At 59.5% G+C, this 57,671-nt stretch carries 48 protein-coding genes and 1 pseudogene (2 of these 49 only partly in view); 22 read left to right on the forward strand and 27 right to left on the reverse strand.

The features are described 5' to 3' along the window. The 5 genes from AB7M22_RS01015 to AB7M22_RS01035 form a co-directional block, all read left to right on the forward strand. Positions 1 to 603, forward strand: the 3' portion of a protein-coding gene (locus AB7M22_RS01015; RefSeq protein WP_454184933.1) for an SDR family oxidoreductase. Its footprint begins 309 nt before the window's first position; only the last 603 of its 912 coding nucleotides appear in the window; the start codon falls outside the window, past its left edge; it ends in the stop codon at positions 601 to 603. A gap of 904 nt (positions 604 to 1,507) precedes the next feature. After that, positions 1,508 to 3,301 carry a DUF1302 domain-containing protein gene (locus AB7M22_RS01020; RefSeq protein ID WP_454184934.1) on the forward strand — a complete coding sequence of 598 codons (1,794 nt, stop codon included), beginning with the start codon at positions 1,508 to 1,510 and terminating at the stop codon, positions 3,299 to 3,301. Positions 3,302 to 3,324: 23 nt separating this feature from the next. After that, entirely contained in the window at positions 3,325 to 4,692 is a 1,368-nt protein-coding gene (locus AB7M22_RS01025; protein WP_454184935.1) for a DUF1329 domain-containing protein, read from the forward strand. 140 nt (positions 4,693 to 4,832) lie between these two features. Further along, positions 4,833 to 7,391 carry a LuxR C-terminal-related transcriptional regulator gene (locus AB7M22_RS01030; RefSeq protein ID WP_454184936.1) on the forward strand — a complete coding sequence of 853 codons (2,559 nt, stop codon included), beginning with the start codon at positions 4,833 to 4,835 and terminating at the stop codon, positions 7,389 to 7,391. A gap of 197 nt (positions 7,392 to 7,588) precedes the next feature. Further along, entirely contained in the window at positions 7,589 to 9,985 is a 2,397-nt protein-coding gene (locus AB7M22_RS01035; RefSeq protein ID WP_454184937.1) for a dermonecrotic toxin domain-containing protein, read from the forward strand. 50 nt (positions 9,986 to 10,035) lie between these two features. Here the strand turns inward: AB7M22_RS01035 and AB7M22_RS01040 are convergent, their stop codons facing one another. Further along, the gene (locus AB7M22_RS01040) at positions 10,036 to 10,827 is read right to left on the reverse strand and encodes an IclR family transcriptional regulator (protein WP_454184938.1); all 792 of its coding nucleotides are present in this window, start codon (positions 10,825 to 10,827) and stop codon (positions 10,036 to 10,038) included. Between the two features lie 165 nt (positions 10,828 to 10,992). Here AB7M22_RS01040 and hmgA point away from each other — a divergent pair, with 165 nt between their 5' ends. Genes hmgA through maiA form a run of 3 tightly spaced genes read left to right on the forward strand, consistent with a single transcriptional unit; the run spans position 10,993 to position 14,253 of the window. Then, complete coding sequence (gene hmgA / locus AB7M22_RS01045; protein WP_007901674.1) at positions 10,993 to 12,297, forward strand: homogentisate 1,2-dioxygenase; 1,305 nt, start codon at positions 10,993 to 10,995, stop codon at positions 12,295 to 12,297. A gap of 3 nt (positions 12,298 to 12,300) precedes the next feature. Then, positions 12,301 to 13,605, forward strand: coding sequence for a fumarylacetoacetase (fahA, locus tag AB7M22_RS01050; RefSeq protein ID WP_454184939.1), 1,305 nt, complete (start codon positions 12,301 to 12,303; stop codon positions 13,603 to 13,605). 12 nt (positions 13,606 to 13,617) lie between these two features. Beyond that, entirely contained in the window at positions 13,618 to 14,253 is a 636-nt protein-coding gene (gene maiA, locus AB7M22_RS01055) for a maleylacetoacetate isomerase (RefSeq protein ID WP_454184940.1), read from the forward strand. Between the two features lie 937 nt (positions 14,254 to 15,190). Here maiA and AB7M22_RS01060 read toward each other — a convergent pair. Next, a complete protein-coding gene (locus AB7M22_RS01060; protein WP_454184941.1) occupies positions 15,191 to 15,994 on the reverse strand; it encodes a SirB1 family protein in 804 nt (267 codons plus the stop codon). Between the two features lie 183 nt (positions 15,995 to 16,177). Here AB7M22_RS01060 and AB7M22_RS01065 point away from each other — a divergent pair, with 183 nt between their 5' ends. From AB7M22_RS01065 to AB7M22_RS01080, 4 genes are all read left to right on the forward strand, one after another. Beyond that, the gene (locus AB7M22_RS01065; RefSeq protein ID WP_454184942.1) at positions 16,178 to 17,197 is read left to right on the forward strand and encodes a Glu/Leu/Phe/Val dehydrogenase dimerization domain-containing protein; all 1,020 of its coding nucleotides are present in this window, start codon (positions 16,178 to 16,180) and stop codon (positions 17,195 to 17,197) included. A gap of 132 nt (positions 17,198 to 17,329) precedes the next feature. Then, the gene (gene pdhA / locus AB7M22_RS01070; protein WP_454184943.1) at positions 17,330 to 18,424 is read left to right on the forward strand and encodes a pyruvate dehydrogenase (acetyl-transferring) E1 component subunit alpha; all 1,095 of its coding nucleotides are present in this window, start codon (positions 17,330 to 17,332) and stop codon (positions 18,422 to 18,424) included. Beyond that, the gene (locus AB7M22_RS01075) at positions 18,417 to 19,406 is read left to right on the forward strand and encodes an alpha-ketoacid dehydrogenase subunit beta (RefSeq protein WP_454184944.1); all 990 of its coding nucleotides are present in this window, start codon (positions 18,417 to 18,419) and stop codon (positions 19,404 to 19,406) included. Before pdhA ends, AB7M22_RS01075 begins: the two co-directional genes overlap by 8 nt. A 28-nt stretch (positions 19,407 to 19,434) precedes the next feature. Beyond that, positions 19,435 to 20,544, forward strand: coding sequence for a dihydrolipoamide acetyltransferase family protein (locus AB7M22_RS01080; protein ID WP_454184945.1), 1,110 nt, complete (start codon positions 19,435 to 19,437; stop codon positions 20,542 to 20,544). Positions 20,545 to 20,721: 177 nt separating this feature from the next. Here the strand turns inward: AB7M22_RS01080 and AB7M22_RS01085 are convergent. Continuing rightward, positions 20,722 to 20,976 (reverse strand): annotated as a pseudogene (locus AB7M22_RS01085) (YebG family protein); the annotation flags it as partial. Between the two features lie 378 nt (positions 20,977 to 21,354). On the opposite strand from AB7M22_RS01085, the gene AB7M22_RS01090 reads away from it, so the two are divergent. Continuing rightward, the gene (locus AB7M22_RS01090; RefSeq protein WP_008014507.1) at positions 21,355 to 21,855 is read left to right on the forward strand and encodes a phosphate-starvation-inducible protein PsiE; all 501 of its coding nucleotides are present in this window, start codon (positions 21,355 to 21,357) and stop codon (positions 21,853 to 21,855) included. Here AB7M22_RS01090 and AB7M22_RS01095 read toward each other — a convergent pair. The 3 genes from AB7M22_RS01095 to AB7M22_RS01105 form a co-directional block, all read right to left on the reverse strand. Then, entirely contained in the window at positions 21,852 to 22,169 is a 318-nt protein-coding gene (locus AB7M22_RS01095; protein ID WP_454184946.1) for a DUF3509 domain-containing protein, read from the reverse strand. The genes AB7M22_RS01090 and AB7M22_RS01095 overlap by 4 nt on opposite strands. Positions 22,170 to 22,379: 210 nt before the next feature. Next, complete coding sequence (locus AB7M22_RS01100) at positions 22,380 to 23,681, reverse strand: serine/threonine transporter (RefSeq protein WP_454184948.1); 1,302 nt, start codon at positions 23,679 to 23,681, stop codon at positions 22,380 to 22,382. Between the two features lie 63 nt (positions 23,682 to 23,744). After that, a complete protein-coding gene (locus tag AB7M22_RS01105) occupies positions 23,745 to 25,121 on the reverse strand; it encodes an L-serine ammonia-lyase (protein WP_454184949.1) in 1,377 nt (458 codons plus the stop codon). Positions 25,122 to 25,256: 135 nt separating this feature from the next. Here AB7M22_RS01105 and AB7M22_RS01110 point away from each other — a divergent pair, with 135 nt between their 5' ends. Together AB7M22_RS01110 and AB7M22_RS01115 are read left to right on the forward strand one after the other, a co-directional pair. Further along, positions 25,257 to 26,204 (forward strand): LysR substrate-binding domain-containing protein, encoded by a 948-nt coding sequence (locus AB7M22_RS01110; RefSeq protein WP_454184950.1) that lies wholly within the window; start codon positions 25,257 to 25,259, stop codon positions 26,202 to 26,204. Positions 26,205 to 26,418: 214 nt separating this feature from the next. Next, the gene (locus AB7M22_RS01115; RefSeq protein ID WP_007903266.1) at positions 26,419 to 26,826 is read left to right on the forward strand and encodes an HPF/RaiA family ribosome-associated protein; all 408 of its coding nucleotides are present in this window, start codon (positions 26,419 to 26,421) and stop codon (positions 26,824 to 26,826) included. Between the two features lie 163 nt (positions 26,827 to 26,989). On the opposite strand, the gene fecA is transcribed toward AB7M22_RS01115, so the two are convergent. The 4 genes from fecA to AB7M22_RS01135 form a co-directional block, all read right to left on the reverse strand. Further along, on the reverse strand, positions 26,990 to 29,323 hold the full coding sequence (gene fecA, locus AB7M22_RS01120; RefSeq protein WP_454184951.1) for a TonB-dependent Fe(3+) dicitrate receptor FecA: 2,334 nt from the start codon (positions 29,321 to 29,323) through the stop codon (positions 26,990 to 26,992). 196 nt (positions 29,324 to 29,519) lie between these two features. Continuing rightward, positions 29,520 to 30,458: a FecR domain-containing protein gene (locus AB7M22_RS01125; RefSeq protein WP_454184952.1), complete on the reverse strand. Its 939-nt coding sequence runs from the start codon at positions 30,456 to 30,458 to the stop codon at positions 29,520 to 29,522. Then, entirely contained in the window at positions 30,455 to 30,943 is a 489-nt protein-coding gene (locus AB7M22_RS01130) for a sigma-70 family RNA polymerase sigma factor (protein ID WP_454184953.1), read from the reverse strand. The genes AB7M22_RS01125 and AB7M22_RS01130 overlap by 4 nt, the downstream gene beginning before the upstream one ends. A gap of 136 nt (positions 30,944 to 31,079) precedes the next feature. After that, positions 31,080 to 31,997, reverse strand: coding sequence for a helix-turn-helix domain-containing protein (locus AB7M22_RS01135; protein ID WP_454184954.1), 918 nt, complete (start codon positions 31,995 to 31,997; stop codon positions 31,080 to 31,082). Positions 31,998 to 32,252: 255 nt separating this feature from the next. Between AB7M22_RS01135 and AB7M22_RS01140 the strand changes: the two genes are divergently transcribed. Then, positions 32,253 to 33,155 (forward strand): DMT family transporter, encoded by a 903-nt coding sequence (locus AB7M22_RS01140; protein ID WP_454184955.1) that lies wholly within the window; start codon positions 32,253 to 32,255, stop codon positions 33,153 to 33,155. A gap of 27 nt (positions 33,156 to 33,182) precedes the next feature. On the opposite strand, the gene AB7M22_RS01145 is transcribed toward AB7M22_RS01140, so the two are convergent. From AB7M22_RS01145 to AB7M22_RS01160, 4 genes are all read right to left on the reverse strand, one after another. Next, positions 33,183 to 33,692, reverse strand: a complete 510-nt coding sequence (locus AB7M22_RS01145; RefSeq protein WP_454184956.1) for a DUF2165 family protein — start codon at positions 33,690 to 33,692, stop codon at positions 33,183 to 33,185. Positions 33,693 to 33,883: 191 nt separating this feature from the next. Then, positions 33,884 to 34,858 (reverse strand): 2-hydroxyacid dehydrogenase, encoded by a 975-nt coding sequence (locus AB7M22_RS01150; protein ID WP_008014487.1) that lies wholly within the window; start codon positions 34,856 to 34,858, stop codon positions 33,884 to 33,886. Between the two features lie 255 nt (positions 34,859 to 35,113). Next, complete coding sequence (locus AB7M22_RS01155; protein WP_008014486.1) at positions 35,114 to 35,491, reverse strand: DUF6124 family protein; 378 nt, start codon at positions 35,489 to 35,491, stop codon at positions 35,114 to 35,116. A gap of 303 nt (positions 35,492 to 35,794) precedes the next feature. Then, positions 35,795 to 36,031 (reverse strand): hypothetical protein, encoded by a 237-nt coding sequence (locus AB7M22_RS01160; protein WP_454184957.1) that lies wholly within the window; start codon positions 36,029 to 36,031, stop codon positions 35,795 to 35,797. Between AB7M22_RS01160 and AB7M22_RS01165 the strand changes: the two genes are divergently transcribed. Together AB7M22_RS01165 and AB7M22_RS01170 are read left to right on the forward strand one after the other, a co-directional pair. Further along, positions 36,018 to 36,293 carry a hypothetical protein gene (locus AB7M22_RS01165; RefSeq protein ID WP_454184958.1) on the forward strand — a complete coding sequence of 92 codons (276 nt, stop codon included), beginning with the start codon at positions 36,018 to 36,020 and terminating at the stop codon, positions 36,291 to 36,293. The genes AB7M22_RS01160 and AB7M22_RS01165 overlap by 14 nt on opposite strands. Beyond that, positions 36,290 to 37,078, forward strand: coding sequence for a hypothetical protein (locus tag AB7M22_RS01170; protein WP_454184959.1), 789 nt, complete (start codon positions 36,290 to 36,292; stop codon positions 37,076 to 37,078). Before AB7M22_RS01165 ends, AB7M22_RS01170 begins: the two co-directional genes overlap by 4 nt. Positions 37,079 to 37,095: 17 nt before the next feature. Here AB7M22_RS01170 and AB7M22_RS01175 read toward each other — a convergent pair whose 3' ends face one another. Next, the gene (locus AB7M22_RS01175) at positions 37,096 to 38,064 is read right to left on the reverse strand and encodes a LysR family transcriptional regulator (RefSeq protein ID WP_454184960.1); all 969 of its coding nucleotides are present in this window, start codon (positions 38,062 to 38,064) and stop codon (positions 37,096 to 37,098) included. Between the two features lie 286 nt (positions 38,065 to 38,350). Between AB7M22_RS01175 and AB7M22_RS01180 the strand changes: the two genes are divergently transcribed. From AB7M22_RS01180 to AB7M22_RS01195, 4 genes are all read left to right on the forward strand, one after another. Further along, positions 38,351 to 39,862 carry an efflux transporter outer membrane subunit gene (locus AB7M22_RS01180; protein ID WP_454184961.1) on the forward strand — a complete coding sequence of 504 codons (1,512 nt, stop codon included), beginning with the start codon at positions 38,351 to 38,353 and terminating at the stop codon, positions 39,860 to 39,862. A gap of 139 nt (positions 39,863 to 40,001) precedes the next feature. After that, positions 40,002 to 42,206, forward strand: a complete 2,205-nt coding sequence (locus AB7M22_RS01185) for an FUSC family protein (protein WP_454184962.1) — start codon at positions 40,002 to 40,004, stop codon at positions 42,204 to 42,206. After that, positions 42,196 to 42,396 carry a DUF1656 domain-containing protein gene (locus AB7M22_RS01190; RefSeq protein WP_007896379.1) on the forward strand — a complete coding sequence of 67 codons (201 nt, stop codon included), beginning with the start codon at positions 42,196 to 42,198 and terminating at the stop codon, positions 42,394 to 42,396. Before AB7M22_RS01185 ends, AB7M22_RS01190 begins: the two co-directional genes overlap by 11 nt. A 24-nt stretch (positions 42,397 to 42,420) precedes the next feature. Next, positions 42,421 to 43,284, forward strand: coding sequence for an efflux RND transporter periplasmic adaptor subunit (locus AB7M22_RS01195; RefSeq protein WP_454184963.1), 864 nt, complete (start codon positions 42,421 to 42,423; stop codon positions 43,282 to 43,284). A gap of 55 nt (positions 43,285 to 43,339) precedes the next feature. Here AB7M22_RS01195 and AB7M22_RS01200 read toward each other — a convergent pair whose 3' ends face one another. The 12 genes from AB7M22_RS01200 to AB7M22_RS01255 all read right to left on the reverse strand — a co-directional run. After that, entirely contained in the window at positions 43,340 to 44,626 is a 1,287-nt protein-coding gene (locus AB7M22_RS01200; protein WP_454184964.1) for a hypothetical protein, read from the reverse strand. A 230-nt stretch (positions 44,627 to 44,856) separates the two neighbouring features. After that, positions 44,857 to 45,273: a DUF4440 domain-containing protein gene (locus tag AB7M22_RS01205; protein ID WP_454184965.1), complete on the reverse strand. Its 417-nt coding sequence runs from the start codon at positions 45,271 to 45,273 to the stop codon at positions 44,857 to 44,859. A 136-nt stretch (positions 45,274 to 45,409) separates the two neighbouring features. Further along, the gene (locus AB7M22_RS01210; protein ID WP_454184966.1) at positions 45,410 to 46,234 is read right to left on the reverse strand and encodes an SDR family oxidoreductase; all 825 of its coding nucleotides are present in this window, start codon (positions 46,232 to 46,234) and stop codon (positions 45,410 to 45,412) included. A 30-nt stretch (positions 46,235 to 46,264) separates the two neighbouring features. Further along, positions 46,265 to 46,729: a multidrug transporter gene (locus AB7M22_RS01215; RefSeq protein ID WP_454184967.1), complete on the reverse strand. Its 465-nt coding sequence runs from the start codon at positions 46,727 to 46,729 to the stop codon at positions 46,265 to 46,267. A 288-nt stretch (positions 46,730 to 47,017) separates the two neighbouring features. Further along, positions 47,018 to 48,469, reverse strand: a complete 1,452-nt coding sequence (locus tag AB7M22_RS01220) for a mannose-1-phosphate guanylyltransferase/mannose-6-phosphate isomerase (protein WP_454184968.1) — start codon at positions 48,467 to 48,469, stop codon at positions 47,018 to 47,020. Between the two features lie 208 nt (positions 48,470 to 48,677). Further along, a complete protein-coding gene (locus AB7M22_RS01225) occupies positions 48,678 to 49,331 on the reverse strand; it encodes an alginate O-acetyltransferase AlgF (RefSeq protein ID WP_007896386.1) in 654 nt (217 codons plus the stop codon). A 14-nt stretch (positions 49,332 to 49,345) separates the two neighbouring features. After that, positions 49,346 to 50,521, reverse strand: coding sequence for an alginate O-acetyltransferase (locus AB7M22_RS01230; RefSeq protein WP_454184969.1), 1,176 nt, complete (start codon positions 50,519 to 50,521; stop codon positions 49,346 to 49,348). An 11-nt stretch (positions 50,522 to 50,532) separates the two neighbouring features. Then, entirely contained in the window at positions 50,533 to 52,098 is a 1,566-nt protein-coding gene (locus tag AB7M22_RS01235; protein ID WP_454184970.1) for an MBOAT family O-acyltransferase, read from the reverse strand. 208 nt (positions 52,099 to 52,306) lie between these two features. Next, positions 52,307 to 53,440 (reverse strand): mannuronate-specific alginate lyase, encoded by a 1,134-nt coding sequence (locus AB7M22_RS01240; protein WP_454184971.1) that lies wholly within the window; start codon positions 53,438 to 53,440, stop codon positions 52,307 to 52,309. Positions 53,441 to 53,451: 11 nt separating this feature from the next. Further along, entirely contained in the window at positions 53,452 to 54,903 is a 1,452-nt protein-coding gene (locus AB7M22_RS01245; RefSeq protein ID WP_192346112.1) for an alginate O-acetyltransferase, read from the reverse strand. Positions 54,904 to 54,913: 10 nt separating this feature from the next. Beyond that, positions 54,914 to 56,503: a mannuronan 5-epimerase AlgG gene (gene algG / locus AB7M22_RS01250; RefSeq protein WP_454184972.1), complete on the reverse strand. Its 1,590-nt coding sequence runs from the start codon at positions 56,501 to 56,503 to the stop codon at positions 54,914 to 54,916. Between the two features lie 26 nt (positions 56,504 to 56,529). Then, a protein-coding gene (locus tag AB7M22_RS01255) for an alginate export family protein (protein ID WP_454184973.1) crosses the window boundary here: on the reverse strand, positions 56,530 to 57,671 show its 3' portion. It continues 346 nt past the right edge of the window; 1,142 of the gene's 1,488 nt are visible here — the last part of the coding sequence; the start codon falls outside the window, past its right edge; its stop codon occupies positions 56,530 to 56,532.

The following is a 57,671-nucleotide window of genomic DNA, read 5'->3' on the forward strand; positions in this document are numbered from 1 at the left end:
CGAGACAAGACCTTTCACAAAATGGACGACAGCGACTGGGACCTGGTTTACCGCGTCCACGTCGAAGGCGCCTACAAGGTCACCCGCGCCGCCTGGCCGCACATGCGTGAGCAAAACTATGGCCGCGTGATCTTTACCGCCTCGACTTCGGGCATCTACGGCAACTTCGGTCAGTCCAACTACGGCATGGCCAAACTCGGCCTCTATGGCCTGACCCGTACACTGGCCATCGAAGGCCGCAAGAACAACATCCTGGTCAACGCCATCGCCCCGACCGGCGGCACCCGCATGACCGAAGGCCTGATCCCGCCACAAGTGTTCGAGCAACTCAAACCGGAACTGGTCAGCCCGCTGGTGGTGTACCTGGCCAGCGAGCATTGCCAGGAAACTTCGGGGCTGTTCGAAGTGGGTGGCGGCTGGATGGGCAAGGTGCGCTGGGAGCGCAGTCTTGGGGCCGGGTTTGATCCGCGGGTGGGGTTTTCGCCGGAAGATGTCGCGGCGCATTGGCAGCAGATTTGTGATTTCGAAGGTGCGGCGCATCCGAAGGACAATATTGAAGCGCTGAAGGAAATGATGGAGAACTTGCAGAAGTATGCCATCTGATTGCGCGACATCTGCCGTGCCTGCCTTGATGCCAGTCAGTTAACAGAGATCCGGAAGTTGCAGAGCCATTGTGGCGAGGAGGCTTGCTCCCGTTGGACGGCGAAGCCGTCCCAAAAGCGACGGCTGCTGCGCAGCCGAACGGGAGCAAGCTCCCTCGCCACAGGTACGATGTTCCTCTCTTAAAACTTTAACTGACTGGCCTTGGGGTTTGCCCTGAGTACTGCCATCACCCCTCGATGATTCCCTGCCTGAAAAGCTTTCGCCCATAAAAAAGGCCGCTGCAAACGCAGCGGCCAAAGTAAGACGTTGGATCAAGGAGCAACAAATCAACGTCAGTGAACAAGGGGCGATGAGTCGAAAAGTACGTTTCAAATCATCTGGAATCTGTCGCCAACGGGGTGGGTCTATCATCCCCGTCGCTTCATGCTTTCAGGCCATTTGCCGTGAAAGCCCGGCAAGAATAAGGGCTTGAGCGCAAAGAAAAAATAGCGATTCCAGACATGCACTGTTGCAGGCTGGGCAACAGTCTTTGGCTGCCCCTCTGTAGCAGCTGCCGAAGGCTGCGTTCGGCTGCGCAGCAGTCGCAAAATCAGATGCTGCGTCCTGTGAGGCACACTGTGGATTCAGGGGTTACGACTGCTGCGCAGCCGAACGCAGCCTCGCGAGCTCGGCAGCTGCTACAAGCGAACGCAGCCTTGGGCAGCGGCTACACCCCCCGGCTTCACCCTGTCCCATGCGCTGCGCTGATAACCCTCCATCCAGCTCATCCATACCCCGCGCAAACCCTCGCCCCATGCGGGCATTCATCCTTTGGAGGTACAACGCGAATACCTCCTTGGTGCGCTTATCGCTCCCTGCGTGCGGCAGTAGGGTGGGGCCTTCTGTCACTCACCGGGGAAGACGCATGACAAAAACAACAATGCGCGCCATCTTCAAACCGCAAGCGCTGGCCGCTGCGGTGGCCTTGGGCTGCTGTGCCCAGGCGCAGGCTGTTTCATTCAACATCGGCGAAATCGAGGGACAGTTCGATTCCTCGTTGTCGGTCGGCGCGAGCTGGGGCATGCGCGATGCCGACAAGTCACTGGTGGGCACCGTCAACGGCGGTACCGGCCAGTCTTCGACCGGTGATGACGGACGCCTGAACTTCAAGAAAGGCGAGACCTTCTCCAAGATCTTCAAAGGTATCCACGACCTCGAATTGAAGTACGGCGACACGGGTGTATTCGTCCGTGGCAAGTACTGGTACGACTTCGAGCTGAAGGATGAAGATCGCGAGTTCAAGCAGATCAGTGACAACGGTCGCAAAGAGGGCGCCAAGTCTTCGGGCGCGCAGATCCTCGATGCGTTCGTCTATCACAACTATTCCATTGCCGATCTGCCAGGCACCGTGCGCGCCGGCAAACAGGTGGTCAGTTGGGGGGAAAGTACCTTCATCGGCAACTCGATCAACAGCATCAACCCGGTCGACGTTTCCGCATTCCGTCGTCCTGGCGCGGAGATCAAGGAAGGCCTGATTCCGGTGAACATGCTGTTCGCCTCCCAGGGCCTGACCGATCAGCTCACCGTGGAAGGCTTCTACCAACTGGAGTGGGATCAGACCGTTCTCGACAACTGCGGCACCTTCTTCGGTGTCGACGTGGCGGCGGACGGTTGCAACACCGGTTACACCGTCGGCAACCCGGCGATTGCCCCGTTGGCGCCGCTCGCGGCAGCCTTTGGCCAACCTATCCAAGTCAGCCGCGAAGGTGTGATCGTGCCCCGCGGTGGCGACCGCGATGCCCGGGATTCCGGGCAGTGGGGCACAGCCTTGCGCTGGCTCGGTGACGACACCGAATACGGCCTCTACTTCATGAACTACCACAGTCGCACACCCACCGTCGGCACCTCCACAGCCGGGCTGTCGACGCTGGCCAGGCTGCCGGGCATGATCAGTGCCGCCAACCGTCTGGCCCCGGGCAGCGGCTCGGGCCTGGCCCAAAGCGTGATGCTCGGGCGCGGCCAGTATTACCTCGAATACCCGGAAGACATTCGTCTGTACGGCGCAAGCTTCTCCACCACTTTGCCCACCGGCACTGCCTGGACCGGCGAAATCAGCTACCGGCCCAACGCTCCAGTGCAGGTCAACACCAACGACTTGACCCTGGCGCTGCTTAACCCGATCGCCGGCGGTGCCGCATCGCCTGTCGCGACCCGGCCAGGTGCCGACAACAAGGGTTATCGCCGCAAGGAAGTGACCCAGGTCCAAAGCACCCTGACGCACTTCTTCGACCAGGTATTGGGCGCCCAACGGCTAACCCTGGTCGGTGAAGCTGCGGTGGTACGAGTCGGTGGTCTGGAGTCGCGGAGCAAGCTGCGTTACGGCCGTGATTCGGTCTACGGCCAGTACGGTTTCGGTGGCGATACCGACGGCTTCGTCACCTCTACCTCTTGGGGCTACCGCGCTCGGGCGATCCTCGATTACGCCAACGTGATTGGCGGGATCAACCTCAAACCCAACCTGTCCTGGTCCCATGACGTCGCCGGCTACGGTCCCAACGGGCTGTTCAACGAAGGCGCCAAAGCGGTCAGCGTCGGTGTCGATGCCGATTACCGCAACACCTATACCGCGAGCCTCAGTTACACCGACTTCTTCGGCGGTGACTACAACGTCCTGGAAGACCGTGACTTCCTGGCGCTGAGCTTCGGTGTGAACTTCTGATTTGGCTGAGAAGGATGATGTTAATGCGCAAGATTATTCTGCAATGCGGCGCCCTGGCCTTGAGCCTGTTGGCCGCCAACGTGATGGCGGCGGTCTCGCCGGAAGAAGCCAACAAGCTCGGCACCACGCTCACGCCACTGGGCGCCGAGAAGGCCGGCAACGCCGACGGCTCGATCCCGGCCTGGACCGGTGGCATCCCGAAAAACGCTGGCGCTGTCGACAGCAAAGGTTTCCTGGCTGACCCGTTCGCCAGCGAAAAGCCGTTGTTTACCATCACCGCCGCGACTGTTGATAAGTACAAGGACAAGCTTTCGGATGGTCAGGTGGCGATGTTCAAACGCTACCCGGAAACCTACAAAATTCCGGTCTACCCGACCCATCGCACCGTCGGCCTGCCGCCGGAGATCTACGAGTCGGCCAAGCGTAGCGCGCTGAATGTGAACAGCATCAACGACGGTAACGGTCTGGCCAATTTCACCGGTAACCGCTATTACGCGTTCCCGATTCCGAAGAACGGCGTCGAGGTGCTGTGGAACCACATCACCCGTTATCACGGCGGCAACCTGCGCCGCATCATTACCCAGGTGACCCCACAGACCAACGGCAGCTACACGCCGATCCGCTTCGAGGAAGAGATCGCCGTACCGCAATTGATGAAGGACCTGGACCCGGAAAAAGCCGCCAACGTGCTGACCTTCTTCAAGCAGTCGGTGACCGCGCCGGCGCGGTTGGCGGGTAACGTGCTGCTGGTGCATGAAACCCTCGACCAGGTGAAAGAGCCGCGTCTGGCGTGGATCTACAATGCCGGTCAACGTCGAGTGCGACGCGCACCGCAAGTGGCCTACGACGGGCCGGGGACCGCCGCCGATGGCCTGCGCACGTCGGACAACTTCGACATGTTCTCCGGTGCGCCGGATCGCTACGACTGGAAACTGATCGGCAAAAAGGAAATGTACATCCCCTACAACAGCTACAAACTCGACTCGCCGAGCCTCAAGTACGATGACGTGGTGAAAGCCGGGCACATCAACCAGGACCTGACCCGTTACGAGTTGCACCGGGTCTGGGAAGTGGTCGGCACGGTCAAGCCGGGCGAGCGGCACATCTATGCCAAACGCCACATGTACCTCGACGAAGACAGCTGGCAAGTGGCGCTGGTGGATCACTATGACGGTCGCGGTCAACTCTGGCGGGTGGCCGAAGGTCACGCTCAGTATTACTACGATCACCAGACGCCGGCCTACACCCTGGAGGCGCTCTACGACATCATTGCTGGCCGATACATTGCCTTGGGAATGAAGAACGAAGAGAAGCACAGCTTCGAATTCGGCTTCGACGCCAAGTCTGCCGACTACACTCCGTCGGCCCTGCGCGCCGAGGGCGTTCGGTAAGGGTTTTGATACATTGGCATCACCAGAGGCGACCTGCGGGTCGCCTTTTTTATGGGCGCCAATCAGCGTCCTGAATACTTCTCAACAAGCGGGTTGGAGAGGGCTAGGGTGGCCGGACAATTATAAAAAGGCACGCCGCAATGACCGCCATGACTCCGTGTCTGGACCGTTCTGGATTCCTGCCCCGCCTGTCCTCTCATCACCTGTCGCGGGCTCGCCTGAGTGAGCCGTTACTGGCCTCGACAGCACGGGTGAAATTACTCTGCGCACCCGCCGGCAGCGGCAAGAGCGCGCTGCTCGCCGAATGTCTGTTGCAGGCGCCAAGCCAGTGTCGAGTGCATTGGTTGCCATTGTCTGGCGTGGCGTCGAGCGCAGCGGATTTTCGTCATCGTCTGGCAGAGATGCTGGGGGTGGCCTCATCGGATGAAACCGGGTTGCTGGGTTGTCTGGCACGATTGCAGACGCCGACCTGGTTGTTTCTCGATGACTACTGCCGTCTGCCGAACCCGGAGCTGGACTCGCTGCTGGATCGCATGCTGGCGATCGGCAGTCCGATGCTGACCTGGTGGCTGGGCGCCCGCCGTCGGCCGCAATGCAACTGGCCAAGGTTGCTGCTCGACGACGAGTTGTACGAGTGCGAAAGCACTTCGCTGGCTTTCATGCAAGGTGAAGTCGAGCAGATATTGCAGCCCTGGGTACCGGAGCAGGCCAGCAAGGTGGCCAGTCGGATCATCCAGCGCACCGGCGGCTGGTGTGCCGGTGTACGGATTGCATTGCTGCAGAAGTGCGACTGGTCGCGTCAGGACAAACCCCTGGGACGGGCGGACACCTTGCTAGATTATCTGGAGCATGAGTTGTTCAGCTCGCTGACACCTGAGTTGAGCGAGGCCTGGCGCGTGCTGGCCCACTTGCCCCGCTTCAATGCCCGGCTGTGCGATCACCTGTTCGGAGCCGGGGAGGGCGCGCAGTACTTGCGGACCTTGCAAGCGCTGGGCTGTTTTATCGAACCTTGGGGGGACTCCACCGATTGGCTGCAGATATTCACCCCGTTCACCCAGTTGTTGCGCGATGAGCAATGGCCGGCGGGACGCTCCTGGCATCGGCGTGCCTGCCAATGGTTCTGTACCGAACAGGACTGGAAATCGGCCTTCGAACAGGCCTTGCTCGCCGAGGAATATGAAGTGGCGGTCAGCCTGTTGCAGCACTTCAGTTTCGAGCATTTGTTCGAGGAGCAAACGGTGGTGCTGTTGTTGCGTTTGCATGAGCAGCAAGGCGAGGAACTGACGCTGGGCAGCCCGCAATTGGTCGGGTTGATTACCGCGGCGCTGTTATTCGCCGGACGTTTCGAACAGGCGACTGCCTGTATCGCTCATTTGGCGTATTTCACGCCTCAACCCTCGGCGGTGCTTCAGCGTCGATTGATTGCACGTTGGCAAGCCCTGCAGGGTTGGTTACTGCATTTACAGGGGCGAATGGAAACTTCGCATGCGCACTTTCTTGATGCGTTGGCCGCGCTTGATCCCGACTGTTGGACGGCGCGCCTGATGTGTTTGTCCGGTTTGACGCAACAGGCATTGCTAAGGGGCGAACTCGACGTGGCGCAAGCCCATAACCGCGAGGCGCTGTGCCTGGCGCGGGCGCAAGGTTCGCTGGTGTTCGAGGGCCTGATGGAGCTCGACCATGCGCAATTGCTGGAGCAACGGGGCGCGGCGGTGCGGGCCGAAAGTCTGCTGTGCGACATCGATGAACTGCTCCGCCAGCGTTCGGACCGGCCTGCACCCTTGTTGGGACGAATTGCGTTGCGTCGCGGGCGGTTGGCCTTGTGCCTGGGGGCAGATCAGCGCGCTGCCGAGTTCTTTCAAGCAGGCCTGGACGATTGCTTGCGCAACCACGACAAGCGCGTGTTGTATGGATTTCTGGGGCAGGCCCAACTGGCAGCGAACAAGGGCGATTACGCCCAGGCGTTCGTCCGGTTGCGCGACGCCGAGCGGCTGATGCAACAACGGCATATTCCAGACACCGTCTACCGCGGCGTTCTGCTGCAAGTCAGCAGCCAGCTCTGGTTGCAACAAGGCCGCCCGGAACTGGCACACGAAGCACTGACCCGGGTGTTGCGCCACTATCGCGGGCCGAATGCCCGGCAGGCACCGCCGGCAACCCTGGAGCTGATTCCACGGATCGAGTACTTGCTGATACTCGCCGAAGCCCGTCTGGGGCGGGGAAAGGCCAATGCCCCGGTGCAACTTCAGCAACGGCTGGAACTGGCGCAGCAGAACGGGATGTACGCGCTGCAAACCGAACTGCAACTGACCATGGCCGAAGTGCTATGGCTTGGCGGCAATACAACGGAAGCGATTGACGTGTTGCAGAAAGGCTTACACATGGTTGCACGCTATCAGGGGCAACAAGCGGTGTGCGAATTGCGTTTGCGTCAGGCGCCATTGTTCGAAGCGTTGACTTCGCAGTTGCCAGTCGATGGGCTTTTTGCCACCGCTTGCGAGACAAATCCGCTCAGCCACCGTGAACTGCAGGTACTAAAGTTGATTGCCCTCGGCAATTCCAATCAACAGATCGCCGATACACTGTTCATTTCATTGCATACTGTTAAAACCCATGCCCGAAGAATACACGGGAAGTTGGGTGTTGAACGCCGTACGCAAGCAGTGGCCAAGGCCAAATTACTTGGGGTGTGGGGCTGAACTGGACGGCTTTATATGTGATGGGAACTTGTCGTTTGTTTAAAGCGAGTGGCGGATGGTTAAACACGGTTGAAGTTGAGAATATTTGGTATTGCTTCAGCGTTTTGATGTTTGTTTTCTCTGCATTAGATTCGTGCAACTAACTGGGCATTCAGCCTGTTGTAGCGATTCGTGTAAGGGGACATAAAATTAATATCATGAATACTGATTTTTCTATTAGTGACGACAGCCGTCCACTCTGGCTGACACGTGCCAGTGTTGCTGATCAGCTTTATTATGGCGAACTGGAACAGCAGTCTATTGCCAGTCAGATTGAACTGGATAAACAATTGGGGATCTTCGCCAGCGTGCGGGTTTATGCCCGTTATCTGGCCAATCAGGCGTTGGAACTGGAGTTCGGCAGCACGCTGGATCCTGACAGCATCACGACGTCCAGTCGCTATGTTTTCCAACAGGCTGGCCGGACATTCATTCAGGAGGACAAGCGCACCCTGACGGACTTGTTCTTGCACGGCCTGCATGAAGAAGGTCAGCGTGCAAATATCACTTTCCGCGGCGAAGGACTTCCGTCGGGGCTGAACCAGCAATGGCTGGAAGAATCCTTGAATCACGATGTGCGAGCGGCTTACGGCGCCGAATTCCGGAGTGTGTACCAACGCAGCGGTGTGCTCGCAGCAATGAACAACGTCACCCGGGATCAGCTGTTGCTGAGTGCGTTTGCCGCGAAACTTCAGGGACACCTCAACGACACCAGTCTGCAGCGGGTTCGACGTGCGATTGCCGGGGACGCGAGCCTGACGATCACGCCCTTGCAGTTGCGTGAAGACACCCGTGCGCTCAAGGATCTGGTCGCCATTGGAAGCGGCGATGACAGCCTGGAGGACTGGCTTCTGTACGCCCCGGGCTCGCCCGATGGCCAGGATTGGTACGAGCTGCCCACCTTCAGGCGTCTGAGCCTTGATATCAGTCGGTGGACGGCAACGCAAAGCGGTCTTGACTACCTGACTTGGCAGTCCCATGCATTGGATCGTGAGACGACCACCGGCTATCTGAAAAAAATCCCGCAGCTGCCTTCTCTCTGGGTCGGTGTCACGCTTGCACCTTCCCTGTTCAAGGGAGAAGAGGTGTTGAACGCAATTGTGTACAACGACCGGGCGTGGCGGGTGGCGCAGGAAGAGAGTCAGACGCCCTATGGATACCGCACCGCGTCCAACGAGCAGCGTCAACGTTTTGCGCGGATCAACTGCGAACTCAAGTCGCTACAAACCGTCGAGGTACGCCAGGGCGGATTTGTCAGCTTTGAGCGTTTTTGCCATCAACTGATCAAGCAACGCGTAGAAGAAGTTCTTCTGCAAAGAGGTGAGCGTGTACTCATCAATCCTGACCGAATCAATGTGGAAATCAGTCAGGAACAAAAGATGACACTGACCCAGTTGATTGTCGGCGAAGTGCACTTTTATGCCAGTGGTGAAGGCCAACCCCTTTACCCCAGATTCACACTGGCTGCTGATCATCCGCCGATCAACAAGCTCGATATCCGCGATATTGCCAGTTGGTCGAATACGCTACGTCCTGGCGAGAAGTACATCGATATGTTGCGCTCGGTTCACCTCAACCGATCCCATCCTGAGGGGGCATTCAAGCGACAGATCTACATGGCGGTACTGCAACGTCAGATGAAAGTGGCAATCATGCAGGGGGCATTCACTGGACGGTTGCCCAAAGAGCACTTTGCGGCGTTGATCGAAGTTGTCGAACAGTTCAATCCGCTTCAGCCGCTGCCGACAAGTCCTGTGGGCGAGGCGCCTGACGATGTGCGTTACAGTGCATTGTTCAACCTCCATCTCAGGGGGCGTTTGGTGGTCGGGGTATTCGTGTTCAGACTGGTGGTGGCTGGGCAAGTCGAGGAGTATCTGTTTACCCCGGATGCACCGGACGGACGTGAGCTACGACCATTCAAGGAGTTTGTGTCGGCAGTGAAAAAAGGCACGCTCGGTGATTATTTCCATGATCGGGTTTTTGCCAAGTATCAACCGCAGGTCGGCGCTTACCTCACTGATCTTGAACAATTGAGCAACTTTACCGAGGCTCCCACCCTGGAGCGCAATAGTCGCCTCACCGACGTGAACGACTGCTACAACGACGTGGTGTACAAAGTCATTTCCGATGTCGACGAGAAGACCGAAAGCCTTAACGAAATCATCTGGGGCCTGGTGTACAACGCAGTCGTCACGGCGGCCAGTGTCATCAGTATTGTTTATGCGCCAGTAGGTATCGCACTGAGTGCGGCCTTGCTGACCCAGAACCTGGTGCAGGGCGCTGAGGCCTTCACGGAGGGCAATCGGGCAAAAGCCCTGAGTCACTTCAAGGAGGCGCTGTTTGAACTGGCGTCTCTGGGCAAGGCCGGTCTTGGCAAGTCGGGCGCCAGTGAGTTGCAGAAAAATCTCATCGGGTTGCTGGGCGATGCGTTAGAGGTAGAAGCGTTGTATGCGGCTGCCACCGGGCAGCCCCGCCTGCATGAGCGGGCGCGGGAGGTGATTCAGGAGATTCTCGATGATCCGGAAACCATCAGCAGCAAAACCACCGTTGTGTAACGATCCGGTCTGTTGACCAGCAACGGATGGCCGCCGATGTCGATTCGTGTTCAGCGAGCGGCTTCGTCGGCCTCATAACCCATCCGCCAGCTCACAGCCCGGGTCGCAGCCAGCAAGCGCTGCGCCGCCGGGCCGTTTTCATCGGCGTGGAACAACGAGGTCGGGCCGACGATGGTCATCACTGCTGCCACCTGCCCGACCGCGTTGAACACCGGTGCCGACAACGCATCGACCCCCGGCATCAGCAAACCATGCACATGGTGCAGGCCGCGCTCACGGATCTGTTCGCACAAGGTGGCGTAGGCGTTCGCATCGGCCAACGGATGAACATCGGCGGCGCGGACTTCGAGATCGCGCAACTCGTCGGTTTCGCGGTGCGGCAAATAGGCGCTGAACACCAGCCCTGTCGACGAGCTGAGCAATGGCAGAACCGAGCCCAATTGCGTGACCACCGTCACCGCGCGCACCGCCGGTTCGATGTGCACCACCGTTGCGCCCTGATTGCCCCACACCGCTATAAAGCAGGTCTCATTCAGATCGTCGCGCAGTTCGGACAGGGGCAGGGCGGCGACTTTCAGCACGTCCATACTGTTCAGGGCAGCCAGGCCGACCCGAAGTGCTTCACGGCCAAGGCCATAGTGGTTGGTGGCGGTGTTCTGCTCGGCAAAACCGCTGGCGATCAGTGCCTGTAGATAGCGGTGAACCTTGCTGGCCGGCATCTGCACGTGTTCGGCCAGACGCGACAGCGAGGTGGAGGGCGACAGCTCGGCAAGCGCCTTGAGGATGTCGGTACCGACCTCGGCCGAGCGGACTTTCTGTTTACCATTGCTTTCGCTGGTCATGGAGGCGGTGTGATCCCGGGACGAATGGGCGTCTTTATAGCTTGACGGTCAATACCAATCAAATTACGTTATGCGTAATCGAATTACGATAAAAATAACCCAGGCGTGCCAAGACCTCTTCAACAGAGCGACAGGCCACGGCCTACTCCCCGTTCAGGAGGCTCCATGAACCTCGATTCAACGGCGCCAGCGCTGGCTTACCAGTCAGGCTTCGGCAACGAATTCAGCAGTGAAGCGTTGCCGGGCGCACTGCCCGTCGGCCAGAACTCCCCGCAAAAAGCTCCTTACGGTTTGTACACCGAACTGTTCTCAGGAACGGCCTTTACCATGGCTCGCAGTGAAGCACGGCGGACCTGGATGTACCGCATTCAGCCGTCGGCCAATCACCCTGCATTCGTCAAACTGGATCGGCAACTGGCTGGTGGTCCGTTGGGTGAAGTGACCCCCAATCGCCTGCGCTGGAACCCCTTGGACATTCCGGCCGAACCCACCGATTTCATCGACGGGCTGGTGAGCATGGCGGCCAACTCGGGCGCGGAAAAACCGGCCGGGATCAGCATTTATAACTACCGCGCCAACCGTTCCATGGAGCGCGTGTTCTTCAACGCCGACGGCGAAATGCTGCTGGTACCGGAACTGGGCCGTCTGCGCATCGCCACTGAACTGGGCGTGCTGGAGCTGGAACCGCTGGAAATCGCCGTCCTGCCTCGCGGGCTGAAATTCCGCGTCGAGCTGCTCGACCCGCAAGCCCGCGGCTACATCGCCGAAAACCATGGCGCCCCTCTGCGCCTGCCGGATCTGGGGCCAATCGGCAGCAACGGCCTGGCTAACCCGCGAGACTTCCTGACGCCGGTGGCCCATTACGAAAACCTCAAGCAACCGACCACCCTGGTACAGAAATTCCTCGGCCAGTTGTGGGGTTGTGAGCTTGATCATTCGCCGCTGAACGTGGTCGCCTGGCACGGCAATAACGTGCCGTACAAATATGACCTGCGCCGTTTCAATACCATCGGCACGGTCAGTTTCGATCATCCGGATCCGTCGATTTTCACCGTCCTGACCTCGCCGACCAGCGTTCATGGTTTGGCCAACCTCGACTTCGTCATCTTCCCGCCACGCTGGATGGTCGCCGAGAAAACGTTCCGGCCGCCGTGGTTCCACCGCAACCTGATGAACGAATTCATGGGCCTGATCCAGGGCGAATACGATGCCAAGGCCGAAGGTTTCGTGCCTGGCGGCGCGTCGTTGCACAGCTGCATGAGCGCCCACGGCCCCGACGGCGAAACCTGCACCAAGGCGATCAACGCGGAACTGGCGCCGGCTAAAATCGACAACACCATGGCTTTCATGTTCGAGACCAGCCAGGTGTTGCGCCCGAGCCGATTCGCCCTCGATTGCCCGCAACTGCAAAACAATTACGACGCCTGCTGGGCCACGTTGCCCGCCACTTTCGACCCGACCCGGAGATAACCCATGACTCAGACTTCCATCACTCGTAGCTGGGTTGCCTCCGCCAACGGCCATGCGGATTTTCCGCTGCAGAACCTGCCGTTGGGCGTGTTCAGCGTGAAGGGTTCCGCGCCGCGCAGTGGCGTGGCAATCGGCGACCATGTCTTTGATCTGGAAGCGGCACTCGATGCAGGTCTGTTCGAGGGGGCTGCGCGCACTGCGGTGGAAGCCACCCGTGGCGGCCAGTTGAATGCATTCTTCGAGCTGGGCCGTGACGCTCGCGTTGCCCTGCGTGAGCGCCTGCTGGAACTGTTTGCAGAAGGCAGCACCCTGCACGGCAAGATCGAGGCCCAAGGCGCCAAACTGCTGCCACTGAGGGCGGATTGCGACATGCACCTGCCGGCGAAGATCAACGACTACACCGACTTCTACGTCGGCATCGAGCACGCGCAGAATGTCGGCAAACTGTTCCGCCCGGATAACCCGCTGCTGCCGAACTACAAGTACGTGCCGATCGGTTATCACGGTCGCGCTTCGACCATTCGCCCGTCGGGCACCGATGTTCGCCGTCCGAAAGGCCAGACGCTGCCAGCCGGCCAGACCGAGCCGACGTTTGGTCCGTGCGCACGTCTGGATTATGAGCTGGAACTGGGTATCTGGATCGGTCAGGGCAACGAGATGGGCGACTCGATCGCCATCGGTGATGCCGCCGACCACATCGCCGGTTTCTGCCTGCTCAACGACTGGTCGGCGCGCGATATCCAGGCCTGGGAATACCAGCCGCTGGGTCCGTTCCTGTCCAAGAGTTTCATCACCAGCATTTCTCCGTGGGTGGTGACGGTGGAAGCGCTGGAGCCGTTCCGTCGTGCACAGCCTGCGCGCCCTGAAGGCGACCCGCAGCCGTTGCCGTATCTGTTCGATAAGCGTGATCAGGCCGCTGGTGCCTTCGACATCGAACTCGAAGTGCTGCTGATGACCGAAGGCCTGCGCGAGCAAAAACTGCCGGCCCATCGCCTGACCCTCAGCAATACCCAACACATGTACTGGACCGTTGCACAACTGGTTGCGCACCACAGCGTCAATGGCTGCCAGTTGCAGGCCGGTGACCTGTTCGGTTCGGGCACGCTGTCCGGTCCTGAAAACGGTCAGTTCGGCAGTCTGCTGGAAATCACCGAGGGCGGTAAAAAGCCGATCGAACTAGCCTCGGGCGAGGTGCGTAAGTTCCTTGAGGACGGCGACGAAATCATTCTGCGCGCGCGTTGCAGCCGCGAGGGTTTTGCTTCCATCGGTTTCGGCGAATGCCGTGGCAAAGTGCTGCCAGCGCGCTAAGAGGATCGGGTCATGGAACTCTATACTTACTACCGTTCGACCTCGTCTTACCGGGTGCGTATTGCGTTGGCGCTCAAGGGGCTGGATTACCAGGCGCTGCCGGTCAACCTGATCGCGCCGCAGGGGGGGGAACATCGCCAGCCCACGTATCTGGGCATCAACCCGCAAGGCCGGGTGCCAGCCTTGCGCACCGACGAAGGCGAGTTGCTGATCCAGTCACCGGCGATCATCGAGTACCTGGAGGAACGTTATCCACAGGTGCCGCTGCTGTCCAAAGACCTCGCTGCCCGTGCCCATGAGCGTGGCGTGGCGGCGGTGATCGGTTGCGATGTTCACCCGCTGCACAACGTCAGCGTGCTCAACAAACTGCGGCAGTTGGGGCACGATGAGCCGCAGGTGGTTGAGTGGATCGGTCACTGGATCAGCCAAGGGTTGGCGACGGTGGAGCAATTGATCGGTGACACCGGTTATTGCTTTGGCGATCAACCGGGGCTGGCGGACGTCTATTTGATCCCGCAGTTGTATGCGGCCGAGCGCTTCAATATTTCCCTTGAGGCCTACCCGCGAATTCGGCGGGTGGCGGCGCTGGCGGCGACACATCCAGCCTTCTTCCTGGCCCATCCGGCAAACCAGCCCGATACCCCTTAATGGCTTCACATAGACCCAATGTGGGAGCGGACTTGCTCGCTCCCACATGAGATCAGTGAACCACTGAGTTAGGCGGTAGATGGCCTAATCGTTCAGTCAGTCGAATCCGCTGGACCGGATCGGACCCCTGTAGGAGCGAGGCTTACCCGCGAAGAACGATAACGCGGTATTCCTGATAGACCGAGGCGCCTGGTTCGCCGGCAAGCCTGGCTCCTACAGGGAGCGGTGATTAATGCACGACCGAATTGGGCGGTAGATGGCCTAATCGTTCAGTCAGTCGAATCCGCTGGACCGGATCGGCCCCCTGTAGGAGCGAGGCTTGCCCGCGAAGAACGATAACGCGGTATTCCTGATAGACCGAGGCGCCTGGTTCGCCGGCAAGCCTGGCTCCTACAGGGAGCGGTGATTAATGCACGACCGAATTGGGCGGTAGATGGCCTAATCGTTCAGTCAGTCGAATCCGCTGGACCGGATCGGCCCCCTGTAGGAGCGAGGCTTGCCCGCGAAGAACGATAACGCGGTATTCCTGATAGACCGAGGCGCCTGGTTCGCCGGCAAGCCTGGCTCCTACAGGGAGCGGTGATTAATGCACGACCGAATTGGGCGGTAGATGGCCTAATCGTTCAGTCAGTCGAATCCGCTGGATCGGATCGGACCCCTGTAGGAGCGAGGCTTGCCCGCGAAGAACGATAACGCGGTATTCCTGATAGACCGAGGCGCCTGGTTCGCCGGCAAGCCTGGCTCCTACAGGGAGCGGTGATTAATGCACGACCGAATTTGGCGGTAGATGGCCTAATCGTTCAGTCAGGCGACTCCGCTGGACCGGATCGGCCCCCTGTAGGAGCGAGGCTTGCCCGCGAAGAACGATAACGCGGTATTCCTGATAGACCGAGGCGCCTGGTTCGCCGGCAAGCCTGGCTCCTACAGGGAGCGGTGCTTAATGGACGATGGAATTGGGCGGTAGATGGCCTAATCGTTCGGTCAGGCGAATCCTCTGGATCGGATCGTCACTGAGCAGCAATGCATGCTCCAGGTCAAAGCGCTCGGCATTCGGGCAGTCCAGTCGTTGGTAGAGGCTGGCCCGGGCCAGATAGTCGGAGGCGCTGGCGTTGCCCAATTCAAGCACGCGCTCGGCGTCGACCAGGGCGTCGATGTAGTCATCGTTCGTGAGGTACAACTGGCGCAGGTTGCGCGACAGTCGCTGCAGCATCTGCACCGGTTCGGCAGTCAATAAATGCTCGGCGCCGAGCTGCATGTTCGGGCCGTACTGGCGTTGCAGCAGTTCGCGGCAATCATTGGGGTACAGCCGTCGCCCGCCGCACGGGTCGAGCAGGTGATCGGCGCCTTGCACCCGCAGCAGGAAATGTCCGGGAAAGTTGACCCCGACCATGGGAATCTCCAGCCTTCTGGCCAGTTCCAGGGCAATCAGACCCAGCACCAGCGGCTGGCCCCGCCGACGTTCCAGCACTTTATTGAGTAACGCCACTTGCGGACGCAAGGGCGTGGAGTCGTCCTTGGCGAACCCCAGGTCATTCATTCGCCGCAGCAAGGGTTGGGCCAATTCACTCACCGGCAGCATCGGCAACCCGTAGCTGACTCGCTGTTGCAGGTCCTTGAAGTTCGCCAGCACCGTCTCGGGATCCAGCTCTTTATCGTGCTCGGCGGCGATCCACAACGCCGCCTCGAACAGCGCGGGCGGTGATCGTTGCAGGCAGTCGAAAAAACGTTGGCGCGGGGTCATCAAAATCTCCGGGGAATGCCTCGTTTTAGCCCCGTCACAGGCTTTCGTCCAGTGCTGCACACAGGTGGTAACAGGTTATGTCCGAAAGCGTTCAAAGCGGTGCCGCTTATTCCGGTGCGCTTCTGCAATTTTTGTGCGCAAGCCTATACTGGCGACTACAAGAAGTGATTCGGGAGCCCTACGATGTTCGCTCTCATGCAAAGCACTCGCCTTGAATCGCTGCACCTGAGCGTCGATCCGGTCACCGGATTGAAGGCGGTGATTGCCATCCACAACAGCCGCCTGGGACCTGCCCTGGGCGGGTGTCGTTACCTTGCTTACCCCAGCGATGAATCCGCGATCGAGGATGCTGTGCGCCTTGCCCAAGGCATGAGTTACAAGGCGGCCCTGGCCGGCCTGGCTCAAGGTGGGGGCGTCGCGGTGATTGTTCGCCCGGCCCATGTGGAAAACCGCGCCGCGCTATTTGAAGCCTTCGGGCGCTGCATTAACGAACTCGACGGTCGCTACATCACCGCCATCGACGCCGGCACCTCGGTGGCGGACATGGATTGCATCGCCCAACAGACCCAATTCGTCACCAGCACCACTGCTGCGGGCGACCCCGTGCCGCACGCCGCCATGGGCGTGTTTGCCGGTATTCGCAGCACTGCCATGGCCCGTTTGGGCAGCGATAATCTCGAAGGCTTGCGCATAGCCATTCAAGGCCTGGGCAATGTCGGTTATGCCTTGGCCGAACAGTTACACGCGGCCGGCGCCGAGCTGCTGGTCAGCGACATCGATCATGGCAAGGTGCAACTGGCCATGGAGCAGTTGGGCGCTCATCCAATCGCCAATGATGCGCTGCTCAGCACACCGTGCGACATACTCGCGCCCTGCGGCCTGGGCGGTGTGCTTAACAGCAACAGTGTGTCGCAACTGCGCTGCGCGGCGGTCGCCGGTTCGGCAAACAACCAATTGATCCATCTGGAAATCGCCGATCAACTGGAGCGCCGGGGCATTCTGTATGCGCCCGATTACGTGATCAATGCCGGCGGGCTGATCTACGTGTCGCTCAAGCATCGCGGGGAAGAGCTGACGACCATCACCGCGCACCTGTCGAAAATCAGTTCACGGCTGACCGAAGTCTTCGCCCATGCCCAGGCGGAAAAGCGTTCTCCGGCCCGGGTGGCGGATGAGTTGGCGGAGAAAGTGCTGTACCGGTGATGCTGTACGGGTGAACAGTTTGAATCGATGAAGGAGTGAGAGCCTATCCGGCCGACTTGCTCCCCAAGCCCTGCGCCACAAACGTCGGGCCTGACAAATGCACGCCGACTCACGCGTGCCAGGAGCCCTGTGATGCTTCACAAGGTTGAGCTGCCTTACACCCGATTTCTATCCCCTGATGGCCAATTACTCGGCAATCTTCCCGACTGGGCCGACGACTTCAATCTGCTGACGCGCCTGTATCGGCAGATGGTCCTGACCCGCCTTTTCGATCAGAAAGCTGTCGCCTTGCAACGCACCGGGCGCATCGGCACTTACGCGCCGACCTTGGGCCAGGAAGCCATTGGCGTCGCGGTCGGCAGCCTGATGCACGCAGAAGACGTACTGATCCCGTATTACCGCGACACCGCCGTGCAGTTGATGCGCGGTGTGTGCATGGAAGAAATCCTTTTGTATTGGGGCGGCGATGAGCGTGGCAGCGACTTTGCCGACCCGGCGGTCGTTCAGGATTTCCCGATCTGTGTGCCGATCGCCACCCAGGCCCTGCATGCCTGCGGCGTTGCCAGCGCCTTCAAAATCCGTGGCGAGCATCGGGTCGCGGTCACCACCTGCGGCGACGGCGGAACCAGCAAAGGGGATTTCCTCGAGGCTCTCAACGTTGCTGGCGCCTGGCAGCTGCCGGTGGTGTTTGTGATCAACAACAACCAATGGGCGATCTCGGTACCGCGACGAATTCAGTGCGGCGCTCCTACCCTGGCGCAGAAAGCCATTGGCGCCGGGTTTCACGGTGAGCAAGTTGACGGCAATGACATGCTCGCCGTTTACGACCGCGTGCAAGCAGCCCTCGAACGGGCGCGCCACGGTAAAGGGCCGGTCTTGCTCGAATGCCTGAGCTACCGCCTCGGAGATCACACCACCGCCGATGATGCCACGCGCTACCGGTCGGCGGACGAGGTCAAGCAGGCCTGGCTTGAAGAACCGATCAAACGCCTGCAACGTTTCATGGCCGGGCAAGGCGTGTGGGACGAGGGCCGCGAACAGGCACTGATCAGCGAATGCCAAGGTTTGGTGCAGGGGGCTGTGGATAACTTTGAAGCGGCGGGCCTGCAGACACCGGAATCGGTGATCGATCATGTCTACGCCCAGTGGCCGCAAGCCCTGGCCGAGCAGCGCGAAGAATTTCTTGAACGGGTGGCGCGCCGGACGGGAGGTTCGGGCCATGAGTAACGGTAAGGTGACACTGCTGGAAGCGGTGAATCTGGCGTTGCATCGGGCCATGCGTGAAGACGAGAACGTCATCCTCCTCGGTGAAGACGTCGGGGTGAACGGTGGCGTGTTCCGCGCCACGCTGGGCCTGCGCGACAGCTTTGGTTTCAAGCGGGTGATCGACTCGCCGCTGGCCGAAACCATGCTCGGCGGGCTGGTGGTGGGCATGGCGGCCCAAGGCCTGAAACCGGTGGTGGAAATTCAATTCATGGGCTTCATCTACGCCACCATGGAGCACCTGGTGTCCCATGCCAGCCGCATGCGCAATCGCACGCGCGGGCGGATCACCTGCCCAATGGTGATGCGCTCGCCGATGGGTGCAGGGATTCGCGCGCCGGAGCATCACAGCGAAAGCACCGAAGCCCTGTTCGCGCACATTCCGGGTTTGCGGGTGGTGATCCCGTCCTCGCCGGCCCGGGCTTATGGTTTGTTGCTCGCGGCCATCGACGACCCGGATCCAGTGATATTTCTTGAGCCGACCCGACTCTACCGAATGAACCCGCAACCGCTGCTGGATGACGGCAAACGCTTGCCGCTGGACAGTTGTTTCACCCTGCGTGAAGGCAGCGACATTACCTTGATCAGTTGGGGCGCCAGCGTGATGGAAACCCTGCAAGCCGCTACGCAATTGGCCGAGCAGGGCATCTCTGCGGAAGTGATCGATGTCGCCAGCATCAAACCGCTGGATCTCGACACGATGGAGGCCTCGGTGCGCAAGACCGGTCGCTGCGTGATCGTGCATGAGGCACCACGCTCCTGCGGGGTCGGCGCGGAAATCGCCGCCAGTCTCTATGAACGGGTATTTCTGGAGTTGCAGGCACCGATCCAGCGAGTCACCGCGCCGGACATTCCGCCGCCGCTGTATCGACTGGAATCGCTGTACATGCCCAGCGTCGAAGACATTCTTCATGCCTGCGACACCGTCATGCGGCACTACCCCTGAAGAGACGCCTGAGGCCGAGGAGGTTGCGATGAAATATTTCAAACTGCCGGATCTGGGCGAAGGCTTGCAGGAAGCGGAAATCGTCCGCTGGCACGTCAAGGCCGGCGATACCGTCAAGGCCGACCAGCTATTGGTGTCGGTGGAAACCGCCAAGGCGCTGGTGGACATTCCCGCGCCTTACGACGGAGTGGTGGCGAAAACGTTTGGTGGCGAGGGCGACATTCTTCACGTTGGCGAACCTCTGCTCGGTTACGAAGGCGAAGCGGATGCGGGCACTGTGGTCGGGCGGCTTGAGGGCGGCGGCACGAATCAGGAGGATGCATTTTTTATCGGCGCTGCGCCTTCGACCCGCGAACACCTCGCGAACCGTGCCACGCCGGCGGTGCGTCAACTGGCTCGGCAGCTCGGCGTTGAACTGAGCGGCTTGACGGGTTCCGGCCAGGAAGGCCTGATCACTCGCAGCGACGTGGAAAACGCGGCCCAGACTGAGCGCGAACGCTTCGGCGGCGAGAAGCTGCGCGGGGTGCGACGCAGCATGGCGCTGAACATGGCCAGGTCCCATGTCGAAGTGGTGCCGGTGACGATTTTCGGTGATGCCGATCTGCATCGCTGGGGGCAGGCGCGAGAGCCGCTGATTCGTCTGGCCAAGGCGATGGCGGCGGCCTGCGCGGTGGAGCCGGTACTCAACAGCGCCTTCGATGGCAAAACCCTGGCGCTCAAACAACACGAACGACTCGATCTGGGCATTGCCGTGGATACGCCGGATGGCTTGTTCGTGCCGGTGTTGCGCGATGTCGGTCAACGCACGGCGGCGGATTTGAAGGAAGGTGTGATGCGTCTGCGGGCCGATGTGCAGGCGCGCTCGATCCCGCCCCAGGAAATGATGGGGGCGACCCTGACCCTGTCGAACTTCGGCACCTTGTTCGGTCGCTACGCCAACCCGGTGGTGGTGCCGCCGCAAGTGGCAATCCTCGCCGCCGGGGCGATCCGCGATGAACCGGTGGCGGTCGAGGGCGCGGTGGTGGTGCATCCGATTTTGCCGCTGTCCCTGACCTTCGATCACCGCGTGGTCACCGGCGGCGAGGCGGCGCGGTTCTTCAAAGCGTTGGTCCAGGCGCTGGAACAACCCGAGGTCTAGGTTTCCCGCAGGCATGAAAAAGGCCCTGAGCCATTTGACTCAGGGCCTATTCAATTCGGGCATTGCTTACTTTGGTGTCTTGGCGGCTTTGGCTGGCTTGGTTGGCTCAGCGCCCGCTACTTCAACTGGTGCAGCTACTTCAACAGGTTCAGTGGCTTTAACAGATTCAATGGCTTCGGCGGGTGCATTCAGCAGTTCGGACAGCGCGTCCGGCTGGCTCTTGAATGCCTTGGCGAATACATCACGGTTCTTCGCCATGTAGATCCCGGCTTCTTCCACTTGCTGTTCGGTCAGGGACGGAACGGCTTTTTGCAACACTTCGGCCAGCAATTCGGCCAGTTCGAGCATTTTGTCATGACGGTCAGCTTCGGCTTTATCCATGAACAAGCGCTCCAGATCTCGGCTGCTGCGGTATACCACTTCGACGGCCATTCACCACCTCACATGCCTTCACATTAGTTGTCTGTTTCGACTACTGTATCTATATACAGCGAAAAGGATAAGCGAATCCCTGCGCTTTGGGTAGTGGCTTTTTAATGTAGACCGAATTCAGGGTTTGTCAGGTGAACCGTGTTGCTCCATTCGCGGGCAAGCCTCGCTCCTACAGATTTTGTGTCGGACGCACACCCGCAACCAACCCCTGTAGGAGCGAGGCTTGCCCGCGAAGGCGTCCGTCCTGATACCACTAACGTGTCTCATGTCACGCAGCCATCATCTCACCCAACAGTATCTGGCCTTTTTTCTGCATGCAGAACAACCGTCACGTCCAACCCGCATCATCCGCTCGAACCGAGCTAAGGAACAATCAAAGTGAAAATCAACTGGGCCGAGAACCTGCGGCAGAACGTGCACCAACTGGCCGAGTCCCTGGGCAACCTGTTCGTCGAGACCTTCCACTACCTGGCGCTCTTTGCCATCGGTGCGGTGACCGCCTGGGCAGCGGTGATGGAATTCCTCGGAATGCTCGAACAGGGGCACATCAAGATCGATGACATCTTGCTGCTGTTCATCTACCTGGAACTGGGGGCGATGGTCGGGATTTACTTCAAGACCAACCACATGCCGGTGCGTTTCCTGATCTATGTGGCGATCACCGCGCTGACCCGGCTGCTGATCTCCAACGTCTCGCACCACAATCCGCCGGACCTGGGGATCATCTACCTGTGCGGCGGGATTCTGCTGCTGGCGTTTTCGATTCTGGTGGTGCGTTACGCCTCGTCGCAATTTCCCTCGGTGAAGATCGAACACCCGCAACGCAAGATCGGTGCGGGTTCCGGTGAGCATCCCGAAGTGGAGAAGGGCGAGATTTAAAGCCCCATTGCAGGTCGGGGCCGGGATTTGACCTGTGGCGGCGGCGGGTTGCGATTGTCGCCGTCGGTCATGGCTTCGAGGATGGCCACGGCGCTGTGGCCCTGTTCGATGGCGATGCCGAACTGAATGCTTTGCACCAGGCGTTTGAGGCGCTTGGGGTCATTGCGCTGTTCGGCGCTGATCATCCGTTTGGCCACCACGCGGCCACTTTTGGAGAGGGTCAGCATGATGCTGCCGTCCAGCCCCTGAATGCTCAGGTTGACTTGATAATCCGGTGCAAAGGCATCGGTAATGAGCTGAAAAGGATTGTCCATAATGCGTCACCGCCTGATTGAACGTGCAGTTGTTGACGGCCGTGATCGGGTTTAGTTCGCAACACCAGACCACCGGCCTTCCATGTTCATGCGCTTTCTTCCGTGCCGCGTAGGGGATACAGCAAGGGGCATGCCGGAAAAACTGTCGGACAATGGATACGGCAAAAAAATGGCGGGCACTGTGGCCCGCCTTCTTTTTGCCTGCCCGTTTCAGGGCATGAATGAATAGATGATCGCAGACAGTGCAATCAAACCGATCAACACCACGAACACGTTCGAGGCCTGATTCGAGTACTGGCGCAAGGCCGGCACGCGACGGATGGCGTACATCGGCATCAGGAACAACAGGCACGCGATGATCGGTCCGCCGAGGGTTTCGATCATGCCCAGGATGCTCGGGTTGAAAGTCGCCACGGCCCAGCAGCTGAGGATCATGAACAGCGCAGTGATGCGGTTCAGCCAACTGGCGGACATGACGCGACCACGGCCACGCAGGCTTTTCACGATCAGGCCCTGAAAGCCTTCGCTGGCGCCGATGTAATGGCCGAGGAAGGATTTGGTGATCGCCACCAGCGCAATCAACGGCGCGGCGTAAGCGATGACCGGTGTCTGGAAGTGGTTGGCCAGGTACGACAGGATCGAAATGTTCTGCGCCTTCGCAGCGGCCAAATCAGCTGGGGACAACGCCAGCACGCAGCTGAAGCAGAAGAACATCACCGTGACGACCATCATCGCGTGAGCGATTGCGAGAATGCCGCTGCTTTTGCGTTCGGCTTGCTCGCCGTAACGCTGTTTCTGATCGACGGCGAAGGCGGAGATGATCGGCGAATGGTTGAACGAGAACACCATCACCGGAATCGCCAGCCACAAGGTCTTGAAGAACAGCGGCAGGGGCATGCCTTCGCTGGCGGTAGCGAAGAACGCGCCGTTCCAGTTCGGGATCAGGCTGACGCCGAGCAGCAGCAACGCCGCGACGAACGGGTAAACCAGCACGCTCATGCATTTGACGATGACGCCCTGACCGCAACGCACGATCGCCATCAAGCCGAGAATCAGCCCCAGCGACAGAATCGCCCGAGGCGGCGGCGTCATGTGCAACTGGTGCTCCATGAGGCTGCTCAGGGTGTTGGTCAGCGCCACGCTGTACACCAGCAAAATCGGGAAGATCGCGAAGAAATACAGGAGCGTGATCAGCTTGCCGGCACCGATACCGAAGTGTTCTTCCACCACTTCGGTGATGTCCCCGGAACGGCCGGACAACACGAAGCGCGTCAGGCCACGGTGGGCGAAGAAGGTCATCGGAAAGGCCAGTATCGCCAGGAGCAGCAGCGGCCAGAAACCTCCGACACCGGCGTTGATCGGCAGGAACAACGTGCCGGCACCAATCGCCGTGCCATAGAGGCCAAGCATCCAGGTGGTGTCGTGTTTGCTCCAGCCTTTGTGGGTTATTTCGCTATTGCGTGTCAGGTCTACAGCAGGATTATCGGCAGCAGGTGTACGTATTTCGGTCATCGTTTTCGCCTCGTTATTATTCTTGCTCGGGCTCACGTGTTGCGGACGGTCAGGGAGTACTCCTCAGCACTCCACCCAGCTCACCGCCAGGCCGCCCCGTGAAGTTTCTTTGTATTTGTCGTGCATGTCGGCGCCGGTATCGCGCATCGTGCGAATCACCCGGTCCAGGGAGATGAAGTGTTTGCCGTCGCCGCGCAGGGCCATTTGCGTGGCGTTGATCGCCTTCACGGCAGCAATTGCATTGCGCTCGATGCACGGCACCTGCACCAGACCGCCGACGGGGTCGCAGGTCAGGCCGAGGTTGTGTTCCAGGCCGATTTCGGCGGCGTTTTCAAGTTGCTCGGGAGTCGCTCCGAGTATGTCGGCCAGGCCGGCGGCGGCCATGGCGCAGGCGGAACCGACTTCGCCCTGGCAGCCGACTTCGGCGCCAGAGATCGAGGCGTTTTTCTTGCAGAGAATGCCTACAGCGGCAGCGCCCAAAAAGAACGCGACGACGTCATCGTCCGACGCGTCCGGGTTGAATTTCATGTAGTAGTGCAGCACGGCGGGAATGATCCCCGCCGCCCCGTTTGTAGGCGCGGTGACCATGCGTCCGCCAGCCGCGTTTTCTTCGTTCACGGCGAGGGCGAACAGGTTGACCCACTCCATGGCTGACAGAGTGGAGCTGATGACATTCGGTTTGCCGATTTCCAGCAGGCTACGGTGCAATTTCGCGGCGCGGCGCGGAACATTCAGACCGCCGGGCAGGATGCCTTCGTGACGCAAACCTTGCTCGACACATTCGCGCATCACCGACCAGATATGCAGCAATCCCTGGCGGATCTCGGCGTCGCTGCGCCAGGCCCGTTCGTTAGCCATCATCAGCTCCGAAACCCTTAAACCGTGCTGGTTGCAGAGCTTGAGCAATTCGGCGGCGCTGGAAAAATCGTACGGCAGCACTACGTCGCTGGAAGGAGCAATGCCGGACTCGGCTTCGGCCGCTTCGATGATGAAACCACCCCCCACCGAGTAGTACGTCTGCTCGAACAGCTCACCGGTTGCGCCGAAGGCTGTCAGGGACATGGCGTTGGGGTGGTAGGGCAGGCTTTCGTCGAGCAGCAGGAGATCGCGCTGCCAGTTGAAGGCAATGGTCGATTTGCCGGCCAGACTCAGTTCGCCGGTCTCGCGCAGTTGTTGGATTCGGCTGTCGATGCTGGTCGGATCAATGCTGTCTGGCCATTCGCCCATCAGGCCCATGACGCAGGCACGGTCGGTCGCGTGACCAACGCCGGTGGCCGAAAGGGAGCCGTAAAGTCGGATTTCTACCCGCCGTACGTCGGCCAGTAAATGTTGGTCAATCAGTGCCTGGGCGAAGGTCGCGGCGGCGCGCATCGGGCCGACGGTATGGGAACTGGACGGACCGATGCCGACTTTGAAGAGATCGAAAACACTGATAGCCATGCTAAAGCCTATACAAGCAATGGAAGAGAAATCGCCGCCATTTTTGTAGGCCAAGCGCAAGGTGGGCGATACTGCCAACCTCGGTCCTACGTGACCAACGAAACTTCCTAAGACAGCCTTTAGCAGGACTAAACGATGAGTCGCCAATTGCACGCCCAGACCTACGTCTGGCTGCACGTGTTTTCGTGTGCCGCGCGGCACTTGTCCTTCACCCGTTGCGCCGAAGAACTGCACATCACGCCGGGGGCGGTCAGTCAGCAAATTCGCCAACTGGAAGAGCGGCTGGGGTTTCGACTTTTCCACCGTCGCGCCCGGGGCGTGGAATTGAGCGCCGAAGGCCAGCGATTGGCTATCACCGTCAACGAAGCCTACGGCAGCATCGATGCGGAATTGCGCCGACTGGATGCGGGAATGATCAGCGGGATTTTGCGGTTGCGCTCGATTCCATCGTTCCTGAGCAAATGGCTGACCCCCAGGTTGCCGCGTTTGCAGCAGCGGTTCCCGGATATCCAGTTACGGCTGGTGGCTGAAGACAGCAGCATTCCACTGCACGAAGGCGAGTTCGACCTGGCCATTGATCTCAATGACGGCAGTTATCCCGGATTGTTATCCACAGCCTTGCTCGACGAGCAGATCTTTCCGGTATGTGCCCCGAGCCTGTTGCGTGGAAGGCCGCCGCTGCATGGCCCGGCAGACCTGGTGCATTTTCCGTTGCTGCACGACATCACCGCCTGGCGGGGCAGCTACGAGTATGCGGAATGGGAGTTTTATCTAAACGCCATCGGCTTCGAAGGCGCGGATGTACGGCGCGGGCACACCTTTAATCGCAATCACCTGACCATCGAAGCGGCGATTGCCGGGATGGGCGTGGCGATTGCGCGGCGAACGCTGCTCAACGATGAGCTGGAGCGCGGAACGTTGATCGTGCCGTTTGGCCTGGCGGTGCCTAATCACAAGCGTTACGTGCTGCTCTATGCGCCGGGCGCGCTGAGCCATCCGGGCGTACGCGCGGTGCATGACTGGCTGGTGGAGGAGGCGGGGATATTTCGCAGTCTGCATCCGCTGGCGGAGCAGCAGATGTGAGCAATTATGACAAAAGAGCGAGGCGACCCAACTCCCGACCTTAACAGCGCTTTTGCCTGTTGTCCGGCTTTTTTTGCGAATCAATATTTATCTTTTTTTAGGGGTTGAAATGTTCTGCGCACACACCGATTGTGTAACCAAGAGGTCACGGTGATGAAGCCCAAGGGCCAGCCGAAGGGCCTCTCGCGAGCTAGCTGAAATAAGGGATGGAACTATGCAAATCCAAGTCAATAGCGATAACCATATTCAAAGCAGCATCCGACTGGAGGAGTGGGTACGAACTACCATTGAGAGCACGCTCGAACGTTATGAAGAGGACCTGACCCGCGTCGAGGTCCACCTGCGGGATGAGAACGGCGACAAGCCCGGTCCCCACGATATGCGCTGCCAGCTGGAAGCGCGGCCAAAAGGCCACCAACCGATTTCTGTCACCCATAAAGCCGCTAACCTGGAACTGGCGATCGACGGTGCGGCCGAAAAACTCGAACATGCGCTTGAGCATCTGTTCGGTAAACTGCGGGGCAAACCACGTGCCGCTGTGGTGCCGTTCGAAAGGCCTGTTGCCGATGCGCTGCTGGAAGACGAGTTTCTCGAGAACGAACAGGCTGCACAAAACGGCTGAGGCCTGATTCACTTTTTACCTTCCCACTTTCTCTCCACCTGAAAAACGGGCCTGCATTGCAGGCCCGTTCTTGTTTCTGGTACTCGCCGGCCCCTGTGGTTCCATGGAACCTGTGGCGAGGGGGCTTCTGTGGCGAGGGGGCAAGCCCCCTCGCCACAGGGAATCAAAACGCGACTGAAGTCTGCACATACACCGTCCGCGGTTCCCCCACGTACTTGCCCTTGTTGTTGTCATCGAACGAGCGGGTGAAGTACTGGTGGTTGAAGATGTTCTTCACCCCCACCGCCACATTCAAGTCCGACAACTTCGGCCCGAAGTCATACGCCGCGCGGCTGCTGAACAGCATGTACCCCGGAATCCTGCCGGTGCTGCCATCGGCGCTCTCGGCCGAGGTGTTGGCGTTGTCAGCGAACTGGTCACTCTGGTAGCTGCTGTCCAGGTTCAGTTTCCACGCGCCTTCGGTATAACCGACGCCGACCGTGCCTTTGTGTTTGGAGGAGAACGGCACACGATTACCCTTGTTCGGCCCGTCTTCGCGGATGGTCGCGTCAACATAAGCGTAAGTCGCGTACACATCGAAACCGGCCAGTGCCGGGCTCAAGTCATCGAGGGCGTAGTTGATGCTGGTTTCGATGCCTTGATGACGTGTTTCGCCCCGGGCGATCACCGAGTCATTGGTCTGATTACTTTCGTATTGGTTGTCGAAGTTGATCAGGAACGCACCAATCTCGGCGCGCAACGCGCCCTTGTCGTAACGGGTACCCAGCTCCCAGGTGCGCGCCTTCTCCGGTTTGACTTCGCCGCTGGTCACCCGGTTAGGCATCTGGCTGTACTGCACGCTGCCGAATGAGCCTTCGGTGTTGGCATAGAGGTTCCAGCTGTCGGTCAGGTGATAGAGCACGTTCAGCGCCGGCAGGGCGGTGTTGTAGTCACCCTTGTACTTCACGTTGGTCAGGTTGTTGGTCTGCTGCGATTCGATCATTTCGTAGCGGATGCCCGGCGTAATCGTCCACTTGCCGATATCGATCCGGTCGTCGAGGAAGAACGCGTTGGCCTCGGTGCCGCCCCGAGTGTCGCGGTCGTTGCGGCTGTTGGTGGTCGGGTATTCGTTGCTGGCGATCGGCGTGCGGTAGCGCAGTTCATGGCCGGCCTCGTTGATGTAGCGATAGCCGACACCGACTTCATGGCTGGTCTGGCCGAGATCGAAGCCTTGGGCGAAACGGGTTTCCAGGCCACGTACCCAATACTCGCGTGGCGACAGCGAGAGGAACGTGCCTTGGTCCAGATAACCGCTGCGCAGGGTCTTGGTGAAGAAGGTATTGGCGGTGAACTCGCGGCGATCTTCCTGATAGCGATAGCCGAAGTTGAACATTGTGCGGCGGCCCCAGAACTGGTCTTTCGGGCGGGTCGACTGGTACGGGTCAGCGTCGTAATCGGCGACGTTCAGCCCGCCGGGCATGTCCGCCTTGCCTTCGTAGTATTGGGCCATCGCGTTGAAGCTGTTGGCCTCGTCGAGCTGGTATTTGCCCTTGAGGATCAGGTCATCGATTTCGGTGTCGCTGTGTTCGCGCCAGTCACCGCCGCGGGTGCCCGAGTACAGAATCGCGCCGCCCAAACCGTTATCGGCCGTACCGCCGGCCAGCAAATTGCCGGTGGTTTTGAAGCCGTCGTGGCTGGACGATGGACTGGTTTCGGTCTGGAAGCCGCCCTTGACCGTCGGCTCATCGGGAATGGCGCGAGTCACGAAGTTGACCACACCGCCGACGTTCTGCGGCCCGTAACGCACCGCACCGCCGCCGCGCACCACGTCGACCGCGTCCATGTTGCCCATGCTGATCGGCGCAAACGAGAGCTGCGGTTGACCATAAGGTGCGAAGGGCACCGGAATGCCGTCCATCAATACCGTGGAGCGTGAAGCCAGCCGAGGGTTGAGCCCGCGAATGCCGAAGTTCAGTGCCATGTCATGGCTGCCGGTGCCGTTGTTGTCTGGCGCGTTGACCCCCGGGATGCGGTTGAGCACGTCCCTGGCCTGAGTCGCGCCTTGGCGCTCGAATTCTTCGCGACGGATTACATCGCGAGCGCCGGGGTGTTCGAAGACGTTGGTTTGCGCCGCATCGCCGAGCCAGTCGCCGACCACTTTCGAGGTGTCCAGCTCCAGCGTCGCATCACCCGCCGGTTGCAGACTGAAGGCATTGTTACCCTCGGCGCGGGCTTGCAAGCCGGTGCCTTCGAGCAACGCGTTCAAGCCTTGCGAAGGGGTGTAGTTGCCTTCCAGGCCGCGGCTCTGCACACCGCTGGTGACTTGCGAGCCAAAGGAGATCAGAACGCCGGCTTCACGGCCGAACTGGTTGAGTGCGCTCTCCAGCGAGGACGGTGCGATGTGGTATGGCTTGGTGTCGGTGGCCTGCGCCAGGGGCAGTGCGCCGAAGCTCAGGCTGGCGCCCAGCAAGAGCCGGCGCAAGGTTCGAGCCATAGGTGTGAGACGGGTGGGTTGCATGGAGGGCGATCCTGAGAAGGTTGAATCAAGGGGGCTTTCCTTCTCTGTCACGCCAGATCTGAAAAACGGCTCATGTTTTTGAAGATCGTTCCCACGCTCTGCGTGGGAATGCCTCAACGGACGCTCCGCGTTCGGCTCTGGAAGTGACGCGGAGCGTCACGGGCTGCATTCCCACGCAGAGCATGGGAACGATCATTTACGCGCGTGCCTCAACCGTCACCCAATACCGGGTAAAACGCCTCACCTTCACCGGCAAACTTATTTCCAGCAGATCAAGAATCCGCTCGCTGTCGTCCAGTGGATAAGTCCCGGAGATCAGCAGATCGGCAACATCCGTCGCGCAATTGAGTTGCCCACGGCGATAGCGACCGAGTTCATCGAGGAAATCCCCCAGGCGCATGTGCGCGGCCACCAGCATGCCGTCGGCCCAGGCGCCGCTGTTGGCGTCCAGTGGCAGGGGAGCGCTGATGCCGCGTGCGCCGAAGGTCAACTGCCGGGCGGCTTGCAGCATCAGCGGTGCGCCGCCATCGGGCGTCAATTCGACGCTGCCTTCGAACACCGCCACCTGAGTGCGATCGGAAAACTGCCGCACGTTCAGCCGCCCACCTTGGGTTTTCAACAAGCCTTGTGCGGTCTGTACTTGAAACGCTTGGGCGGCGGTCAGCAGCATCTCGCCTTCGAGCAAGCGGATCAGCCGCTGCTGACCGTCGACTCGCACATCGACCGAACTGGCGGTGTTGAGTTGTACTTGGCTGCCATCGCCGAGCGGCACTTTACGTCGCTGGCCGATCGGGCTGCGGTAGTCGGCCAGCAATGGCGCCAGCGGATTGTGCTCGCGCATGTTCCAGGTGACTGCGGAACCCGCGCCGAGAATCAGCAACAGCTTCAATGCCTGACGACGGCCGGCGGATTTCGGTGCGTTGAGGGCTGCATGGGCCAGCGGTGAAGACAAACCGCGCAAGCGTTGATTGACTCGCTGAATATGCTCCCAGGCCCGTCGATGTTCGCCATGGGCGTCGAGCCATTGCTGCCAGGCGATTTGCTGCCGCGGGTTCAACGGCCCTTGCTGGATTTCCATCCACCAGCGTACGGCCTGCTCAGCCACTTGAGAGGAGAAATCCGCAGGGCTGTTCATAGTGCGAAGTAGCAGCGCATCGCCGCTTTGTTCAGGTGCCGTTTGACGGTGGCAATGGAAATGCCGAGTTCAGTGGCGATCTGTGGATAAGTCAAACCATCGAGCTGAGCCAGCAAAAAGGCGCGCTTGACCAGGCACGGCAAACCGTCGAGCAACTGGTCGAGTTCCATCAGCGTTTGCAGGATGATCGCCCGATCCTCCTCCGACGGCGCGACGATTTCCGGCATCTGCGCCAGCGCATCGAGATAGGCGCGCTCCAGATCCTGACGGCGGTAATGATTGAATAGCACGCGCTTGGCGATGGTGGTGAGGAATGCCCGTGGCTCGATGATCGGCGCTGTTTCCCGTGCCGTCAGCACCCGCATGAACGTGTCCTGGGCCAGGTCCGCGGCGCTGTCAGGGCAGCCGAGTTTGCGCCGCAGCCAACCGGTGAGCCAGTTGTGATGGGCGTGATAAAGGACTTCGACGGTAGTGGCTGACGACAACGGAACCGCTCCAGACGCATTTCGATACGTTAGAGAACAAGAATTGTTCGCATTGTAGGGGCGAGACCTGCATCCGGCAATCGGCTCCTCGCCGAAGGCGGCTGTACAGGCACCGAAAATCCACTGGATTGCAGCGCTAGCGCAAGAACGCCTGCCGATATTCCCCCGGCGTCCCGCCCAAAGCCTGCCGAAACCGATTGGTGAAATGACTCGCACTGGCAAACCCGCACGCCAAGGCAATCTCCCCCAACGGCTGCGACGTTGCGCGCAACAACTCCCGCGCGCGGCCCAGTCGCCGAGCCAACACATACTGATGCGGTGGCAAACCGAAGCTCACACGAAACATTCGCGCAAAGTGGTATTCCGACAACGCACACAATGCAGCCAGCTGCCCAAGGCTGATCGCTTCCGCCAATTGATGGTCGATGAACTCCACCAACTGTCGCCGTTGATGCGCTGCCAACCCACCCTTGAGGCGCAAGCCTTCACGCACGCCGACCTGGCTGAGCAGGGTATGGCTGAGCATTTCGTGGGCCAGGCTGCTGGTGAGAAGGCGTTCGCCGGGTTCATCCCAGTTGAGAGTGATCAACTGCCGAAAGCGCCGGGCTTGCGGCGGGTCTTCGAGGAACGTGCGCTCGCGCAACTGCAATTCCCGCGGTTCGCGATCGAGCAGCGTGACGCAGCCAAGGGCAAATTGTTCGGGGCTGAAATACAGGTGGGCCAGGCGAATATCGCCATTGATCACCCAGCCTGACTGATGGTCGGCCGGCAGGATGCACAGCTTGTCCGGGCCACCCTTGGTGCCGGGCTGGTCGCGGCGAAAGGTGCCGGTGCCGCCGGCGATATAGCACGACAGGGTGTGATGGCTCGGCGCTTCGTAGTCCTGGGCGTCGTGATGGTTGTTCCACAAAGCTGCAGCCATGCCGTCACCGAGCTCGGCGCTGTGCTCCAGGCGAGCATTGGGCGAGCGGTTAAGCGCTTGAAAGACTTGCAGGGTATCGAGTGTCCTGTCTCGCAAATACGGTTCCCTTTTGACGGTGTCTGTTTCCGCCATGCTGCGTTGCCGCTCCTCGCCATAGCGGGCTATGACTCGTCGCGGCGCCTTGCCTGACGGCAACAGCCCCTCGTCAAAAAGGAACGTATTTGCGAGACAGGACACTTGTGCGGCCATGATCGGTTCTCTCCAACGCCTTGCATCCTACTCCGTAGACGTTGACCTGCCAGCCCGCCGGCTGACAAAAGCGCAAGTTTATGCAAGTGCAAAAGTGTTTCGCGCCCGACACTGAGGGCCTATTCAGGAGTCTTCACCATGAACCTTTCGTTGTATCTGCTGACCGTGCTGATCTGGGGCACCACCTGGATCGCCTTGAAATGGCAACTGGGCGTGGTGGCGATTCCGGTGTCGATCGTCTATCGGTTCGGTCTCGCCGCGCTGGTGCTGTTCGTGATGTTGCTGCTTAGCCGGCGCCTGCAAGTGATGAACCGTCGCGGGCATCTGATTTGCCTGGCTCAGGGCCTGTGCCTGTTCTGCATCAATTTCATGTGCTTCCTCACCGCCAGCCAATGGATCCCCAGCGGTCTGGTCGCCGTGGTGTTTTCCACCGCCACCTTGTGGAACGCCTTCAATGCGCGGGTGTTCTTCGGCCAGAAAATTGCCCGTAACGTGCTGATGGGCGGCACGTTGGGCTTGCTCGGGCTTGGCCTGCTGTTCTGGCCGGAGCTGGCCGGTCATACCGCCAGCCCGCAAACCTTGCTCGGGTTGGGTCTGGCGTTGCTCGGCACCTTGTGCTTCTCGGCCGGCAACATGCTGTCGAGTCTGCAACAGAGGGCTGGCCTGAAACCCCTGACCACCAATGCCTGGGGCATGGCTTACGGCGCGGCGATGTTGACGGTGTGGTGCCTGGTCAAAGGCATCCCGTTCGACATGGAATGGAATGCCCGCTACATCGGATCGTTGCTGTACCTGGTGATTCCCGGCTCGGTGATCGGCTTCACCGCCTACCTGACGCTGGTCGGGCGCATGGGGCCGGAGCGGGCGGCGTATTGCACCGTACTCTTTCCGGTGGTGGCGCTGAATGTGTCGGCGTTTGTCGAAGGCTATCAATGGACGGCGCCGGCGCTGGTGGGGCTGGTGCTGGTGATGTTGGGTAATGTGCTGGTGTTCCGTAAACCCAAGGCCCCGGTGATGCAAGGTAACGGCAAGTTGGCCTGACGTGCTGAAGATCGGTTCGGATCACGTTCAGCGCTCAGTCCGAATTGCAATATAGATCAGCAGTGGAAATATGAAATCGACGATATGTCGCGCCCAGTCCTTATAGTTCCATGTTTCCGAAAGGTCCATATTGAACCACTCAACGCCGACAACTTGCAGACCTACGTAATAAATGAAAATGGCGATAAGCAATCCGAGGAGTGCGAATTTTTTTGCCTCATGAAATAAGTCTGCGTCTTTGTTTACATTTTTCAGTAGTTGATAAGTGCCCATGAGGCAAAAGACGGTGTAAATGACTTCAAGCGTGATGATGATCCAGTAGATTCGGTGATGGAGCATGGGGGAGGTGATGGCCCGATTACTATATTTAAGGTTCTCTCGAGTGGTGTCCATGCTCAGGACGTGCCCGACGTATTCGTAGTTGGTAGCATAGTCGGTGAAGTTGCTATACATCATGAGCAAACCAAACAGGCTCACAAAAAACATAAGGGCTGTTTTGCTGATTCTGATGATTTGGTCGGTGTTTAGAGGGTGCAAGATAGTTGTGCTCCTTGGTGGGTTCCCGTCACGGCCGGGTAAGTAAGGAGAGTCTATAGTGCTGACTGGTTTTTTGGCGAATGACTGAATTTCAAAGTGTGTGATATTTGTACGCGATTTATTATTTATAGTTTGGTTGGGGTACCGGGAAACATCGCGGGCAGGCGTTTTAACCGCCTGCCCTTATTTAGTCAGCCTTTCCACACTTGTGGGTTTACCAGATCTTGCGGCCGCTCACCCAACAGGGCACTGCGCAAGTTGGCCAAGGCCCGGTTGGCCATGGCTTCACGGGTTTCGTGGGTCGCCGAGCCGATGTGCGGCAAGGTCACGGCGTTTTTCAGTTGGAACAAGGGCGATTCGGCCAGCGGTTCTTTCTCGTAGACGTCCAGGCCGGCGCCGCGAATCCGGTTGTTTTGCAGCGCCTCGATCAGCGCTGGTTCATCTACTACAGGACCGCGGGCGATGTTCACCAGAATGGCGCTCGGTTTCATCAGCGCCAGTTCACGGTGGCTGATCAGGTGCCTGGTTTTTTCGCTGAGCGGCACCACCAGGCAGACGAAATCGGCTTCGGCCAGCAATTGGTCGAGGCTGCGGAACTGCGCACCGAGCTCCTGTTCCAGCTCAGTCTTGCGGCTGTTGCCGCTGTAGATAATCGGCATATTGAAGCCCAGCCGCCCACGACGGGCGATGGCCGCGCCGATATTGCCCATGCCGACAATCCCTAAGGTTTTGCCATGTACATCGCTACCGAACAACGGCGCGCCGACGGTGGCTTGCCATTGGCCGGCCTTGGTCCAGGCATCCAGTTCGGCGACGCGGCGGGCGCTGCTCATGAGCAAGGCGAAGGCCAGGTCGGCGGTGCTTTCGGTGAGGACGTCGGGGGTGTTGGTGAGCATGATCCCGCGTTCGTTGAAGTAGGCGAGGTCGTAGTTGTCGTAGCCGACCGAGACGCTGGAGACCACTTCAAGTTTTTCGGCATTTTCCAGTTGCGCGCGACCGAGTTTGCGGCCGACGCCAATCAGGCCATGGGCGTGGGGCAGGGCTTCATTGAATTGGGCGTTGATGTCGCCGTTTTTCGGGTTCGGCACGATCACGTCGAAGTCTTGTTGCAGACGTTCGATCATCGGTGGGGTGATACGGCTGAAGGCGAGGACGGTTTTTTTCATTGGAGGCGGCTCGTCGGGCTTGGAGAATGCCAAGCACGCTAACATTCTTCCCGGACATTATGCGAGCGCTCGGATTGCCGGCAAAACTGTAGGAGCGAGGCTTGCCCGCGAAGGCTGCCTGACTGCCGACCAATTTCCCACAGATGTACACCGATCCAATTGTGGGAGCGAGCCTGCTCGCGATGGCGGTGTGTCAGGCGACATCAATGGTGAATGTCACAACGCCTTCGCGGGCAAGCCTCGCTCCTACAAGGGTCAGCTGTGTGGCGCGGGTTTTGGTACGTTGAGATTATCCAGCATCCGGTTCACCGCCAGCTCGGCCAGCATGACGATCTGCTGAATCGCCATGGCCGTATTCCGATGCGGGCCTTCCAGATAGGTCGCAAAATTGCTGGCCATCACACTGGCCTGGGCCAACGACTCACAGGTGTGGGCCAACAGGTCTTCGTCTTTGATCGCCGGTGCGAGCATATACATCGTGCTTGGCTTGCGAGCCACGGGGGATTTGAGGGCGGCTGGATTGAGGTAGTGATCGAGCGCGCGGTTAGCGGCTTCGTGGAGCTTTTTTGAATCGAGGGATTCGTAAGGGGAAACGTCGTCGGTTTCCGGAGGGTTCGGTGTTTCTTTGATCATGCGGAAGTTACTCATTGGCAGATGAAGTTGAACTGCCATCTTTCGTTTTCCAGACGAAAGGGTGGCAGCTGCGCGCGGACTGGAAAAACCGGAACATCCACCAAAACCCGGCAGACCCGAAGGTCTCCCGCGCACAGCCGCCATAACAAGGAATTGCGTGCAGAAAAAAGCGCCGCAGTATGCCATGGGGCGTGGTAAGTGTTCGCCAGGTTTTCCAGACCTGATCGCTGATTCGGCAGCGACCCACAAAGCCTATCCACCCCACTTCCGACGGACAACCGTCAAAACCTGTGGGAAACATCCTCAAAAATCACCCCGTCTGTAGGAGCTGCCGAAGGCTGCGATCTTTTGATCTTCCGGCGCTATCAATGACGTAAAGATCGAAAGATTGCAGCCCTTCGGCAGCACCCACAGTGTCGCCATCATGAAAACTCGGACTTCCCCTACACGCAAAAACGATTCGCCCGGCATCCCCCCTTGAGTCCACTCGCCAAAGTCTCCCATTTCCAAGGAGCGGGACACGAGCGTGACCAGACTCATCCCCCAAAACCAACTCGCCGGCCAACACGGCCAGGTGCTAGACAGCCATCAAGCCGTCGCCGACCTGCGCCAGGCCCTGAACTATCCCAACTACATGCAGACCGCCAATCAGTGCGCGGCAATAGGTGTGGAGACATTGGGTGTTGGTGGAATCGTTTGTGCGCTGTTGGTGTCGGGTGCTGTCGCCAGTGCGACGGGAACCAAAGGCTCAGAAATTGGCGGAGAAATAGGTGAAAAAATATATGAGTTCACACAACCATGAGTGGCGCTGCAAATGTGCATTTGATTGGTTGGGTACTTGTTTTTCTGATGATTTTGCTCAGCCAGACCCTCTTATTATTGGGTGCCTACTTCAAACTCGACCAAATTGAAGGTCACTTCAACGCGTCTCATTTGGTGAGTATCAATCGAAACACGGCGGGTGACGGCCCGTTTGGACGGATGAACAGACTTAGGTTGATTGGCGCTTTGACGGGCAGTTTCTATCAACATCAGATGTTGGACCCGTATGCGTTTATGGAGGCTGAAATCTTGCCGGAGCGTCTGAGAAAATGGGCTGAAGTTCCAAAAAAACTGATGCGGATTGCGGTCGTCAGCGCTGGACTACTGTTGCTTTGGAGTGGTTTTGTGTCTTTGCGTACGACAATTTCAAACCCGATGAGTGACCTGAAACTACTCTACACATCCGTCCTGATCGGCTTTTTCGCCCTGGTTTTTATCGTTTCGCTGCTGCGTGTGTACATCTGTTTTTTTAAACTCGAAGAACTCGAATGTCATCTCAACGACTCTTACTTCGTTGGTCGCAACCGTCGGGTCATGGGTGATGGTCTGTACGGGCGTCATTACCGCTTGACTCATCTCTCGACCATGCTTCGTGAGGATGATGCATTCCTGCTGAGAAGCGACCCGCATTGTATCGATGAAATAAAGCACTTCCCTTTACACCTACGACGCTGGGTCGTCATTCCCAATCTGATGTTTGCCTATTCAATTGTTGGCCTTTGTGCGTATTGGCTCTGCGGAACGTACGCTGGACTGCTGGGCTAACCCGCAGTCCACACACCTCAATTCGCCACCCGAACCCCACCCAAACTCCCACTCAATTCATACGCCGCCAATTCCGCCTGATGCGCTGCCAATATCTCCGGCAATGACCCACGCAAGTACTCGACCCACGTCTTGATCTTCGCATCCAGATACTGCCGCGACGGATAAATCGCATACAGATTCAGTTCCTGCGAACGGTAGTTCGGCATCACCCGCACCAGCGTGCCGTTGCGCAGCCCTTCAATCGCCGCATACACCGGCAATACCCCAACCCCCATGCCGCTGGTGATCGCAGTCTTCATTGCATCAGCGGAATTCACCAAAAACGGCGAGCTGTTAATGGTGACCATTTCCTGGCCTTCAGGGCCGTCGAAGGTCCATTTTTCCAGCGGGATGACCGGGCTCACCAGGCGCAGGCAGGCGTGGTTGAGCAGGTCGCTGGGCTTGTGCGCGCAGCCGTTGGCTTTCACATAGGCAGGCGATGCGCAAACGATGCTGTAGGTAATGCCCAATCGCTGGGAGACGAAGCCCGAGTCGGGCAGTTCGCTGGCGAGCACGATGGACACGTCGTAGCCCTCGTCGAGCAGGTCCGGCACGCGGTTGGCCATGGTCAGGTCGAAGGTCACGTCCGGGTGGGTTTTGCGGTAGCGGGCGATGGCGTCGATCACGAAGTGCTGACCGATGCCGGTCATGGTGTGCACCTTGAGTTGTCCGGCCGGGCGCGCGTGGGCGTCGCTGGCCTCGGCTTCAGCTTCTTCGACGTAGGCCAGGATCTGCTCGCAACGCAATAAATAGCGCTTGCCGGCCTCGGTCAGGGCGATGCGGCGGGTGGTGCGGTTGAGCAGACGGGTTTGCAGGTGGGCTTCCAGGTTGGAGACCGCGCGCGAGATGTTGGCCGTGGTGGTGTCGAGTTGCACGGCGGCGGCGGTGAAGCTGCCGGCCTCGGCCACGCAGCTGAAGGCGCGCATGTTTTGCAAAGTGTCCATGGGGGGCTCTCTTGGCGAATGGCAAATTGTGACACGAAGTTGCTGATTCTTTACAGACGACTAAAGGCGCGACCAAGGGATTATCGCGTTAACGGTAACAAAGATTCACAAGAATCCCGGCTTATCGCCAACAAGGCCCACCCCTAGAATTGCGCCGGTCCCCTGTAGGAGCGAGGCTTGCCCGCGAAGGCGTCCTCACAGGCACCATGGCTGGCGCTTGATAAGACGCCTTCGCGGGCAAGCCTCGCTCCTACAGGATCTCCCCCTATTTCAGGAATTTGCAGCAGTGCCGCGTCGCATCAACAGAGCGCTCAAGACGCTCAGTGTTTTGGCTTTAACCCTGGCAATAAGCGGCTGCATCGGAACTGGCGGTATTGCCCCACAGGGCAAGGCGCTGCAAGCCAATGCATTGGCCACCGACGACGCCATTCAGAGTGCCGCACAAGACGCTCACTGGCCCACCGCCCAATGGTGGCAAGCCTACGGCGACCCGCAACTGAACCGCTGGATCGACCTCGCCCTGCAAGGCAGCCCGAGCATGGCCATGGCCGCCGCGCGAGTGCGACAGGCGCGGTCCATGGCCGGCGTTGCGGAGTCTGCCGAGTCGTTGCAGATCAATGGCCAATCCACCCTCAAGCGTCACAACTGGCCCACCGATCAGTTCTACGGCCCCGGCGAGTTGGCCAATACCTCCACTTGGGACAACAACGCCGCGCTGGGTTTCAGCTATGCCCTTGACCTCTGGGGGCGCGAAAGCAACGCCACCGAACGCGCCGTGGACATGGCCCACATGAGCGCCGCCGAGGCGCGGCAGGCCCAGCTCGAATTGCAGAACAACATCGTACGCGCCTACATCGAGCTCTCGTTGCATTACGCGCAACGGGACATCGTCGTTGCGACCTTGAAACAGCAACAGCAAATTCTCGACCTGGCACAGAAACGTCTGGACGGCGGCATCGGCACGCATTTCGACGTCAGCCAGGCCGAAACACCATTGCCGGAAACCCATCGGCAAATCGATGCACTGGACGAGGAAATTGCCCTCAGCCGCAACCAACTCGCCGCGCTGGCCGGTAAGGGGCCGGGGGAGGGCGCGCAGTTGCAACGGCCGACGCTATCGTTGGGCGCGGCGCTGAAGTTGCCGTCGTCTTTGCCGGCGCAACTGCTCGGTCAACGCCCGGACGTGGTCGCCAGTCGCTGGCAAGTGGCAGCGCAGGCGCGAGGTATCGATGTGGCTCACGCGGGCTTCTACCCCAACGTCGATCTGGTCGGCAGCCTCGGCTACATGGCCACCGGCGGTGGGGCGCTGGAGTTTTTGACCGGCAAGAAGCTCAACTACAGCGTCGGCCCGGCGATTTCGTTGCCGATCTTCGACGGTGGGCGCTTGCGTTCGGAACTGGGCGAAGCCGCCGCCGGTTACGACATCGCCGTGGCCAGGTACAACCAGACGCTGGTCAATGCGTTGAAGAACATCTCCGACCAGTTGATTCGTCGTGAGTCGATGGACAAGCAACAGGTTTTCGCCACCGAGTCGGTGGCCACGGCGCAGAAGACCTACGACATCGCGATGATCGCGTATCAGCGTGGGCTCACCGATTACCTCAACGTACTCAATGCGCAGACCTTGTTGTTCAAGCAGCAGCAAGTGCAGCAGCAGGTTCAGGCTGCACGGTTGAGCGCTCATGCCGAGCTGGTGACGGCGCTTGGTGGCGGACTTGGGGCGGGCAACGACGTGCCGGAAGACAGCCAGACTGATGCACCGAAAACCCCGGCCCTTCTTAACAGCCTCTCGAATTGAACACAAACCCTGTGGGAGCGGGCTTGCCCGCGATGGCGTCATCACATCCGACATTGATGGCGCCTGACACACCGCCATCGCGGGCAAGCCCGCTCCCACAGGTTCTGTGTCTTAACCGAATCTCAATGAGCAAAATCCCATGACTCCCATGCCCGCACCTTTGCGCTGGCTGTATTCCCTTGAATGGCGCCGGGGTTTCTTCGACTGGGCACGCAGCGACGGCGTGACCTGGGTGTACATTTTCAAGGTGCTGTTCGCGGCGTTCCTGACCCTGTGGCTGGCCATGCGCCTTGAGTTGCCGCAACCGCGCACCGCGATGATCACCGTGTTCATCGTCATGCAACCGCAAAGCGGCCAGGTATTCGCCAAGAGCTTCTATCGCTTTCTCGGCACCTTGGCCGGGTCGGCGGTGATGGTCGCGTTGATTGCCTTGTTTGCGCAGAACACTGAACTGTTCCTCGGCTCGCTAGCGATCTGGGTCGGCCTCTGCTCGGCTGGTGCGGCGCGTTATCGCAACTTCCGCGCCTACGGATTTGTGCTCGCCGGTTATACGGCGGCGATGGTCGGGCTGCCTGCATTGGCTCACCCCGACGGCGCGTTCATGGCAGCGGTCTGGCGCGTATTGGAAATCTCCCTGGGGATTCTCTGCTCGACGCTGGTCAGCGCCGCGATCCTGCCGCAAACCGCCAGCGCCGCGATGCGCAATGCCTTGTATCAGCGCTTCGGCGTGTTCGCGCTGTTCGTCACCGATGGCTTGCGCGGTCGCAGTCGGCGCGAAGCTTTCGAAGCTGACAATGTGCGCTTCATCGCCGAGGCGGTCGGGCTGGAAGGCTTGCGCAGCGTCACGGTGTTCGAAGACCCGCACATGCGTCGGCGCAACGGGCGGCTCAGTCGCTTGAACAGCGAGTTCATGGGTATTACCACGCGCTTCAATGCCCTTCATCAGTTGCTCGAACGCCTGCGCAGCAGCGGCACCGATCACGTTGTCGCGGCGATCAAACCGGGGTTGCAGGATCTGGCCGAAGTGCTCGACGGTTTCAGCGGTCGCGCCTTGACCAGCCCCGACGCTGCACGCCTGGCCAGCGCTTTGGCGACCTATAAGGAAAACTTGCCGGCGCGGGTCCGCAGCCTGCGGGCGACCTTTCAGGAGAGTGATCCGAGCGCCGCCGAGCAGCTGGATTTTCACACTGCCTACGAGCTGCTTTATCGCTTCGTCGACGACCTGCACAGTTATGCACAGACCCACGCGTCGCTGGCCGATCACAGCCACGAACGTGAACGCTGGGACGAGCCCTTCACCCCGCAAACCAACTGGCTGGCCTCGGCGGCGTCGGGCATTCGCGCAGCGTTCATCCTCGTGGTGCTCGGCAGTTATTGGGTGGCCACCGCGTGGCCGAGCGGGGCGACCATGACCCTGATCGCTGCCGCTACTGTCGGCCTTTCAGCGGCGACACCGAACCCCAAGCGCATGGCGTTTCAGATGGCCTGCGGGACGTTGCTCGGGGCGCTGATCGGCTTCGTCGAGATGTTTTTCATCTTCCCCTTGATCGACGGTTTTCCGTTGCTCTGCGTGATGCTCGCACCGGTGATTGTGCTCGGGTCGTTCCTGACCTCGCGGCCGCAATACGCCGGTGTTGGCCTGGGATTGCTGATCTTCTTCAGCACCGGTTCGGTGCCGGACAACCTCACGGTTTACAACCCTTACGCCTTCATCAACGACTACATCGCCATGATCATGGGCATGCTGGTGTGTGCGGCGGCCGGGGCGATCATTCTGCCGCCCAACAGCCGCTGGTTGTGGCGGCGGCTGGAGCAGGATTTGCGCGGGCAAGTGGTGTATGCCATCAGCGGCAAACTCAAGGGCCTGGCGTCGAGTTTCGAAAGTCGCACCCGCGATCTTTTGCATCAGGCTTACGGTCTGGCAGCGGGGCAGCCGCAGGTGCAACGGGATTTGCTGCACTGGATGTTCGTGGTGCTGGAAGTCGGCCACGCGATCATCGAGTTGCGCAAGGAACAGGCGATTCTGCCGGTGCACCCGGCCTATGCCGAATTCCAACCGTGGCGTCAGTCAATCCGGGTGATGGGGCGTTCGCTGGTGCGACTGTTTCTGCAACCCGGCCAGAGCAATCTGGAGCGTGCCCTGGTCGCGGTCGACCACGCGATCAGCCGCGTGCAGGCCACCGACGAACCCTTCGCGCCGCACTTCGACACCTCCGCCTTGCGCCGGGTGAAGAGCTACCTGCACTTCATCCGTACCTCGCTGCTCGATCCGCAATCGCCACTCGCCGGCTACATAAAAGCTAGTGCCATCACCAAGCCCCAAGGACTTGAACATGCCTCGTGAAATTGCCTTCCACGGCGTGTACATGCCGACCATGACCCTGATGTTTTTCATTGCCGCGGCGCTGGCCTGGGCGCTGGATCGGTTCCTGTCCGGGTTCGATCTGTACCGCTTTTTCTGGCACCCGGCGCTGCTGCGCCTGAGCCTGTTTACTTGTCTGTTCGGCGCCCTTGCGCTGACTGTTTACCGTTGACTCTCTACCACTGAGAATGCCCTGATGAAAAAGCTTTTCAGCCTGCTCGCGACCCTGCTGGTGTTGGCCCTTGCCCTGTGGATCGGCCGGACCCTGTGGATGCATTACATGAACACACCCTGGACCCGCGACGGCCGGGTGCGCGCCGACATCATCAACGTCGCCGCCGACGTTACCGGTGAAGTGGTGGACGTGCCGGTGCGCGACAACCAGCTAGTGAAAAAGGGCGATTTGCTGATGCGCATCGACCCCGAACATTACCGCATCGCGGTGAAACAGGCGCAGTCGCTGGTGGCCTCGCGCAAAGCCACGTGGGAGATGCGCAAGGTCAACGCCCATCGCCGCGCCGACCTCGACAACCTGGTGATCTCCAGGGAAAACCGAGACGACGCCAGCAACATCGCCGACTCGGCCCTGGCCGATTACCAGCACGCCCAGGCACAGCTGGAAGCTGCCGAACTGAACCTCAAACGCACCGAAGTGCGTGCGGCAGTGGACGGCTACGTCACCAACCTCAACGTCCATCGCGGCGACTACGCACGCATCGGCGAAGCGAAAATGGCCGTGGTCGACATGAACTCGTTCTGGGTCTACGGCTTCTTCGAAGAAACCAAATTGCCCCACGTGCGGGTCGGCGATAAGGCTGACATGCAGTTGATGAGCGGCGAAGTGCTCAAGGGGCACGTGGAGAGTATTTCGCGCGGCATCTACGACCGTGATAACCCGCAAAGTCGTGAACTGATTGCGGATGTGAACCCGACGTTTAACTGGGTGCGGCTGGCGCAACGGGTGCCGGTGCGGATTCACATTGATGAAGTGCCGGACGGGGTGCTGTTGGCGGCGGGGATTACGTGTACGGTGGTGGTGAAGCAGGCAAGCGATTTGTAAGCTGCGAACCGGACTCGCCCTCACCTCGGTGAAGGCGGGTGTCGGTTTTTGAACTTCAGCTCAGGTACGCCCACAACACGCCAAGTCCACCACCGATTCCGCCGGTATTGCCGGCAAAAATAAACCGCGATTTACTTCGGAGCTGTAGAAGCGCAGGTTCAGCCGAGATCGGCGTGTCTTCTTCGATGTATCCATGGTTGCCGAAGTCTTTATCAACAGTGCCATTGCTCAGGAAGCGGGCGATATGCAGTTTTTTGTAACTGCCGACGACATTTATCCTCTCCGCTGCATCCAGAAAACCAGCCTGCCAGTTGTCCCCGGTCTGTTCGTCAAACACAGTCAGGACAGGTTTACCCAAGTTGAACAGATGATCCGGAACACCGTCAGCCATCATTCTAATCAGCAGCCCCTTCATGAACTTCCCGGAGCGCCCACAATTACCGAAGCCAATGAAACCGTTATTCGTTGTCTGAATCAGACCTTGTACAACGGTTTCTCCTTCCTTGACATTCAACACGTAGGAACCTGGTGTTGCGGAAGCGCCGAATTTCTTGTCAATGCTGCCGTTACTATTGAGGCGAGCAAAGAACCCCTTCATGCCATCGGTTTGTTTAACACTTCCGGCTAACAGGATTTTCTCACCATTCTGGATATGCACGGCATGAAGTGCTATCGCACGGTCAGTGTCATTGAGTCTGATATCAAGGCGACCGGTTTTGTTGAAACTGGTGTCCAACTGGCCTTTTAGGTTCAATCGATACAGGACGCCATGGGTTTTTTCGCTTCCCGAAGAACGGTAGGTCGCGCTGATGACAATTTTGTCGCCCTGGAAAGCGCAGTTACTGGAGTCGGGCACGAATACTTCACCCGTTCGGTTTCGGAAAATCTGCCTGCCTTGCACTGCGAAGTCTTTGTCCAGATCGCCCTGTTCCGTGAATCGGCAAACTACCAAGTGTGGTGGGGGCTCGCCGGAGTCTGCGTCCAAATGAGTCCAGCCCAGCATGTAAATCTTTGAGTCCCGCTGCAGTATCTTCCCGCCTGATGCGTCAAAAGGCGCTTTGAATTTTCCGTATCTGAAGCCTTGGTCCGCGAATGTTGTATCAAGGCTTCCGTCTTCATTCAGGCGTGCCAGCCCGTAATAGGCCGAGTTGTACAAGGTGTCAGGATCGTCGTCATGGGACACGACGGCGCCGACGATGATTTTGCCCGAGCCCAGTATGCAAAGGCCTTTGACGTGACGATCCGTGCCATCGATATCAGGTAGATTTGAGAGCGAGATCTTTCCTTTGTCGCCAAAGCTATAATCGCTGTCTCCGGCATGTTGACGGTTGACTGTATTCATTTTTTTGTCCAGTGAAGTCCATTTGGTGGGATGAGTCATGGTGGCGCCCAACGCGTTCAAGGTTGAAAACAGTTGTTGGGTATTCCATCGACATCACCGCACCGGTCGTCCACAGACTGATGGGCAAAGGGACTTCATGGAGACGAACACCGCCGAATGAGTCTGGTCTGCTCATGCGACGGGTGTCTACTGTCAGATTTAACAGGTAGCGAGGATGGCTGGAATTTTGCTCAAGCGGCAGAGCGTGCACCATGGGTAACTAAAGTTTCGTGCAAATGCCGCCACAGCACCTGACCGGACGCCTGTTTTTCAAACACCACGGTCGAGCGCCGATCCGAGTGCAGGCCCGTCGCATCAGTCTGCTGCTCGCGGTAACTCACCACTGCGCCACCGTCGTACAGCGCGACACCTCGCAACTCGCTGAGCTCAATCCTGAACCCGAGCTTCTTTCCGCCCGCCAGCAGAAACAGTTCGTTCAACGCCTCGAAATCCAGCACCCGGCCCAATGGCGAGACCATGGAAAACTGCGGTGAAAAACGCGTCAGCAATTGCTCAAGCTCGGACTCGTCTCGTTCTTCGGCCAGCCATTGTTCGATGGCTATGTGAGCCTGGATCACTTCGTCAAAGTATTCGGTGTAGTCGGTCATGCTGTTTCCTGAAGTTCTGTGGTGTCTGTTCCGACGCCTTCGCGGGCAAGCCTCGCTCCTACAGGATGAGCGCCCTCTCAAAATGGGTGCATAACCTGTAGGAGCGAGGCTTGCCCGCGAACGCGTCAACCCGGTCTCAAAGTTGCCCACGCAACCCGAACCGCTTCATCAACCCCGACTCCAATAACCCCTTGGGTAACAACCCCGCCATCAACGGCAACGCCCGGCTGCCATTACCCAAACGCACCAGGCGCGGCGGTTTATTCTGCTGCACGGCCTTCAATAAACCGGCGGCAAATTCACTGGCCGGCGTCGGCTTGTCCTGAGACGCCTTGGCCCGCGCGCGAATGCCTTCACGCAGCGGCCACCATGGCGACTGCTCGGTGATCAGTTGCTCAGCCTCTTGGCCGGCATTCTTGGCGAAGCTGGAGGCGATGGCCCCTGGTTGAACTTCCATGACCCGCACGCCGAACGGCGCGAGTTCCATACGCAACGCATCGCTCAAGGCATGCACCGCGGCTTTCGAAGCACAGTAAGCACCGGCAAACGGCGTGACCAGAACTCCGGACACGCTGCCGATGTTCACCACCAGGCCCTTGGCGCGACGCAGCACGGGGAACATTGCGCGAGTCACGCCAACGATCGCAAACACGTTGGTTTCGAATTGCCGCTGCATGGCCGGCACACCGCCATCGAGCAGGGGGCCCATGGCGCCATAGCCGGCGTTGTTGATCAGCACATCAAGGCCGCCGCGTTGCTGATTGATCCGCTCGCTCAGCTGTTCGAGGGCCGGGCCATCGTTCACGTCCAGTTGCACGGCAGTGAACCCGGCGGCGGTTAGAGCGGCTACGTCTTCAGCCTTGCGGGCGCTGGCCCAGACTTCGTAACCGGCACTTTTGAAGGTGTCGGCAAGGGCGCGGCCAATGCCGCTGGAGCAACCGGTAATCAACGCAACGGGCATGGCGCGGTCCTTGTGCAAAAAAAGGGGGGATCAGTCGGAGAAACTACCCTGCAAACGCTCGGCGCGAAACTCCAGGGTTTGCGGGCGATAACCGGGACGCAGGGGCGGCATTGGCAAGCAGTCTTCCCAATTGCCGCCGGCCTGCAATTCGCCGGGGCCGCGATAACGCGGCGCGGCGTATTGATTGTCAGCCAGATTGACCGTATCGCCCGGTGCATAAGCAGCGACGCGCCAGCGCAGTTCGGTCAGCGGCACGTCGTTGCCGTTGTTCATCGTCAGCTTCAAGGGGCGATCCGCCGGGCAGTGCTCGGGCGCGTAGGTGATGCGCAGCTCAAGGCGCGCCAGTTGCTTGACCTCGCGGTTGTCCAGCCAGAACACCCACACCGCCACCAGGCCCAATCCGAAGGCGGCTGCCATGGACACCGGCACGGCCTTGGACGGGTAGCGCAGCAGCAGGATCAGCCAGGTGATGACCAGCAGGACGCCGATGAACATGACGCGAAACCTCGGGAAGGGAAAGAGCATCCTACCTAAGCGTAGGTGGAATTGGCGATGGGCATTCATTCAGCGGCGGCTGGTCAGGCCCCATCGCGAGCAGGCTCGCTCCCACATTGACCGAGTTCGGACTCTGATTCGGTGAACGACGCAAATCCCCTGTGGGAGCGAGCCTGCTCGCGATGAGGCCAGTTGAGGCAACAAAAAACCCAAAAAAGCCCCCGCCCAACCCACTGCGGATAGGGAGCGCAGCGGGCTGGACGGGGGCTTTTTATTTTTACCGGTCAATCACTGCGCGATGGTTTTCACCGACACGCCGCGCTCGATCGGGGTGGAGCGACCGTAGATATCTTCAAACCGCTCGATATCGTCTTCACCCAGGTAGCTGCCCGATTGCACTTCGATGATCTCGAGTGGAATCTTGCCCGGGTTGCGCAGACGGTGAACCGAGGCGATCGGGATGTAGGTCGACTGGTTCTCAGTGAGCAAGAACACGTTTTCGTCGCAGGTCACTTCAGCAGTGCCGCTGACCACGATCCAGTGTTCGGCGCGGTGGTGGTGCATCTGCAGCGACAGGCACGCGCCCGGCTTGACCGAGATGCGCTTGACCTGGAAGCGGCCGCCCATGTCGACCGAGTCGTAGGAGCCCCACGGACGATAGACTTCGCAGTGCGTCTGGGTTTCGCTGCGGCCCAGCTCGTTGAGGGTGTTGACCATCTGTTTCACGCCTTGGACCTTGTCCTTGTGGGCGATCATCATGGCGTCCTTGGTTTCGACGACCACGATGTTTTCCAGGCCGATCACCGACACCAGTTTGCCGTTGCCGTGGATCATGCAGTTTTTGCTGTCCTGGATGACCACGTCGCCTTTGGTGACGTTACCGTTGGCGTCTTTTGCATTGACTTCCCACAGCGACGACCAGCACCCGACATCGCTCCAGCCTGCGGTCAGCGGCACCACGCAGGCGCGCTGGGTTTTTTCCATCACCGAATAGTCGATGGAGTTGTCCGGGCAGCAAGCGAAGGTGGCGGCGTCGATGTCGACGGTGTCGGCATCCTGTGCGCTACGTTCCAGCGTCAGCATGCAGGTGTCGTAGATGTCCGGATCGTGTTTTTTCAGTTCTTCGAGGAAACGGCTGGCGCGGAACAGGAACATGCCACTGTTCCAGAAGTAACCACCGGACTGGACGAATTCGGTGGCGCGTTTCACGTCGGGTTTTTCGACGAAGTGCGAGACACGGCTGACGCCTTCCGGCAGCAGCGCATCGTTGGTGGATTTGATGTAGCCGTAACCGGTTTCCGGTTTGGTCGCCGGCACGCCGAACAGCACCATCTCGCCACGCTCGGCTGCCACAGTGGCTAGGGCCAGGGCGCGTTGCAGGGCTTTCTGGTCTTCCAGCACGTGGTCGGCCGGCAGCACCAGCATCAACTCGTCGCGACCTTCATTGACCAGCATCATCGCGGTCAAGGCCACAGCCGGCGCGGTGTTGCGGCCGAAGGGTTCCATCAGGACGCGCTGCACGTCCAGGTTGCGGGCGCCCAGTTGCTCGTTGACGATGAAGCGATGGTCCTTGTTGCAGACCACGATCGGGGTGTCCATGCCTTCGAACACCAGGCGTTCCAGGGTTTGCTGGAACAGCGTGTGTTCGCCGGTCAGGGCGAGGAATTGCTTGGGGAATTGCTTGCGCGAAAGCGGCCAAAGACGTGAGCCGCTACCACCTGACAAGATCACCGGAATCATGTTGTTACTCCTTCAAAATCGATTGGTTAGAGCTACTGCGTTCTGTCGTTTCACTCTTGTTCTTGTTCCGTGTCCAAATTGACGCCTCGGTCCCTTGTGGGAGCTGGCTTGCCTGCGATGGCATCACCTCGGAGTATCTGTTGCACCGAGTTGTCTGCATCGCGGGCAAGCCCGCTCCCACAGGGGGAGCGTCAATTCAGAGAATTAATCAGCGCGTCGACACCGGGCGTTTTACCCACACTGGCGACAGGCTGCTGCCACTGCCGGTGACGTACAGCACCGCGGCTTCGCCTCGTTCCAGGGCAACCGGTTTCACGTCGCCGACTTTGGTGGCGCCGTCGTACAGTGCCAGGCTGACTTTCACCGGGTTGATTTCACGCTCGCCACGGCCTTTGGCCGCCACGGACGGGACCACTTCGGTCTTGCCGTCGGCGGTTTTAAGGGTCAGGGCCTTGTCGCTGAGGTTCTGCACGCGTACCAGGGATTTCTGTTTGTTCTTGAACGGCGGCTCTTCGATCAGTTGCGGCGCGCCGCTGGCGTTGTTGACCAGGGTGTAATAGTGGTCGCCGGCCAGTTTCACCGGCAGGCTCTGGCTGCCGACCTTGGCGCTGTAATCGCCGCCCGGCATGAAGCTGAAGTCGGTGCTGGACAGCGGCGCGACTTCGTTCAGGTTGGTGGTGCCAACAGTGGCGCTGACTTCAGCGTTACCGGCGTTGTAGACCCGCACGAAACTGGAGCCTTTCGGTGCGGTCGGGCCATAGAGCGCGGCGTCACCGGCGAAGGCCTGCAAGGACAATACGCTCATGCCAGCGACGAGAGCAAAGGTCTTAGCGAGACGGCGAGGAGTAGTAGTGAAAGTCATGGTGTACCTCTCTTTCAGTTTTGCGCCCGGTCGGGCGTCTCGGATTTAGTGTTTGCAGCTACGTTTTGTTGGCGTGCGCCGGCTTGTTTAAGCTCTGCGACCCACTGCGGGTCGGCGTCACCGATTTCGTTGTTCACAGGCAGATATCGTTCAGGGAACTCCCAGATCAGCACTTGTGGCGGGCTGTTCTTGAAAGCATCGCTTTTCAGGTAGCTGAGCATCGGCAGAATCGGGCCATGGCCGTCTTCGGCGTAATTGACCACGTCGCTGTGCAGCGCTTCTTTCAGCGCACCGACGAAGTTCCAGTTCGGGTTGGCGCTGTAGCTGGTGCCGATCAGGGCCACTGGCACTTCAGTGTTGGCGAACAGGGCGTCGTCACCGGCAGGCTGATCCTGGGCCGCTACGGTGTTGCGCTTCTGCAAAGGTTCTTGCGCCGGCATCAGGTTTTCGAACAGTGGATCCAGCGGCAGGAACAACCGCAGGTCGCCCTTGTGCGTCACCTTCTCCGCAGGTTCGGTGACGAAGTTTTGCGGTTCGCCGCTGAGCGGAGCCTTGTCGGCAATGGTTTTGGCCAGGGTCTGGGCAGCGACTTGCGCGCCTTCCGGAGTCCAGTGGGTGTCGGTGCGCAGGAACACTTGCTGACCGTCTTGCTTGGCCTTTTGCAGCGGGCCGAGCAGGTCGGGAGCGAGGATCTTGGTGGCCGCCACACGTGCGTGGAAGTCCTGGTACAGATTGGCGTGGATACTCGCTGGTTTCACTTCACCCAGGTGTTCCGGGTACAGGCGAGTCTTGGCCGGCACGATCGCCATCACCAGTTTCACGCCTTTCTCTTTCAGTTCCTGGCGCACGCCTTCGACCAGCGCGTAGTTGCCTTGCAGGTTCAACTCTTCGTTGACGATCGGGTGGAACTCTTCATCGCTGTAGAGCCACTGATCGCGACCGAGCACCACGCCCGGACGACCTTCGTTGAACAGTTTGAAATCCAGCGCGGCCCAAAGATTGGTGCCCAGGCGCTTGATCGGGAACTCGTCGTCGTAGTGCGTCTCGACGGCTTTGGTCCAGCGACCGTTGAGCACGGTCGCATCGGCGTTGGTACTGAAGCCGAAGAAGCTGCGTACCGACCACACACCCAGGACTAGCAAGGTCACCAGGAACAGGGCGATGTAGAAGATGCGTAATGAGCGGGTCATAGTCAGATCCCTCAGAACTGGAAGTAAAGGAACGGCGAGAAGCTTTGCGCCGAGAGTTTGAGAATCGAGGCGATGAACAGCAGCAGCACCAGGGCGCGCATCACGTAACGGGACCAGTCAGCGGTCCAGTAGGCCGGTTGCACAGTCGCTTCAACGCCGACGGTGTAACCCGGTTCGTGGATGCTGGCCGGGTTGTCACCCGGTACGGCTTTGATCATTCCAGGCGTAGCTGCGGCAGGGCCGTCGGTTTCGGTGTTCACCGCAGGCTTGGTCTTGACCGGTGGCCGGTTGGTGTAGAAATCACGGATGCCGAAGAACGCCAGGGTGACGTAGGCCACCACCAGGGTTGCCACTTGCAGACCGGTGAGGCTGGCCTGGTTGAGTTCCGACAGCGACCATTCGCCGAAGCTGAACATCGCACCGTACATGCGACCGGCGACGTGCAGGTTTTCTGCGCGGAAGATCACCCAGCCCATCACCACAAGCAGGAAGGTCAGCGCCCAACGGATCGGGTTGATGCTGCGCGGCGAAGTGTTCAGGCCAAGGGCTTTTTCGATCGCCAGCCACATGCCGTGCCAGGCACCCCAGACGATGTAGGTGATGTTCGCACCGTGCCACAGACCACCGAGCAGCATGGTCAGGAACAGGTTGCGATAAGTCATCAGCGTGCCTTTACGGTTACCGCCGAGGGTGATGTACAGATAGTCACGCAACCAGGTCGACAGGCTGATGTGCCAGCGACGCCAGAACTCGGTGATCGACTGGCTGATGTACGGCTGTTTGAAGTTTTCCATGAAACGGAAACCCATCATCAAGCCCAGACCAATCGCCATGTCGCTGTAGCCGGAGAAGTCGAAGTACAGCTGCGCGGTGTAGGCCAGGGCGCCGAGCCAGGCGTCGCCCGTGGTCGGGTTCTGCAAGGCGAAGCAATGGTCGGCCACGACCGCCAGGGTGTCGGCGATGAAGACCTTCTTGATGAAGCCCTGCATGAACCGCGTGGCACCTTCGGAGAACTTGTCGAGGGTGTGGGTGCGGTTGTTGAACTGGTCGGCCAGGTCACGGAAACGCAACACGGGGCCGGCGATCAAGTGCGGGAAGATCGCCACGAATGCGGCAAAGTCGATCAGGTTGCGGGTCGCCGGGGTATCACCACGGTAGACGTCGATGATGTAGCTGATGGACTCGAAGATGTAGAACGAGATCCCGATCGGCAACAGCACGTGGGTCAGGATGAACGGCGAAAGACCGACCGAGGTCATCATCGCGTTGATGCTGTCCACGCCGAAGTTGGCGTACTTGAAGTAGCCGAGGATGCACAGGTCCACCGCGACGCCGAGGAGCAGCCAGCGCTGGGCCGGTTTGGTCCGAACGCCTGCCGCGCCAACCTTCAGGCCGATCCAGTAGTTCCACAGCGTGACGGCTGCGAACAGCGCAAGGAAGTCCACACGCCACCAGGCGTAGAACACGTAGCTGGCGATCAGCAGCAGCAAGTTGCGATAGCGTTGCCCGCTCAAGTAGTACATGCCGAGAAAGATCGGCAAGAACAGAAACAGGAACACGTTGGATGAAAATACCATCCCGATCTCTCCATGTTTAACCAACAGTCAAGGGCCAAGGCCCCCCCAAACCCCCCATCAAAATCCTGGGTGGTTGCATTACATTTCAAACCGCCGCGATTCCTGTAGGAGCGAGGCTTGCCCGCGAAGGCCGTTATGCGGTGGAACTGATGAACCGTGTCATCGTTCTTCGCGGGCGAGCCTCGCTCCTACAGGGTTTGCGTGTGTCCTAAGAACCTTTTTTGCCTTTCTCGCTGGCAGGGTCGTAGACCTTGGTCAAATCCCCGCCGAGGCGGAAGGTCTTGAACGGCTGCATTTTGTGTTTCTGCGCCAGCACATCCGGCGTGCAGGTGTAGAGCGAGCAGAACGGTTCGAGCCAGGCGAATTTCGAATCGACCTTGAGGTCGGTCATGTCCTGCTTTTTACCGTTCTTCTCCTCGAATTCATCCGGGTCTTCCACGCCTGCAAGCACGCGATCACCCAGGCGTTTCAAGGCGCCGTTGTTTTCCTGGCGCAAATCGACGCCGTTGACCTGAGCGAAACTGGCGATCATCGCCAGTGGCGGCAGGGCGTAGTTGTGATAGGCGAGGGCGCGTTGCTGGCGCTTGAGCTCGTTGGGCAGGAAGCCTTGGGCGTCGACCTGATTGACGCCGACCTTGTATTCCTTGACGGCCCAATCGAACAGATCGCGGCGGTTGGTGGCGACCGACGTGGCCATCACCGACCAGGCTGCCCAGTACGAGTGGTTGTTGGTCTGTTCGAGCGGCAGGTTGTCCCAATCGCTGACTACCTGATCAGCCATTTTGCTGAACCAGGCTTCAATCACTTGCGCTTCTTCCTGGTGGGTAGCCAGCGGATGCGAGTCAGAGAACTTCAGGCGAACATAGGACGAAGCCATGCTGCCCAAGGCCCATTTGCGCATGGACTTGCCGGTGTGGTTGAAGTCCTTGGACATCAACGCATCGGCCTTCGCCCAGGCAGTCAACCAGTTGAGCGTGCATTCCAGTTGTTCCGGACGACCGTCACGCATGAACTGCATCACCCGCTTGCTGGTGGCGCGCTCGATCTTGGTGATGTCGGCGGTGGTCTCGCGGAAGGCTTTTTCCGATGCCTCGTTCAGGGTCGAACGGGCCTTGTCGGAGCCTTCGTATTTACTGCGAAATTGCAGGGCGCCGGTATAGGGCGTCGGCATCGCGTCGCAGCCTTCACTCTTGTCGCCGGTTTTGACTTTTTCAATTGGCGCGAAGTAACCCTGGGGCGGGCGCAGCGGCGCGGCGGCCTGGGTGGCGCCGGCGAACATCGCCAGCGTCAGCAGGGAGGGCGCGAGTAACTTTTTCAGCGTTCGGGTTTGCATGCAGTTCATAAGAGGTAGCCTCATTGCCCGGCTTGAGCGGTACGCTGCTCGGCGCCGGAGAACACGTTGCGTTTGCAGATTTTCGCTTCGACTTTCTGAGGCGTGGTACCTGGTTTTTCAGGTCCCTGGACTTCGACGGCCAGCAGATTCTGCGAGGCCCAGTCTTCGTCCGTGCGCAACTCGAAGGCGAAACGCCCGTCGGTTTCGGAGGTTTCCGGTTTGTCGATCTTGATGTCCTCGTGGCGCCCATTCATGTACCAGAGGGTGGCTTGCAAGGTTTTCACCGAGGTGTCGGCGAAGCGGATATCGACCTGGTGACTGCTGTTGCGCAGGTCCAGGTTCTTGCTGTTGACCATCAATTCGTTTTTGCCCGGCTTCAGCGTGGCGCTGGCGCTCATCTGTGCATCTTTGCCTTCGCAACCGTTGTCCAGCAGCGCCATCATCTGGCGGTAGATGGTTTCCTGATCGAGGCGATAAAGCGGCGAGAATTCCCAGATGAGGATTTTCGGCGGTTTGGTCTGGAACTCTTCGCTGCCCAGGTACTGCAGCATCGAACCTTCCAGGCCACCACCGGGGAATGCCACGTTGAGGATGTCGGCGCCGATGGCCTCTTCGAGGAAACCGGCGAAGTTGTAGTTCTTGCCACTGTGGCTGGTGCCGACCAGGGTGATTTCCGGATTGCCGGAATCACTGAACAGATCGCCATCGCCCGCTTCGCCTTTCGGCTCGGTGGTGAATTGATCCATGTACTGGATCGCGTAGCTGGTGCCACAGAGTTGACCAGCCATGTTGTGTAACGTTCCGGTCTTGCCCATGCGACCCGACTTATGGGTCTCGAATTCACGCTTGGGAACGTCGGCGAAGGCCGGCAATTGCTTGACCTTCTCGGCCACGATTTTCGCCGTGCGTTGGGCGCCATAAGGCGTCCAGTGTTGGTCGCCGCGGAAGTAGAAGTCGTGGGCTGGCAAGGTGTCGGGCAGCGATTCGTTGGTCAGTGGCGACAGGTCCGGGACCACGTAGCCCATCTGCGCGAAACGCCCGAGCATGGTTTTGTAATTCTTCAGCGCCTTGTCGAAATCGTAACTCGCCTTCTCGGCCGGGTTCAGCTTGTTGCGGTTCACCAGGCCACGGGTCGGCTGGTAAACGATGACCAGTTCCACGCCTTTGCTCTTGAACGCATCGTGCAGTTGCTTCATGCGCTTGTAGCCAGCGGGTGTGGTGTCGAACTCGGTGCGCAAGTCTTCTTGCGTACGGAACAGCCAATCGCCCTGCGCCTGCACCAGTGTGGTGAAGTTCTGCTGGTAGCGGGTGGTGTAGTTCTTCGGGTCGTGGGCTTCCGGGCAGAGATTGCAGCAATCATCGGCCTTGAAACTGGGGGCTTTGGCGTCTTCGGCACGTACGCCAGTGCTGGCCGCGAGAATGCCCGCGGTCAGGGCCGACAGGCTGAGTAATTTGATCAAGTGTGGGTGCATAAAATTATCCTCAGTCCCGCATTTCGGTCTGGCGTTCGACAGGGTCGATCAGCACGGCTTTCTGCTGGCGCACCAGCAGGTCGAGAATTTCATCCTGGCGCTCGCCGAGGATCCCCGAGAAGCTGATGCCGCTGGATTTGGTCGGTGCGAGCATCGACACGCGATACAACTCCACGCTCAGCGGCGAGTCGATCGACAGTGGTCCGCTACCATTGGCAGCCAGTTCACCACCCACCACGATCAGCGACACCTCGGCGTCGAACGGGTCGAGCTTGATGTCCCGGTCGGTGTCGCTCAGGTCTTTGATGTGCCCGTAGACACCGGTCAGGCCGTTGGCCATCGAGACGTTTTCGTACAGGCGAATGTTCACACTGTTACGAATACGGATGCCGTGGCGTCGGTTGCTGATCACCTTGTTGCCCCACAACAGGTTGTCAGCACTCTCGTAGAGAGTGATGCCGTCGGTGTGGTTCTTGTAGATCTCGTTGTAGGCGATCAGGTTGTTCACACTGTTACGGTCGATCACCAGGCCGGAGAGCTTGTTGTCGTAGCTGCGGTTGTTGAAGATGAAACTGTCGTTGACCTCACGGGAAATAATGATCCCGTGCTTCTTCTTGGTCCCGTACACCGTGTTGTCGGCGATGATCAGACCGTGGGAACGGTCATGGGGGTCAATGCCGTAGACGATGTTGTCTTTGTAGGTGTTGCCCTTGACCACGAAGTCGCGGGTTTCGTAGCAGTAGAAGCCGTACCACATGTCCGAGAACTCGGAGCCGACGATCCAGCCGGACGGTTCAGGGCGCTTGAGCACCTTGGCCATGTTCGGCGTGTATTGGGAAATACTCACGCCGTAGGACTTACTGTTGGCGTAGCCGAAACTGGCGATCTTGCTGTTGGCGATGTAGGTTTCGGTGCCACCCCAGGACAGCAGGAACGGACGGAATTCCTTGGGCGACTTGAAGGCCGCCGGGCCGTTTGCTTTCTCGCTCCAGCCGGTGATTTTGGTATCACGCACGAACAGCTGGCCATCGTTGACCAGGAATGAACCGGCCTCTTGGGACAGGCGCAATTCCTGGGTCTGTTTGTCGATTTCCAGAATGCCCTTTTCTCCGACCACAATCGGCAACTTCGCCAGGAACACGCCCGGCGAGGTTTCGCTGAAGTACTGCTTGGGCAGCTTCTTCGCCAGATCCTTGAGGTTCATGTAGCCGTCGTCGACGAAGATCGCCTGCGGGATGCCATGCTGACGCACCACCCACTCGGCCATCTTGTTGTCGCCGCCGATGAAGTCCTTCAGGGCGTTTTCCTGCATCATCCGGCGCACGCTGATCTTGCCGGGTTTGGTGCGCACGATTTTCGCGGCGATGGCTTCGGCGGTGTAGCCAGAGGTGTCCGGCAGTTTCGGCTTGGCCAAGTCCAGCGGCGCGGTTGGCGCGCTGCTGACGGTGTAGGTCTTGGCCTGTTGCAACCCCTTGGCTATGGTCGTCGGTTTTCCCGCTTGCACAGGCTTGACCGGTTCGACGGTGGCGAAGGCGGCTGCGCTGGCGAGCAGCAGCGCGCCGGCCAGCAGGCTGATCGAGCCTTTCTTGGCACTGTTCATGTCGGGCACTCCCTTCGCGGTTTGCATCAGAAGCGCCAGACCACGTCGACAAACGCGCGGTGCATGTACGAGTCGACTTCTTTGCCATACGCATCGCCGGGCTTGAACACACCGCCACGGAACCGTACCAGGGCCGAAGGCTCATCGATCGACTGGCTTAACGCCGCCGGCAACAGGCCTTGCTTGAAGTACTTGGTGACCACCAGGTCCATTTCCTGACCGAGGTCTTTGTTGCCATCTTCCAACGGCAGGGAGGTGCTGGAGAGGATTGCGCCGGTCACGTCGTCGGTGTTGTTTTCGACGGCGTTGATGCCGTTGCTGCCGACCGGCTTGTTGCCGTCGACGCGCCAGAACTTGTGGTAGATCAGACTGGCGTCGTATTCGTCGTTGAGCATCCACGAGCCGAACAGGGTAGCGGTCTGCATGTTGTTCATTTCGCCACGGAAGGCTTCGCCGAAACGGTGAACCCGCGAACGTGTACCGGTGTAGTTCGAACGGTTGCTTTCCAGACCGGTCTGTTCGTACTCGGCGCTGGCACGGGCATACGCCGCACCGACTTGCCACTGCGGATCAAGGCGCAGACGCAGGCCAATATCGGTGGCCCAGCCATTGAGGTCTTCACCGCGCTTGGCTTCGGTCGGACGCGTGCCATCGGCGTTCAGCGGGTTGACCGTGTCGGTGTCGCCGCTCATGCCGGTGATGCTGCCCCAGTAATTGACGGTGTTGGTGTTGCGCCAGTTGTAGGCATCGCTATCGGCAGTAAGGCCGAGCCAGCTGATGTCGCCGTTCTGTTTTTTATCCAGCGAATCGCCGGCCACGCCCGGCTCCGGGTAGTCGAGCTTGCCGTTATCGTGGGTGTGATGACCGCGAATGCCGACCCAGTTGCCCGGCGACCATTGAGTGGCAACGTCGCCGAAAACGTGCAGGCGATCCTTGTCCTTGGGGGCCAGCTCTTTCAAGTCGGTGCGGTATTCGCTGAAGCGTTCGGCGACACCGACGTTGGCGCGCAACAGGGTGGTGTCGAAGGTCCAGTTCAGGGCTTCGATGTTGGTGTCGCGCCATTGGCCGTCGTCGTTGCGCAGGCGTTGGCGACCGAGCTTGAGGATCTCGCCAGGGTAGGGCGTGAGGCCGCTGTAGCCGACCCAGAACTCGCGCATCGCCAGGTAGT

Source organism: Pseudomonas sp. ADAK2 TE3594 (assembly GCF_053628675.1).

Coding starts and splice junctions, on each gene's coding strand:
- AB7M22_RS01020 (WP_454184934.1), top strand. CDS start 1,508: ATGACAAAAACAACAATGCGCGCCATCTTCAAACCGCAAGCGCTGGCC.
- AB7M22_RS01025 (WP_454184935.1), top strand. CDS start 3,325: ATGCGCAAGATTATTCTGCAATGCGGCGCCCTGGCCTTGAGCCTGTTG.
- AB7M22_RS01030 (WP_454184936.1), top strand. CDS start 4,833: ATGACCGCCATGACTCCGTGTCTGGACCGTTCTGGATTCCTGCCCCGC.
- AB7M22_RS01035 (WP_454184937.1), top strand. CDS start 7,589: ATGAATACTGATTTTTCTATTAGTGACGACAGCCGTCCACTCTGGCTG.
- AB7M22_RS01040 (WP_454184938.1), bottom strand. CDS start 10,827: ATGACCAGCGAAAGCAATGGTAAACAGAAAGTCCGCTCGGCCGAGGTC.
- hmgA (WP_007901674.1), top strand. CDS start 10,993: ATGAACCTCGATTCAACGGCGCCAGCGCTGGCTTACCAGTCAGGCTTC.
- fahA (WP_454184939.1), top strand. CDS start 12,301: ATGACTCAGACTTCCATCACTCGTAGCTGGGTTGCCTCCGCCAACGGC.
- maiA (WP_454184940.1), top strand. CDS start 13,618: ATGGAACTCTATACTTACTACCGTTCGACCTCGTCTTACCGGGTGCGT.
- AB7M22_RS01060 (WP_454184941.1), bottom strand. CDS start 15,994: ATGACCCCGCGCCAACGTTTTTTCGACTGCCTGCAACGATCACCGCCC.
- AB7M22_RS01065 (WP_454184942.1), top strand. CDS start 16,178: ATGTTCGCTCTCATGCAAAGCACTCGCCTTGAATCGCTGCACCTGAGC.
- pdhA (WP_454184943.1), top strand. CDS start 17,330: ATGCTTCACAAGGTTGAGCTGCCTTACACCCGATTTCTATCCCCTGAT.
- AB7M22_RS01075 (WP_454184944.1), top strand. CDS start 18,417: ATGAGTAACGGTAAGGTGACACTGCTGGAAGCGGTGAATCTGGCGTTG.
- AB7M22_RS01080 (WP_454184945.1), top strand. CDS start 19,435: ATGAAATATTTCAAACTGCCGGATCTGGGCGAAGGCTTGCAGGAAGCG.
- AB7M22_RS01095 (WP_454184946.1), bottom strand. CDS start 22,169: ATGGACAATCCTTTTCAGCTCATTACCGATGCCTTTGCACCGGATTAT.
- AB7M22_RS01100 (WP_454184948.1), bottom strand. CDS start 23,681: ATGACCGAAATACGTACACCTGCTGCCGATAATCCTGCTGTAGACCTG.
- AB7M22_RS01105 (WP_454184949.1), bottom strand. CDS start 25,121: ATGGCTATCAGTGTTTTCGATCTCTTCAAAGTCGGCATCGGTCCGTCC.
- AB7M22_RS01110 (WP_454184950.1), top strand. CDS start 25,257: ATGAGTCGCCAATTGCACGCCCAGACCTACGTCTGGCTGCACGTGTTT.
- AB7M22_RS01115 (WP_007903266.1), top strand. CDS start 26,419: ATGCAAATCCAAGTCAATAGCGATAACCATATTCAAAGCAGCATCCGA.
- fecA (WP_454184951.1), bottom strand. CDS start 29,323: ATGCAACCCACCCGTCTCACACCTATGGCTCGAACCTTGCGCCGGCTC.
- AB7M22_RS01125 (WP_454184952.1), bottom strand. CDS start 30,458: ATGAACAGCCCTGCGGATTTCTCCTCTCAAGTGGCTGAGCAGGCCGTA.
- AB7M22_RS01135 (WP_454184954.1), bottom strand. CDS start 31,997: ATGGCGGAAACAGACACCGTCAAAAGGGAACCGTATTTGCGAGACAGG.
- AB7M22_RS01140 (WP_454184955.1), top strand. CDS start 32,253: ATGAACCTTTCGTTGTATCTGCTGACCGTGCTGATCTGGGGCACCACC.
- AB7M22_RS01150 (WP_008014487.1), bottom strand. CDS start 34,858: ATGAAAAAAACCGTCCTCGCCTTCAGCCGTATCACCCCACCGATGATC.
- AB7M22_RS01155 (WP_008014486.1), bottom strand. CDS start 35,491: ATGATCAAAGAAACACCGAACCCTCCGGAAACCGACGACGTTTCCCCT.
- AB7M22_RS01160 (WP_454184957.1), bottom strand. CDS start 36,031: ATGAGTCTGGTCACGCTCGTGTCCCGCTCCTTGGAAATGGGAGACTTT.
- AB7M22_RS01170 (WP_454184959.1), top strand. CDS start 36,290: ATGAGTGGCGCTGCAAATGTGCATTTGATTGGTTGGGTACTTGTTTTT.
- AB7M22_RS01175 (WP_454184960.1), bottom strand. CDS start 38,064: ATGGACACTTTGCAAAACATGCGCGCCTTCAGCTGCGTGGCCGAGGCC.
- AB7M22_RS01185 (WP_454184962.1), top strand. CDS start 40,002: ATGACTCCCATGCCCGCACCTTTGCGCTGGCTGTATTCCCTTGAATGG.
- AB7M22_RS01190 (WP_007896379.1), top strand. CDS start 42,196: ATGCCTCGTGAAATTGCCTTCCACGGCGTGTACATGCCGACCATGACC.
- AB7M22_RS01195 (WP_454184963.1), top strand. CDS start 42,421: ATGAAAAAGCTTTTCAGCCTGCTCGCGACCCTGCTGGTGTTGGCCCTT.
- AB7M22_RS01200 (WP_454184964.1), bottom strand. CDS start 44,626: ATGAATACAGTCAACCGTCAACATGCCGGAGACAGCGATTATAGCTTT.
- AB7M22_RS01205 (WP_454184965.1), bottom strand. CDS start 45,273: ATGACCGACTACACCGAATACTTTGACGAAGTGATCCAGGCTCACATA.
- AB7M22_RS01210 (WP_454184966.1), bottom strand. CDS start 46,234: ATGCCCGTTGCGTTGATTACCGGTTGCTCCAGCGGCATTGGCCGCGCC.
- AB7M22_RS01215 (WP_454184967.1), bottom strand. CDS start 46,729: ATGTTCATCGGCGTCCTGCTGGTCATCACCTGGCTGATCCTGCTGCTG.
- AB7M22_RS01220 (WP_454184968.1), bottom strand. CDS start 48,469: ATGATTCCGGTGATCTTGTCAGGTGGTAGCGGCTCACGTCTTTGGCCG.
- AB7M22_RS01225 (WP_007896386.1), bottom strand. CDS start 49,331: ATGACTTTCACTACTACTCCTCGCCGTCTCGCTAAGACCTTTGCTCTC.
- AB7M22_RS01230 (WP_454184969.1), bottom strand. CDS start 50,521: ATGACCCGCTCATTACGCATCTTCTACATCGCCCTGTTCCTGGTGACC.
- AB7M22_RS01235 (WP_454184970.1), bottom strand. CDS start 52,098: ATGGTATTTTCATCCAACGTGTTCCTGTTTCTGTTCTTGCCGATCTTT.
- AB7M22_RS01240 (WP_454184971.1), bottom strand. CDS start 53,440: ATGAACTGCATGCAAACCCGAACGCTGAAAAAGTTACTCGCGCCCTCC.
- AB7M22_RS01245 (WP_192346112.1), bottom strand. CDS start 54,903: ATGCACCCACACTTGATCAAATTACTCAGCCTGTCGGCCCTGACCGCG.
- algG (WP_454184972.1), bottom strand. CDS start 56,503: ATGAACAGTGCCAAGAAAGGCTCGATCAGCCTGCTGGCCGGCGCGCTG.